Source organism: Streptococcus sp. k-402 (genome assembly GCF_013277515.1).
In the GTDB taxonomy this organism is placed as follows: domain Bacteria; phylum Bacillota; class Bacilli; order Lactobacillales; family Streptococcaceae; genus Streptococcus.
Map to the genome: position 1 here is coordinate 1 of NZ_VMNB01000009.1, position 56832 is coordinate 56832.

61 protein-coding genes, 2 pseudogenes and 2 other annotated features (1 of these 65 only partly in view) are annotated in these 56832 nt (G+C 41.0%); of the genes and pseudogenes, 58 read left to right on the forward strand and 5 right to left on the reverse strand.

Annotated features, from left to right (window positions below; all coding sequences use genetic code 11):
• The 6 genes from HT724_RS06680 to HT724_RS06705 all read left to right on the forward strand — a co-directional run.
• A partial coding sequence (locus HT724_RS06680; protein WP_173293570.1) for an LPXTG cell wall anchor domain-containing protein occupies window positions 1-1658 on the forward strand: 1658 nt, incomplete at its 5' end.
• Window positions 1659-1833: 175 nt separating this feature from the next.
• Window positions 1834-2964 (forward strand): radical SAM family heme chaperone HemW, encoded by a 1131-nt coding sequence (gene hemW / locus HT724_RS06685; RefSeq protein ID WP_173275648.1) that lies wholly within the window; start codon window positions 1834-1836, stop codon window positions 2962-2964.
• A gap of 4 nt (window positions 2965-2968) precedes the next feature.
• Complete coding sequence (locus HT724_RS06690; RefSeq protein ID WP_173275651.1) at window positions 2969-3706, forward strand: acyl-[acyl-carrier-protein] thioesterase; 738 nt, start codon at window positions 2969-2971, stop codon at window positions 3704-3706.
• A 10-nt stretch (window positions 3707-3716) separates the two neighbouring features.
• Complete coding sequence (locus HT724_RS06695; RefSeq protein ID WP_173275655.1) at window positions 3717-4490, forward strand: TIGR01457 family HAD-type hydrolase; 774 nt, start codon at window positions 3717-3719, stop codon at window positions 4488-4490.
• Window positions 4480-5097: a TIGR01906 family membrane protein gene (locus HT724_RS06700; protein ID WP_173275658.1), complete on the forward strand. Its 618-nt coding sequence runs from the start codon at window positions 4480-4482 to the stop codon at window positions 5095-5097. Before HT724_RS06695 ends, HT724_RS06700 begins: the two co-directional genes overlap by 11 nt.
• A 186-nt stretch (window positions 5098-5283) precedes the next feature.
• Window positions 5284-6138, forward strand: a complete 855-nt coding sequence (locus HT724_RS06705) for an NAD(P)H-hydrate dehydratase (RefSeq protein WP_173275661.1) — start codon at window positions 5284-5286, stop codon at window positions 6136-6138.
• A gap of 146 nt (window positions 6139-6284) precedes the next feature.
• On the opposite strand, the gene pbp3 is transcribed toward HT724_RS06705, so the two are convergent.
• Window positions 6285-7526, reverse strand: a complete 1242-nt coding sequence (gene pbp3, locus HT724_RS06710) for a D-alanyl-D-alanine carboxypeptidase PBP3 (RefSeq protein WP_173275664.1) — start codon at window positions 7524-7526, stop codon at window positions 6285-6287.
• A gap of 102 nt (window positions 7527-7628) precedes the next feature.
• On the opposite strand from pbp3, the gene cozE reads away from it, so the two are divergent.
• Window positions 7629-8738, forward strand: a complete 1110-nt coding sequence (gene cozE, locus HT724_RS06715; protein WP_050079225.1) for a cell elongation protein CozE — start codon at window positions 7629-7631, stop codon at window positions 8736-8738.
• A gap of 206 nt (window positions 8739-8944) precedes the next feature.
• Window positions 8945-10141, forward strand: coding sequence for an elongation factor Tu (gene tuf / locus HT724_RS06720; protein WP_001040724.1), 1197 nt, complete (start codon window positions 8945-8947; stop codon window positions 10139-10141).
• Between the two features lie 321 nt (window positions 10142-10462).
• Here tuf and HT724_RS06725 read toward each other — a convergent pair whose 3' ends face one another.
• Both HT724_RS06725 and HT724_RS06730 read right to left on the reverse strand, forming a co-directional pair.
• Window positions 10463-11545, reverse strand: a complete 1083-nt coding sequence (locus HT724_RS06725; RefSeq protein WP_173275667.1) for a DEAD/DEAH box helicase — start codon at window positions 11543-11545, stop codon at window positions 10463-10465.
• Entirely contained in the window at window positions 11542-12519 is a 978-nt protein-coding gene (locus tag HT724_RS06730) for a Gfo/Idh/MocA family oxidoreductase (RefSeq protein ID WP_173275670.1), read from the reverse strand. The genes HT724_RS06725 and HT724_RS06730 overlap by 4 nt, the downstream gene beginning before the upstream one ends.
• A gap of 141 nt (window positions 12520-12660) precedes the next feature.
• Here HT724_RS06730 and HT724_RS06735 point away from each other — a divergent pair, with 141 nt between their 5' ends.
• The 5 genes from HT724_RS06735 to HT724_RS06755 all read left to right on the forward strand — a co-directional run bounded on the left by HT724_RS06735 (window position 12661) and on the right by HT724_RS06755 (window position 15230).
• Complete coding sequence (locus HT724_RS06735; RefSeq protein WP_173275673.1) at window positions 12661-13365, forward strand: YoaK family protein; 705 nt, start codon at window positions 12661-12663, stop codon at window positions 13363-13365.
• A 58-nt stretch (window positions 13366-13423) separates the two neighbouring features.
• Window positions 13424-13511: a sequence feature (ribosomal protein L21 leader region), on the forward strand.
• Between the two features lie 36 nt (window positions 13512-13547).
• Entirely contained in the window at window positions 13548-13862 is a 315-nt protein-coding gene (gene rplU, locus HT724_RS06740) for a 50S ribosomal protein L21 (RefSeq protein ID WP_000109141.1), read from the forward strand.
• Between the two features lie 15 nt (window positions 13863-13877).
• Window positions 13878-14222 (forward strand): ribosomal-processing cysteine protease Prp, encoded by a 345-nt coding sequence (locus HT724_RS06745; RefSeq protein ID WP_000613699.1) that lies wholly within the window; start codon window positions 13878-13880, stop codon window positions 14220-14222.
• Window positions 14223-14238: 16 nt separating this feature from the next.
• Window positions 14239-14532 (forward strand): 50S ribosomal protein L27, encoded by a 294-nt coding sequence (gene rpmA / locus HT724_RS06750; RefSeq protein WP_000916509.1) that lies wholly within the window; start codon window positions 14239-14241, stop codon window positions 14530-14532.
• Window positions 14533-14819: 287 nt separating this feature from the next.
• Window positions 14820-15230 (forward strand): DUF5301 domain-containing protein, encoded by a 411-nt coding sequence (locus tag HT724_RS06755; RefSeq protein ID WP_173275676.1) that lies wholly within the window; start codon window positions 14820-14822, stop codon window positions 15228-15230.
• 175 nt (window positions 15231-15405) lie between these two features.
• Here the strand turns inward: HT724_RS06755 and HT724_RS10275 are convergent.
• A pseudogene (locus HT724_RS10275) lies at window positions 15406-15480 on the reverse strand (AraC family transcriptional regulator); the annotation flags it as partial.
• Between HT724_RS10275 and HT724_RS06760 the strand changes: the two are divergent.
• The 28 genes and pseudogenes from HT724_RS06760 to HT724_RS06895 all read left to right on the forward strand — a co-directional run bounded on the left by HT724_RS06760 (window position 15473) and on the right by HT724_RS06895 (window position 41598).
• A complete protein-coding gene (locus HT724_RS06760) occupies window positions 15473-16381 on the forward strand; it encodes a LysR family transcriptional regulator (protein WP_173275679.1) in 909 nt (302 codons plus the stop codon). The pseudogene HT724_RS10275 and the gene HT724_RS06760 sit on opposite strands and share 8 nt — an antisense overlap.
• The gene (gene lspA / locus HT724_RS06765; RefSeq protein ID WP_173275682.1) at window positions 16378-16839 is read left to right on the forward strand and encodes a signal peptidase II; all 462 of its coding nucleotides are present in this window, start codon (window positions 16378-16380) and stop codon (window positions 16837-16839) included. Before HT724_RS06760 ends, lspA begins: the two co-directional genes overlap by 4 nt.
• Complete coding sequence (locus HT724_RS06770) at window positions 16829-17716, forward strand: RluA family pseudouridine synthase (RefSeq protein WP_173275685.1); 888 nt, start codon at window positions 16829-16831, stop codon at window positions 17714-17716. The genes lspA and HT724_RS06770 overlap by 11 nt, the downstream gene beginning before the upstream one ends.
• 2 nt (window positions 17717-17718) lie before the next feature.
• A pseudogene (locus HT724_RS06775) lies at window positions 17719-18893 on the forward strand (MBL fold metallo-hydrolase); the annotation flags it as partial.
• 5 nt (window positions 18894-18898) lie between these two features.
• Window positions 18899-20782, forward strand: coding sequence for a phosphorylcholine esterase CbpE (cbpE, locus tag HT724_RS06780; RefSeq protein WP_173275688.1), 1884 nt, complete (start codon window positions 18899-18901; stop codon window positions 20780-20782).
• A gap of 100 nt (window positions 20783-20882) precedes the next feature.
• Complete coding sequence (gene proB, locus HT724_RS06785) at window positions 20883-21992, forward strand: glutamate 5-kinase (protein ID WP_240156731.1); 1110 nt, start codon at window positions 20883-20885, stop codon at window positions 21990-21992.
• Between the two features lie 9 nt (window positions 21993-22001).
• Window positions 22002-23264, forward strand: a complete 1263-nt coding sequence (locus tag HT724_RS06790; protein ID WP_173275694.1) for a glutamate-5-semialdehyde dehydrogenase — start codon at window positions 22002-22004, stop codon at window positions 23262-23264.
• Window positions 23265-23267: 3 nt separating this feature from the next.
• A complete protein-coding gene (gene proC / locus HT724_RS06795) occupies window positions 23268-24065 on the forward strand; it encodes a pyrroline-5-carboxylate reductase (RefSeq protein WP_173275698.1) in 798 nt (265 codons plus the stop codon).
• A 219-nt stretch (window positions 24066-24284) separates the two neighbouring features.
• Window positions 24285-24923: a dTMP kinase gene (gene tmk, locus HT724_RS06800; RefSeq protein WP_173275700.1), complete on the forward strand. Its 639-nt coding sequence runs from the start codon at window positions 24285-24287 to the stop codon at window positions 24921-24923.
• On the forward strand, window positions 24920-25810 hold the full coding sequence (locus HT724_RS06805) for a DNA polymerase III subunit delta' (RefSeq protein WP_173275703.1): 891 nt from the start codon (window positions 24920-24922) through the stop codon (window positions 25808-25810). Before tmk ends, HT724_RS06805 begins: the two co-directional genes overlap by 4 nt.
• Before the next feature lie 39 nt (window positions 25811-25849).
• Window positions 25850-26167, forward strand: a complete 318-nt coding sequence (yabA, locus tag HT724_RS06810; protein WP_000358228.1) for a DNA replication initiation control protein YabA — start codon at window positions 25850-25852, stop codon at window positions 26165-26167.
• 2 nt (window positions 26168-26169) lie between these two features.
• Window positions 26170-27048: a 16S rRNA (cytidine(1402)-2'-O)-methyltransferase gene (gene rsmI / locus HT724_RS06815; protein WP_173275706.1), complete on the forward strand. Its 879-nt coding sequence runs from the start codon at window positions 26170-26172 to the stop codon at window positions 27046-27048.
• Window positions 27049-27283: 235 nt separating this feature from the next.
• Complete coding sequence (gene trmFO, locus HT724_RS06820) at window positions 27284-28618, forward strand: methylenetetrahydrofolate--tRNA-(uracil(54)-C(5))-methyltransferase (FADH(2)-oxidizing) TrmFO (protein WP_173275709.1); 1335 nt, start codon at window positions 27284-27286, stop codon at window positions 28616-28618.
• Between the two features lie 83 nt (window positions 28619-28701).
• The gene (gene pyrH / locus HT724_RS06825) at window positions 28702-29439 is read left to right on the forward strand and encodes a UMP kinase (protein WP_050252904.1); all 738 of its coding nucleotides are present in this window, start codon (window positions 28702-28704) and stop codon (window positions 29437-29439) included.
• An 8-nt stretch (window positions 29440-29447) separates the two neighbouring features.
• On the forward strand, window positions 29448-30005 hold the full coding sequence (gene frr / locus HT724_RS06830; protein ID WP_001262225.1) for a ribosome recycling factor: 558 nt from the start codon (window positions 29448-29450) through the stop codon (window positions 30003-30005).
• Window positions 30006-30064: 59 nt separating this feature from the next.
• The gene (gene cvfB / locus HT724_RS06835) at window positions 30065-30919 is read left to right on the forward strand and encodes an RNA-binding virulence regulatory protein CvfB (RefSeq protein ID WP_173274450.1); all 855 of its coding nucleotides are present in this window, start codon (window positions 30065-30067) and stop codon (window positions 30917-30919) included.
• An 8-nt stretch (window positions 30920-30927) separates the two neighbouring features.
• On the forward strand, window positions 30928-31143 hold the full coding sequence (locus HT724_RS06840; RefSeq protein WP_001232084.1) for a YozE family protein: 216 nt from the start codon (window positions 30928-30930) through the stop codon (window positions 31141-31143).
• A gap of 85 nt (window positions 31144-31228) precedes the next feature.
• Window positions 31229-32233 carry a PhoH family protein gene (locus tag HT724_RS06845; protein WP_173275712.1) on the forward strand — a complete coding sequence of 335 codons (1005 nt, stop codon included), beginning with the start codon at window positions 31229-31231 and terminating at the stop codon, window positions 32231-32233.
• Between the two features lie 212 nt (window positions 32234-32445).
• A complete protein-coding gene (locus HT724_RS06850; protein WP_173275715.1) occupies window positions 32446-33015 on the forward strand; it encodes a GNAT family N-acetyltransferase in 570 nt (189 codons plus the stop codon).
• 66 nt (window positions 33016-33081) lie between these two features.
• A complete protein-coding gene (locus tag HT724_RS06855; protein WP_173275718.1) occupies window positions 33082-33732 on the forward strand; it encodes a helix-hairpin-helix domain-containing protein in 651 nt (216 codons plus the stop codon).
• Complete coding sequence (locus tag HT724_RS06860) at window positions 33716-35956, forward strand: DNA internalization-related competence protein ComEC/Rec2 (RefSeq protein WP_173275721.1); 2241 nt, start codon at window positions 33716-33718, stop codon at window positions 35954-35956. The genes HT724_RS06855 and HT724_RS06860 overlap by 17 nt, the downstream gene beginning before the upstream one ends.
• Window positions 35957-36028: 72 nt before the next feature.
• Window positions 36029-36160, forward strand: a sequence feature (ribosomal protein L20 leader region).
• A gap of 15 nt (window positions 36161-36175) precedes the next feature.
• Window positions 36176-36706: a translation initiation factor IF-3 gene (gene infC / locus HT724_RS06865; RefSeq protein ID WP_000848180.1), complete on the forward strand. Its 531-nt coding sequence runs from the start codon at window positions 36176-36178 to the stop codon at window positions 36704-36706.
• A gap of 32 nt (window positions 36707-36738) precedes the next feature.
• Entirely contained in the window at window positions 36739-36939 is a 201-nt protein-coding gene (gene rpmI / locus HT724_RS06870; RefSeq protein ID WP_001125943.1) for a 50S ribosomal protein L35, read from the forward strand.
• A gap of 51 nt (window positions 36940-36990) precedes the next feature.
• Window positions 36991-37350, forward strand: coding sequence for a 50S ribosomal protein L20 (gene rplT / locus HT724_RS06875; protein ID WP_000124836.1), 360 nt, complete (start codon window positions 36991-36993; stop codon window positions 37348-37350).
• Window positions 37351-37408: 58 nt separating this feature from the next.
• Window positions 37409-37789: a VOC family protein gene (locus tag HT724_RS06880; RefSeq protein ID WP_000157153.1), complete on the forward strand. Its 381-nt coding sequence runs from the start codon at window positions 37409-37411 to the stop codon at window positions 37787-37789.
• 248 nt (window positions 37790-38037) lie between these two features.
• Window positions 38038-38838, forward strand: a complete 801-nt coding sequence (locus tag HT724_RS06885) for a dihydroorotate dehydrogenase electron transfer subunit (protein ID WP_173275723.1) — start codon at window positions 38038-38040, stop codon at window positions 38836-38838.
• Window positions 38801-39787: a dihydroorotate dehydrogenase gene (locus tag HT724_RS06890; RefSeq protein ID WP_173275726.1), complete on the forward strand. Its 987-nt coding sequence runs from the start codon at window positions 38801-38803 to the stop codon at window positions 39785-39787. Before HT724_RS06885 ends, HT724_RS06890 begins: the two co-directional genes overlap by 38 nt.
• A gap of 41 nt (window positions 39788-39828) precedes the next feature.
• Entirely contained in the window at window positions 39829-41598 is a 1770-nt protein-coding gene (locus HT724_RS06895) for a glucosaminidase domain-containing protein (RefSeq protein ID WP_173275729.1), read from the forward strand.
• A 48-nt stretch (window positions 41599-41646) separates the two neighbouring features.
• Here the strand turns inward: HT724_RS06895 and pavA are convergent, their stop codons facing one another.
• The gene (gene pavA, locus HT724_RS06900; RefSeq protein WP_173275732.1) at window positions 41647-43302 is read right to left on the reverse strand and encodes an Rqc2 family fibronectin-binding protein PavA; all 1656 of its coding nucleotides are present in this window, start codon (window positions 43300-43302) and stop codon (window positions 41647-41649) included.
• Window positions 43303-43406: 104 nt separating this feature from the next.
• Here pavA and ybeY point away from each other — a divergent pair, with 104 nt between their 5' ends.
• The 17 genes from ybeY to prsA form a co-directional block, all read left to right on the forward strand.
• Window positions 43407-43904 (forward strand): rRNA maturation RNase YbeY, encoded by a 498-nt coding sequence (gene ybeY / locus HT724_RS06905; protein ID WP_000275156.1) that lies wholly within the window; start codon window positions 43407-43409, stop codon window positions 43902-43904.
• The gene (locus HT724_RS06910) at window positions 43885-44280 is read left to right on the forward strand and encodes a diacylglycerol kinase (RefSeq protein WP_000378165.1); all 396 of its coding nucleotides are present in this window, start codon (window positions 43885-43887) and stop codon (window positions 44278-44280) included. Before ybeY ends, HT724_RS06910 begins: the two co-directional genes overlap by 20 nt.
• A 16-nt stretch (window positions 44281-44296) precedes the next feature.
• Window positions 44297-45196, forward strand: coding sequence for a GTPase Era (gene era / locus HT724_RS06915; RefSeq protein ID WP_173275735.1), 900 nt, complete (start codon window positions 44297-44299; stop codon window positions 45194-45196).
• A gap of 48 nt (window positions 45197-45244) precedes the next feature.
• Complete coding sequence (mutM, locus tag HT724_RS06920; RefSeq protein WP_173275738.1) at window positions 45245-46069, forward strand: DNA-formamidopyrimidine glycosylase; 825 nt, start codon at window positions 45245-45247, stop codon at window positions 46067-46069.
• Window positions 46069-46674: a dephospho-CoA kinase gene (coaE, locus tag HT724_RS06925; RefSeq protein WP_173275739.1), complete on the forward strand. Its 606-nt coding sequence runs from the start codon at window positions 46069-46071 to the stop codon at window positions 46672-46674. Before mutM ends, coaE begins: the two co-directional genes overlap by 1 nt.
• Window positions 46661-47860, forward strand: coding sequence for a multidrug efflux MFS transporter (locus HT724_RS06930; protein ID WP_173275742.1), 1200 nt, complete (start codon window positions 46661-46663; stop codon window positions 47858-47860). The genes coaE and HT724_RS06930 overlap by 14 nt, the downstream gene beginning before the upstream one ends.
• Complete coding sequence (gene rpmG, locus HT724_RS06935) at window positions 47860-48009, forward strand: 50S ribosomal protein L33 (RefSeq protein ID WP_001809104.1); 150 nt, start codon at window positions 47860-47862, stop codon at window positions 48007-48009. Before HT724_RS06930 ends, rpmG begins: the two co-directional genes overlap by 1 nt.
• 39 nt (window positions 48010-48048) lie before the next feature.
• The gene (gene secG / locus HT724_RS06940) at window positions 48049-48282 is read left to right on the forward strand and encodes a preprotein translocase subunit SecG (protein ID WP_000282517.1); all 234 of its coding nucleotides are present in this window, start codon (window positions 48049-48051) and stop codon (window positions 48280-48282) included.
• Window positions 48283-48382: 100 nt separating this feature from the next.
• A complete protein-coding gene (rnr, locus tag HT724_RS06945; protein ID WP_173275745.1) occupies window positions 48383-50737 on the forward strand; it encodes a ribonuclease R in 2355 nt (784 codons plus the stop codon).
• Window positions 50700-51167, forward strand: coding sequence for an SsrA-binding protein SmpB (gene smpB, locus HT724_RS06950; protein ID WP_001051750.1), 468 nt, complete (start codon window positions 50700-50702; stop codon window positions 51165-51167). Before rnr ends, smpB begins: the two co-directional genes overlap by 38 nt.
• Before the next feature lie 14 nt (window positions 51168-51181).
• A complete protein-coding gene (tehB, locus tag HT724_RS06955; RefSeq protein WP_173275748.1) occupies window positions 51182-52042 on the forward strand; it encodes an SAM-dependent methyltransferase TehB in 861 nt (286 codons plus the stop codon).
• A 223-nt stretch (window positions 52043-52265) separates the two neighbouring features.
• A complete protein-coding gene (locus tag HT724_RS06960) occupies window positions 52266-52457 on the forward strand; it encodes a type II toxin-antitoxin system HicA family toxin (protein WP_115904484.1) in 192 nt (63 codons plus the stop codon).
• Window positions 52458-52484: 27 nt separating this feature from the next.
• Entirely contained in the window at window positions 52485-52862 is a 378-nt protein-coding gene (locus tag HT724_RS06965) for a type II toxin-antitoxin system HicB family antitoxin (RefSeq protein WP_173275765.1), read from the forward strand.
• Window positions 52863-52940: 78 nt separating this feature from the next.
• Window positions 52941-53894 carry a competence protein CoiA family protein gene (locus tag HT724_RS06970; RefSeq protein ID WP_173275768.1) on the forward strand — a complete coding sequence of 318 codons (954 nt, stop codon included), beginning with the start codon at window positions 52941-52943 and terminating at the stop codon, window positions 53892-53894.
• Window positions 53895-53912: 18 nt separating this feature from the next.
• The gene (pepF, locus tag HT724_RS06975; RefSeq protein WP_173275771.1) at window positions 53913-55715 is read left to right on the forward strand and encodes an oligoendopeptidase F; all 1803 of its coding nucleotides are present in this window, start codon (window positions 53913-53915) and stop codon (window positions 55713-55715) included.
• A 1-nt stretch (window position 55716) separates the two neighbouring features.
• On the forward strand, window positions 55717-56457 hold the full coding sequence (locus HT724_RS06980; RefSeq protein WP_173275774.1) for an O-methyltransferase: 741 nt from the start codon (window positions 55717-55719) through the stop codon (window positions 56455-56457).
• 39 nt (window positions 56458-56496) lie between these two features.
• A protein-coding gene (gene prsA, locus HT724_RS06985) for a peptidylprolyl isomerase PrsA (protein ID WP_050252885.1) crosses the window boundary here: on the forward strand, window positions 56497-56832 show its 5' portion. Its footprint extends 606 nt past the window's final position; only the first 336 of its 942 coding nucleotides appear in the window; the start codon lies at window positions 56497-56499; the stop codon falls past the right edge of the window.

Below are 56832 nucleotides of genomic sequence, written 5' to 3' on the forward strand. Positions count from 1 at the left end.
ATGGAGATGCAGTAGTAACACCTAAGAAACCAGATGGAACAACATATCCATCAGGAACTAAGGTTGTGATTCCAGGAGAAAATGGAACATCTATTATTGTAACGATTGGAGATAACGGCTCAGGAACAGTTCCAAATGATAAACTTCCAAAAGAAGCTGTCACAGGAAAAGGAATTGTAACAGAGCCGAATAAGAAACCGTCACAACCAGTAGCTGTAACGACACCTGCTCGTAAGACTCCAACAGTAGAGCTGACACAAGATCCAGCTACAGGAAATGTCACCGTCACACCGAAAAAACCAGATGGCTCAACATATCCACCAGGAACTACGGTAGAAATTCCAGGGAAAGATGGCAAGCCAATCGTTGTACCAATCGGAAATAATGGAACAGGAACAGTTCCAAATAATGATTTACCTGATGAAGATACTCCAGGAACAGGTAGGATTAAGGAACCAGGTAAGCCAACAGTTGAAGTGAAGGTAGAGACGCCTGGGAAAATTGATCCTACTGCGCCAGAAACGGCAGAATTAGGTACAATTGAAATCACAATAAAACCAAATGGAGATGCAGTCGTCACACCGAAGAAAACAGATAAAACAACGTATCCGGAAGGTACTATAGTGAAAATTCCAGGAGAAAATGGAACATCTATAGTAGTGACAATTGGAAAAGATGGCTCAGGAACAGTTCCAAATGACCAACTTCCAAAAGAAGCTAAACCAGGAAAAGGAACCGTAACAGAACCAGGTAAGAAACCATCTAATCCGGTGGATGTAACAACCCCAGCTCGTAAGACACCAACAGTAGAGTTGAATCAAGATCCAAATACAGGGGATGTGACGGTAACACCTAAGAAACCAGATGGAACACTATATCCAGAAAATACTAAGGTAGAAATACCAGGTAAGAATGGTAAACCTATCGTCGTAATAATTGGAAAAGACGGAAAAGGAACTATACCTAATAAAGATTTACCAGATGGAATAGAACCAGGAAAAGGAACGATTACTGAACCAGGAAAAGATCCTGTAGAAGTAATTGTAACAACCCCAGCCCGTAAGATACCAACACTAGATGTTTATCAAGATCCAAATACAGGTGACGTTACAGTAACGCCTAAGAAACCAGATGGTTCAACATATCCACCAGGAACGAAGGTAGAAATTCCAGGTAAGAATGGCACACCAATTGTCGTAATAATTGGACAAGACGGAAAAGCTACAATACCAAACAGTGAATTACCAGACGGTAAAGTTCCAGGTACAGGTAAGATTACTGAACCAGGTCAACCAGCTGTAGAAGTTCCAGTAGAAACTCCAGCTAAGGTAACACCAGCAACACCAACAGATACAAATCCAGTTGCACCAGTGACACCTGATACGCCAGTCAAACCTGACACTAATGGAGGTTCTGGTCAAGATACACCTGCGCCTACGCCTGCACCAACAACTCCAATTCCAGATGCAGTTACTCCAAATGCAAATCATGAAGATACTACAGATGCTAGTGATAGTGATAATGGAGCTAAGTCAAATGATTCTCAAAATGTATTACCAAATACAGGAACAGAATCAAGTGCGACTCTTGCATCTCTCGGACTTCTTGGTATGCTAGGCGGTCTCGGACTTGCTCTTAGAAAGAAAAAAGAAGACTAAAAATTTAGTCAAATAAACATTCATTCTTTTGTATTGTAAAGACAAACTAGATTGGTTCTGGGAATCGTGTTCGTCATAAAATACAAAGAATGTTTAGATAAAGAAAGCGAACAATGCTAGGATTTTGTTAAACGGAATTCTAAGTATTGTTCGCTTTTGTGGTATAATAAGTACTATGCAGAAAAAACCAACGTCAGCCTATGTGCACATCCCGTTTTGTACCCAGATTTGTTATTATTGTGATTTTTCAAAAGTTTTTATCAAGAATCAGCCGGTAGATAGTTATTTGGAACATCTGTTAGAAGAGTTTCAATCTTATGATATTCAAAAGTTGCGAACCCTCTACATCGGTGGTGGAACACCAACAGCCCTGTCAGCTTCGCAGTTGGAGGTGTTATTGAAGGGCTTGACTAAAAACTTGGACTTATCTGCCTTGGAAGAGTTGACCATTGAGGCCAATCCAGGCGACTTGGACGCGGATAAGATAGCTGTTTTGAAAAACTCGGCTGTCAATCGTGTTTCACTAGGTGTGCAAACTTTTGATAACAAAATGCTGAAAAAGATTGGACGCAGTCATTTGGAGAAGGATATTTATGAAAATATCGACCGTTTGAAACTGGCTGGTTTTGACAATATCTCCATTGATTTGATTTATGCACTGCCTGGTCAGACCATGGAGCAGGTCAAGGACAATGTGGCTAAGGCCATTGGGCTGGATATTCCCCATATGAGTTTGTATAGCTTGATTTTAGAAAACCACACAGTCTTTATGAATCGTATGCGACGTGGGAAATTGCCTCTTCCTAAGGAGGAACTGGAAGCGGAGATGTTTGAGTACATCATCACTGAGCTTGAGCGAGCAGGCTTTGAGCATTATGAGATTTCTAATTTCTCCAAACCTGGTTTTGAAAGTCGCCACAATCTCATGTACTGGGACAATGCTGAATACTATGGCATCGGTGCTGGAGCATCTGGTTATGTCAATGGTATTCGCTATAAAAACCATGGTCCCATTCGTCATTATCTGAGTGCAGTTGAGGAAGGCAATGCGCGTATCACAGAAGAACACCTGAGTCAAAAAGAGCAAATGGAAGAAGAAATGTTTCTGGGGCTCCGCAAAAAATCCGGGGTTTCCATGGCGCGATTTGAGGAAAAATTTGGCCGATCTTTTGATGAACTATATGGAGAAGTTGTCAGAGACTTGGTTCAACAAGGTCTCATGCAAATAGAGGGTGACTGCGTGCGTATGACAAAGAGAGGTCTCTTTTTAGGAGACACCGTAGCAGAACGATTTATTTTGGAGTAGGATCATGGGCTTAACTTATCAAATGAAAATGAAAATTCCTTTTGATATGGCTGATATGAACGGTCATATCAAGCTTCCAGATGTGATTTTGCTATCCCTGCAAGTTTCAGGGATGCAGTCGATTGAGTTAGGAGTTAGTGATAAGGTCATTTTGGAAGACTATAATCTGGTCTGGATTATCACAGACTATGATATTGAGGTGGTTCGTTTGCCTCGTTTTGCGGAAGAAATTACCATCGAAACGGAGGCCCTGAGTTACAATCGACTCTTTTGCTACCGTCGCTTTACCATTTATGATGAAGCAGGTCAGGAACTCATCCACATGTTGGCGACCTTTGTTCTCATGGATCGAGACAGTCGAAAAGTCCATGCTGTCGAACCTGAGATTGTGGCTCCTTACCAGTCTGAATTTAATAAAAAGCTCATCCGTGGACCAAAGTATGAGTCCTTGGAAGAGCCAGTCAGCAAGGATTACCATGTTCGTTTTTACGACTTGGATATGAATGGCCATGTCAATAACAGTAAATACTTGGACTGGATTTTTGAGATCATGGGAGCGGACTTTTTGACCCACTATATTCCCAAGAAAATCAACCTCAAGTATGTCAAGGAAGTTCGACCAGGTGGGGTGATTACATCGGCTGTTGAACGGACTGAACTGGAAAGCAAGCATGAGATTACAAGCGACGGTGTTACCAATGCACAGGCTATTATTACTTGGCAAGAAATAGAAAAGGCTTAGGGAGAAATAGATGAAATATAAAGGCTATTTAATTGATTTAGACGGAACCATTTATAAGGGGAAAGATAGAATTCCAGCAGGAGAGGCTTTTGTTCATGAATTGCAAAAGCGGGACATCTCCTATCTCTTTGTGACTAACAATACAACCCGCACTCCTGAGAGTGTTCAGGAGATGCTGGCTCAGAATTTTAATATCGATACTCCTCTATCGACTGTCTACACAGCGACTTTGGCAACTATCGACTATATGAACGACTTGGGACTGGAAAAGACTGTCTATGTCATCGGAGAAGCAGGTCTCAAGGAAGCCATCAAGGCGGCTGGTTATGTGGAAGACAAGGATAATCCAGCCTATGTGGTAGTAGGTCTGGACTGGCAAGTTGACTATGAAAAATTTGCCACAGCAACTCTTGCGATCCAAAAGGGAGCTCATTTTATCGGAACCAATCCTGACCTCAACATCCCGACAGAACGCGGTCTTTTGCCTGGTGCTGGTTCACTAATTACGCTACTTGAAGTAGCAACACGAGTGAAGCCTGTTTATATCGGGAAACCAAATGCTATCATTATGGACAAGGCGGTTGAGCACTTAGGCTTGGAACGTGAAGAGTTGATCATGGTTGGGGACAATTATTTGACTGATATCCGGGCTGGGATTGACAATGGCATTCCAACGCTTTTGGTGACGACAGGTTTTACCAAGGCAGAAGAAGTAGCAAACCTGCCAATCGCACCGACTCATGTGGTTTCTAGCCTTGCGGAGTGGAATTTTGATGAAAACTAAACTGACCTTTTGGGGCTCTATGCTCTTTCTCTTCTCTCTTTCAATCCTTCTGACCATTTATTTGGCTTGGATTTTTTATCCTTTGGAGATTGAGTGGCTGAACTTGACGGATCGAGTTTATCTAAAACCAGAAACCATTCAGTACAACTTTCATATCTTGATGAATTACCTGACCAATCCTTTTAGTCAGGTCTTACAGATGCCAGATTTTCGTTCGTCAGTAGCTGGTCTGCATCACTTTGCAGTGGTCAAGAACCTCTTCCACTTGGTTCAGCTAGTAGCTCTAGTGACACTGCCAAGTTTCTATTTCTTTGTCAATAGGATTGTAAAAAAGGGCTTTTTGTCTCTCTTTTGTAAAAGTCTCCTAGCTCTAGTAGTCTTGCCTTTGCTGATTGGGCTTGGGGGAGTTTTGATTGGTTTTGACCAATTCTTTACCCTTTTCCATCAAATTCTCTTTGTGGGAGATGATACCTGGCTTTTTGACCCAGCCAAGGATCCAGTGATTCTGATTTTACCAGAGACCTTTTTCCTTCATGCCTTCCTCCTCTTTTTTGCCCTCTATGAAAGCTTCTTTGGCTATCTTTATCTAAAAAGTCGTAGGAAGTGAAACGAAAGATGTTTTTAATTTGTATATATAAAAATGTATATCATTTAAAACCATCGTTAAGAATGAATTAACCAAATCGAATTGTGTCAATCGTTCGCGAACAGTCTATTAAATTTTAGATATAAGATTACAAAAGGAGGTCTGCGCCTCCTTTTTGTTGTATAATAAATGCGAGAGGAAGAAACTATGAAAGTGATTGAGCAAGCATTATTAGAAAAAGTCATTATTGAACGTTCTCGTACCAGTCATAAAGGAGACTATGGCCGTCTGCTCTTGCTTGGTGGGACGTATCCTTATGGTGGTGCCATCATCATGGCGGCTTTGGCAGCTGTTAAAAGCGGAGCTGGTTTGGTGACCGTTGGAACGGACAGGGAAAATATTCCAGCTCTGCACAGTCATTTACCTGAGGCTATGGCCTTTTCTCTTCAAGACCAGCAATTGTTAAAAGAGCAATTGGAGAAGGCAGAAGTTGTCTTGCTGGGGCCTGGTTTACGAGACGATGCTTTTGGAGACAATCTAGTAAAACCGGTCTTTGCTAGCTCAAAAAAGAATCAGATTTTGATTGTAGACGGAGGTGCTTTGACTATTCTTGCCAGAACAAGTTTGTCATTTCCGTCTAACCAGCTTATCCTAACTCCCCACCAAAAAGAATGGGAAAAGCTGTCTGGTATTACGATTAAAAAGCAAAACGAAGATACAACATCTAGTGCCCTGACTTCTTTCCCTCAAGGAACAATTTTGGTAGAGAAAGGTCCAACTACTCGTATTTGGCAAGTTGGCCAGTCTGATTATTACCAGTTACAGGTTGGCGGTCCCTATCAGGCGACTGGTGGTATGGGAGATACGCTTGCTGGAATGATTTCAGGATTTGCAGGCCAGTTTAAACAAGCTAGTCTCTACGAGCGTGTGGCAGTAGCGACCCATCTTCATTCAGCTATTGCCCAAGAACTAGCTCAAGAACAGTATGTGGTCTTGCCAACGGAGATTAGTAATTGTCTTCCTAAAGTAATGAAAAAAATATCTCAACAAATACTGGGATAAAATTCAATTTTAGGAGAAAACGAAGTAAATATTACCACAATAAAACGCATAATATCAAGTTTTTTAGTACCTGATACCATGCGTTTTTGACTTTAACATTTTCTTTCTCTGTCTCTATTTTGAAGCAAGTTATTGCCCAGTATGTTTTATAAGTTCTCGTTAACAAATCGGATAAACTGATTCCACCAAACTTTTAAGAAGAAGGCTTTTTCAATTTTCTTTTCTGCAACCATTTCGAAACTAGGGCGCTCTGTGGTGATGTAACCTTGACCGATCAAGTCCTTGTCTTCGTAAGTCAGATGGCCAACCACTGTTCCAGCTTCAAGTGGTGCTGGGATTGCTTTAGAATCGGGAGTGAATTGAACAGATTGGGAAGATTGATTCCCAACACGTTCAATTAGAGAGATATCATCTTTGGCAACAGCAGTGACTGTATCTTCTTTTCCGTCTTGTACAGGGACTTTGCTATCTTGATAGGCATCGCCTTTTTGAACGATTTTGCGAAGTGTGAATGTAGAAGAAATATAATCCATTAGGGAAGATGTAGCTGTAAACCGAGCGTAAGGATTATTGTCTTGATGGTCTGCATTCAAAACAACTGTGATAACCCTCATGCCTTTTTCGACAGTAGTACCAACAAAAGACTCTCCAGCTTTGTCTGTTGTTCCGGTTTTCAGTCCATCAAAACCACCACGGTAAGCAGGCATACCTTCTAACATGTAGTTGGTAGAAGTGATTGTCATCCCAGCAAAAGTAGAAGAAGGTTTTTTGGTGATTTCCAAAACTTGTGGGTATTTTTTGATGAGGTTGCGAGCAACGATGGCAACATCATAAGCACTAAGCTTATTTTCATCATCTTTTTTAGAACCTGGGTAAATGTTATCCCCTAGAGTCTCGTTGTTCAGACCAGTTGTATTGACAACCGTGGCATCTTTGATTCCCCATTCCAGGAGTTTGGCTCGCATCATATCAACAAAGTTTTTTTCTGAGCCAGCAATTTTCTCAGCTAGGGCAATAGCGGCGCTGTTGGCACTAGATACCAGAGTTGCTTCAAGTAACTCTTCGACAGTATAATTACGGGCCTCCATAGGAACATTACTGGCTTCAGAATTTGTCGTCAATTGATAAGGATAATCAGAGATATCTACTGGGGTGGATAGTGTGATACTTCCATTTTCGAGTGCTTCATAGACCAGGTAAACGGTAAGCAGTTTTGTTATAGAAGCAATTTCGACAGGTTGAGTTGCATCTTTCTCATAGAGAATTTTACCAGTATTTGCCTCAACAGCAATGGCATGTTTAGCAGCAATATTAAAATCTTGAGCAGCAACAGTAGAAGCACCTCCTAAAAGGGAGACAGTTAATAAAGTTAAAAATATTTTTTTCATAGTAGTTTTATTCTATCATAAAGAAAAAAAATATTCTTGCTTTAATAATTCATCCGTTAAGCTTTTTGAAAATATGGTAAAATAGAGTGAGGGAGGTAACTCATGTTTCGTAGAAATAAATTATTTTTTTGGACCACAGAAATTTTACTCTTAACCATCATCTTTTACCTATGGAGACAGATGGGGTCTTTGATTAACCCTTTTGTTAGCGTGCTTAATACAATTATGATTCCATTTTTATTAGGGGGCTTTCTTTATTATTTGACAAACCCTATTGTTACTTTCTTAAATAAAGTCTGTAAACTCAATCGTTTACTTGGTATTTTAATTACCTTGTGTGCTTTGGTCTGGGGAATGGTCATAGGTGTTGTCTATCTCTTACCTATTTTGATTAATCAGTTATCTAGTTTGATTATATCTAGTCAAACTATTTATAGTCGAGTACAAGACTTAATCATAGACTTATCTAATTACCCTGCGCTCCAGAATTTGGATGTAGAAGCTACAATTCAGCAATTAAACTTATCCTATGTTGATATTCTTCAAAATATCCTAAATAGCGTATCAAATAGTGTGGGGAGCGTCTTGTCAGCTCTTATCAGTACTGTTTTGATTTTGATTATGACTCCAGTTTTTTTGGTTTATTTCTTATTAGATGGACATAAATTCTTGCCCATGCTTGAAAGAACGATTCTAAAGAGGGATCGCTTGCATATTGCAGGCTTATTAAAGAATTTGAATGCGACGATTGCTCGCTATATTAGTGGAGTTTCGATTGACGCAATCATTATAGGTTGTTTGGCTTATATTGGCTATAGTATTATTGGTTTAAAATATGCTTTAGTTTTTGCTATTTTTTCTGGTGTAGCCAATTTAATTCCTTATGTGGGGCCAAGTATTGGCTTGATTCCTATGATCATTGCAAATATATTCACTGATCCCCATAGAATGCTGATTGCAGTGATTTATATGCTTGTTGTTCAGCAGGTAGATGGCAATATCTTATATCCTCGAATCGTAGGAAGTGTTATGAAGGTTCATCCAATCACGATTTTGGTTTTACTTTTGTTGTCAAGCAATATCTATGGTGTAGTTGGAATGATTGTCGCAGTGCCAACCTATTCTATCTTAAAAGAAATTTCTAAGTTCTTATCCCGTTTGTATGAAAATCATAAAATAATGAAAGAACGAGAAAGAGAATTAGCTAAGTAAAAGTCAGGAGAACCCTGATTTTTCTTTTTCTTTAGGTAAGTTATAGGAGTAGAAGTGCCGTTTAGAATAGTAGATTAAGAATAATTCACAAAAACGTTGTAAAACACTTGCAATTTAGCTGAAATTTGATAAAATAGTAAGGAAAGTTAGACTGTATTGCCTACTGTCTATCTATAAAATATATTTTATTGGAGGCTTTTACTCAAATGGCAAAAGAAAAATACGATCGTAGTAAACCACACGTTAATATTGGTACTATCGGACACGTTGACCACGGAAAAACTACCCTAACTGCAGCTATCACAACTGTTTTGGCACGTCGCTTGCCTTCATCAGTTAACCAACCTAAAGACTATGCGTCTATCGATGCTGCTCCAGAAGAACGCGAACGCGGTATCACAATCAACACTGCGCACGTTGAGTACGAAACTGAAAAACGTCACTACGCTCACATCGACGCTCCAGGACACGCGGACTACGTTAAAAACATGATCACTGGTGCCGCTCAAATGGACGGAGCTATCCTTGTAGTAGCTTCAACTGACGGACCAATGCCACAAACTCGTGAGCACATCCTTCTTTCACGTCAGGTTGGTGTTAAACACCTTATCGTCTTCATGAACAAAGTTGACTTGGTTGACGACGAAGAATTGCTTGAATTGGTTGAAATGGAAATCCGTGACCTATTGTCAGAATACGACTTCCCAGGTGACGATCTTCCAGTTATCCAAGGTTCAGCTCTTAAAGCTCTTGAAGGTGACTCTAAATACGAAGACATCGTTATGGAATTGATGAACACAGTTGATGAGTACATCCCAGAACCAGAACGTGACACTGACAAACCATTGCTTCTTCCAGTCGAGGACGTATTCTCAATCACTGGACGTGGTACAGTTGCTTCAGGACGTATCGACCGTGGTATCGTTAAAGTCAACGACGAAATCGAAATCGTTGGTATCAAAGAAGAAACTCAAAAAGCAGTTGTTACTGGTGTTGAAATGTTCCGTAAACAACTTGACGAAGGTCTTGCCGGAGATAACGTAGGTGTCCTTCTTCGTGGTGTTCAACGTGATGAAATCGAACGTGGACAAGTTATCGCTAAACCAGGTTCAATCAACCCACACACTAAATTCAAAGGTGAAGTCTACATCCTTACTAAAGAAGAGGGTGGACGTCACACTCCATTCTTCAACAACTACCGTCCACAATTCTACTTCCGTACTACTGACGTTACAGGTTCAATCGAACTTCCAGCAGGTACTGAAATGGTAATGCCTGGTGATAACGTGACAATCGACGTTGAGTTGATCCACCCAATCGCCGTAGAACAAGGTACTACATTCTCTATCCGTGAGGGTGGACGTACTGTTGGTTCAGGTATGGTTACAGAAATCGAAGCTTAATTCGATTTAGTTCCCAGAAGAACAATTATTTAAGTCAGACACTGAAAGAATCTTGCATTGCAAGGTTCTTTTTTTCAAATATTGAACTAATACTCAATGAAAATCAAAGAGTAAACTAGGAAGCTATCTGCAGGCTGCTCAAAACACTNNCGAAGTCAGCTCAAAACATATTTTTGAGGTTGTAGATAAGACTGACGAAGTCAGTAACCATACATACGGCAAGGCGAAGCTGACGTGGTTTGAAGAGATTTTCGAAGAGTATAAAATTGAATTGCTTATAAAAAAGCTCCATACACCGAATGTGTATAGAGCAATGGGGCTTTATTTAATATAGAGTTCTCGATTTTTTAAGACAATTTCACGTACGCTCGCAAATTTCTTGAGTTTTTTAAGGTCTTCTGGATGAGTGACGAGAGTGATAACATAACCTTCCTTGCCCATACGGCCAGTACGGCCAGCACGGTGTGTGTAGGTTTCGTTATCTCTAGGAATATCAAAGTTTACGACACATTCTAGGCTATCGATATCAATTCCTCGAGCCAAAAGGTCAGTTGCAAGAAGCAGGGTTATTTGCTTGTCTTTAAACTTTTCTAAGATGATTTTTCTAAATTTGACATTGACATCACTAGCGAGGGAAACAGCCAAGATATCCCGATACTGTAGTTTTTCTTCTGAACTTCCAAGGTCTGATAGGCTGTTAAAGAAGACCAGACCGCGGAAATCCTCCACATGAGCTAGTTTTCGCAGCATATCCACTCGGTGACGTTGGTCTACCTGCATGTAGAAGTGTTGGATATTGTCCAGTTTTTGGTTAGAGAGATCAATGGTACGTGTGTTTGGCGCAATCTTTTCTTGGTCAAACTTGGTCGTGGCACTCATGTAGATGAGTTGATGGTCACGAGGTGCGTAGTGGGTGATTTTCTCGACAAAGTGAATCTGAGAATCATCAAGCAATTGGTCAAATTCATCCAGTATGATGGTTTCTACATTCATCATCTTGATTTTTTTCAATTTAATGAGTTCAAAGATACGGCCAGGGGTTCCAATCAGAATTTCTGGTCCTTTCTTTAGGCGTTCAATCTGGCGTTTCTGACTCGAACCTGATAAGAAGAGTTGGGGAGTCAAGTCGATAGTCTCAGCCCACGTTTTACATACGTCAAAAATCTGTCCAGCAAGCTCCGTATTTGGTGCTAGAATCAAGAGTTGCTGCGCTTTTTTCTTTTGTAGTCTGAGAAGACTTGGTAGGAGGTAAGCTAGGGTCTTACCAGTTCCTGTTGGGCTTACTCCTAGGAGGTTTTCCCCAGCAAGAAGGGGTTCAAATAGTTGAGTTTGAATGGGGGTAAATTCTTGGAAACCGAGTTGGTCACTCAATTCTTGCCATTCAGTCGGTAGTTTGGTTTTCATTTTTCTGCCTCAAATCTAATGCCAGCAGTCTGGCGCATGGTATATAGTAGCTCATGAACAGAGCCTGCATCATCCAGCCAAGTTTGGTAGAGATTCAGGTCTGGTTGCTGAATCATCTGTGCAAATGCAGCGACTTCCTCAGTCATCGTATGAGGAGCCTGTTGGATAGGGAGCTGGACTTGATTGCCTTGATGGTCGGTAAAAATGGCTGAGCGAAGATGCTCGATGGTATTGAGCGTCAGGGTTCCATCTGTCGTATAAATCTCGCAAGGGAGATTGGAAGTGATGTTTTTCCCAGCCTTGATATGAACTTGAAAGTCAGGATAGAAGAGAATTCCGTCTCCATTTAGGTCCATGCTATTGTCAAGCTGTTGAGCCTGATAGGTAGCGTCCTGAGCTTCTCCAAAAAGGCGAACGGCAGCGTAGAGAGGATAAATCCCCAAATCCATAAGAGCTCCACCAGCAAAACGGTCTGAAAAGACATTTGGTGTCTCCCCAGCCAACAAGTTAGGCATTTTTGAAGAATACTTGGCATAGTTGAAATCTGCTCCCAAAATTTGTTTGTCTGCTAAAAAGTTTTTGATAGTAGTAAAAGCTTTCTCGTGATAATTACGAGCTGCTTCAAAGATAAAACAGTGATTTTTTTCAGCTGTTTGAACTAAATCCAGCCATTCTTGTGGCTGAGTGACAGCTGGCTTTTCAAGAATGACGTGTTTACCAGCAGACAAGGCAGCCTTTGCCTGAGCAAAATGCAAGGAGTTTGGACTGGCAATATAGACAACATCAAAGGAGCTCTTGAAGAAGTCCTCTAATTGATCAAAGAGTTGGATATCTTGATAGCGAGAAGCAAAGGTTGCCGCAGTTTCTAGTTTTCTAGAATAGACTGCGACCAGCTTGTATTCTCCACTGGAATGGGCTGCTTCTATGAAGTGGTGACTGATAGCCCCTGTTCCGATGACACCTAATTTAAGCATAGTTACTCCTTTTACGATTTCAAATCCTTCTTTCATTATAACATAGATAGACGAGACTATCCAACAGAGGGGAAAAAATTTCAAATAAGCTACTAGGTCTTTTCCAAAGAAAGTGGTACAATAATGAGATAAGTAAATGAAATGGGAGGGAAAATGAGGTTATTACCTATAAGAAAAATATCACGTCAGTCTAAGAGGCTAGCGCTTTTTTTGACTTTTTGTGCAGGATATGTAGATGCCTATACTTTTATTGTGAGAGGGAATACTCTTGTAGCTGGACAAACTGGGAATGTCGTCTTTCTATCAGTAGAATTAATCCAAAATAATGTTTCAGATGTTAGGGACAAGATTCTCACCTTGTTAGCTTTTATGATGGGGGTCTTTTTATTAACTGTTTATAAGGAAAAATTGAGAATTGTGAAAAAACCGATTCTGTCACTGATTCCTTTGGCAATCTTATCAATAGTTATTGGTTTTGTGCCTCAGACTGTGGATAATATCTATCTAGTACCACCCTTGTCCTTCTGTATGGGACTGGTGACAACTGCTTTTGGAGAAGTGTCGGGTATTGCTTATAATAATGCCTTTATGACAGGAAATATTAAGCGGACCATGCTGGCTTTTGGAGATTATTTCCGAACCAAGCACACTCCTTTTTTGCGTGAAGGGTTCATATTTGTTAGCCTGCTTAGTAGTTTTGTCCTTGGCGTTGTCTTTTCAGCCTATTTGACGATTTTCTATCATGAAAAGACCATTCTTGGTGTTCCTATTATGATGAGTATTTTTTACCTCAGCATGCTTTTTGCCAAGTGGCGGAAAAAAGTACAAGAAAAAGCTTCATTTTAGGTGTTATTACTTGTAAGAAAACAGGAGATATGCTATACTTGAAGAGTTGACTATGCACGTTCCTGTGCAACCGCACGAACATCGTTGCTTGATTATTCAAGTTTAAGTGGTTCGTCCCACGATGCTAGGCGAGTCTTCACAAAAAATTCGGGGAAACCCATAAAAATCATAGGAGGTGCATAATGAGCACATACGCAATTATCAAAACTGGCGGAAAACAAGTTAAAGTTGAAGTTGGTCAAGCAGTTTACGTTGAAAAATTGAACGTTGAAGCTGGTCAAGAAGTTACTTTTAACGAAGTTGTTCTTGTTGGTGGTGAAAACACTGTTGTCGGAACTCCACTTGTTGCTGGAGCTACTGTAGTTGGAACTGTTGAAAAACAAGGAAAACAAAAGAAAGTTGTTACTTACAAGTACAAACCTAAAAAAGGTAGCCACCGTAAACAAGGTCACCGTCAACCATATACAAAAGTTGTCATCAACGCAATCAACGCTTAATTTTAAGGAGAACACATGATACAAGCAGTCTTTGAGAGAGCCGAAGATGGCGAGCTGAGGAGTGCGGAAATTACTGGACACGCCGAGAGTGGCGAATACGGCTTAGATGTCGTGTGTGCATCGGTTTCTACGCTTGCCATTAACTTTATCAATTCTATTGAAAAATTTGCAGGCTATGAACCAATCCTAGAATTAAACGAAGATGAAGGTGGCTATCTGATGGTTGAAATTCCAAAAGATCTTCCTTCACACCAGAGAGAAATGACCCAGTTATTCTTTGAATCATTTTTCTTAGGTATGGCAAACTTATCGGAGAACTCTTCTGAGTTCGTCCAAACCAGAGTTATCACAGAAAACTAACACGGAGGAAAACATTATGTTAAAAATGACTCTTAACAACTTGCAACTTTTCGCCCACAAAAAAGGTGGAGGTTCTACATCAAACGGACGTGATTCACAAGCGAAACGTCTTGGAGCTAAAGCAGCTGACGGACAAACTGTAACAGGTGGATCAATCCTTTACCGTCAACGTGGTACACATATCTACCCAGGTGTAAACGTTGGACGTGGTGGAGACGATACTTTGTTCGCTAAAGTTGAAGGCGTAGTACGCTTTGAACGTAAAGGACGCGATAAAAAGCAGGTTTCTGTTTACCCAATCGCTAAATAAAAAGGTCCAGTGAACCTTTTTATCCCGAGCCTTAAAATATAAAGGCGAGGAAGCTAGAAATAGCATTAAATAAGGCTTTCCGAGTTTTCGGAGAGCCTGTTTTTTTATTTTGATACCCATATCTAAAATCCTATGTACGAGGCGAACTTAGTTGTAAAATTATAAATGTGAAACTTTTACAGTAATGAATTTTATAAGGGAATAAGATATTGTAAAAATTGCTAAGATTTGATATTATAATTGTATATAAAAGAAGAAGTAAGCAGGATGAAAGGAAGTGAACCTGTATGAAAAAAATTATCACAGTTATAGTCTGTTCAATCTCTTTTCTTGTTCTATCTGCTTGTGACAATAACAAAAAAATCATTCTTCCTGAATCTGAAAGGATTTCTGTAATTTCCTTGCAGAAAAGTATCTCTGGAGAAATTAAAACAATAAGTAAGAGAGAAGAAATTTCAGAATTGATTAAGGAGATACACAAACAATCAAAATCTACAACTTTAGAGAGTGTAAATGATCAACCGACAAATGTTAAAGATTACATCATTATCAAATTCACTCATCAGAATGAAGAAAATGATAGTATAGCCTATCTATATACTATGAAGGAAAAACAGTATATTGAGCAACCTTATGCTGGTATTTGGGAAGTAAATCCAGATATAGCTTATAGGATTGAAGAGGCTTTTTCTAGTTGATTTATATAGCAAAAGAAAATGTTAGAGGATTCTCTTGCATCATATTATAGACGGTAAATCAAAAAGATTTGCTGTTTTTATTTGTTTGAAATAAAATTAAGACTAAAAAAAGATATCATTCTAATTCTTGGATTGGGATGTTAGAGTCTTCATTGAGTCTTGAAAATTTCCATACTTTTTTCCTTTTTGGAAAACTTCTAAAATATGGTATAATGAAAAGATAAAGAAGTTGGGGGTAGAAGATGAACATTCAACAATTACGCTATGTTGTGGCCATTGCCAATAGTGGTACTTTCCGTGAAGCTGCTGAAAAGATGTATGTTAGTCAGCCGAGTCTGTCTATTTCTGTTCGTGATTTGGAAAAAGAGTTGGGTTTTAAGATTTTCCGTCGGACCAGCTCAGGGACTTTCTTGACCCGTCGTGGGATGGAATTTTATGAAAAAGCGCAAGAATTGGTTAAAGGATTTGATATTTTTCAAAATCAGTATGCCAATCCTGAAGAAGAAAAAGATGAATTTTCCATTGCTAGCCAGCACTATGACTTCTTGCCACCAACTATTACGGCCTTTTCAGAGCGCTATCCTGACTATAAGAACTTCCGTATTTTTGAATCAACTACTGTTCAAATATTAGATGAAGTGGCGCAAGGGCATAGTGAGATTGGGATTATCTACCTCAACAATCAAAATAAAAAGGGGATTATGCAACGGGTTGAAAAGCTAGGTTTGGAGGTCATCGAATTGATTCCTTTCCATACCCATATTTATCTCCGTGAGGGTCATCCTTTAGCGCAGAAAGAGGAATTGGTCATGGAGGATTTAGCGGATCTACCGACAGTTCGTTTTACTCAGGAAAAGGATGAGTACCTTTATTATTCGGAGAACTTTGTTGATACCAGCGCTAGCTCACAGATGTTTAATGTGGCAGACCGTGCTACCTTGAATGGTATTTTGGAGCGGACGGACGCTTATGCAACAGGTTCTGGATTTTTAGATAGTGACAGTGTCAATGGCATCACAGTTATTCGTCTCAAGGATAATTTAGATAATCGTATGGTCTATGTTAAACGTGAAGAAGTGGAGCTTAGTCAAGCTGGGACTCTTTTCGTAGAAGTCATGCAAGAATATTTTAATCAGAAGAGGAAATCATGAAAAAAAGAGGAATAGTGGCAGTCATTGTACTGCTTTTGATTGGGCTGGATCAGTTGGTTAAATTCTATATCGTCCAGCAGATTCCACTGGGTGAAGTGCGCTCTTGGATCCCCAATTTCGTTAGCTTGACCTACCTGCAAAATCGAGGGGCAGCCTTTTCTATCTTACAAGATCAGCAGTTGTTATTCGCTGTCATTACCCTGGTCGTCGTGGTAGGTGCCATTTGGTATCTACATAAACACATGGAGGACTCATTCTGGATGGTCTTGGGTTTGACCTTGATTATCGCAGGTGGTCTTGGAAACTTTATTGACAGGGTAAGTCAGGGCTTTGTTGTGGATATGTTTCACTTGGACTTTATCAATTTTGCAATTTTCAATGTTGCAGATAGCTATCTGACAGTTGGAGTGATTATTTTATTGATTGCAATGCTAAAAGAGGAAATAAATGGAAATTAAAATTGAAACTGGTGGCCTGCGTTTGGATAAGGCTTTGTCGGATTTGACAGAATTATCACGTAGTCTTGCGAATGAACAAATTAAATCAGGTCAGGTCTTGGTCAATGGCCAAGTCAAGAAAGCTAAATACACGGTCCAAGAGGGCGATGTCGTCACTTACCATGTACCAGAACCAGAGGTTTTAGAGTATGTGGCTGAGAATCTTCCGCTAGAAATCATCTACCAAGATGAGGACGTTGCCGTCGTTAACAAACCTCAGGGGATGGTTGTGCATCCGAGTGCTGGTCATACCAGTGGAACCCTAGTAAATGCCCTTATGTACCATGTTAAGGACTTGTCGGGTATCAATGGGGTTCTGCGTCCAGGAATTGTTCACCGTATTGACAAGGATACGTCAGGCCTTCTTATGATTGCAAAAAATGATGAGGCACATCTAGCACTTGCCCAAGAACTCAAGGATAAAAAATCTCTCCGTAAATATTGGGCGATTGTTCATGGGAATCTGCCAAATGATCGCGGTGTGATTGAAGCGCCGATTGGAAGGAGTGAAAAAGACCGTAAGAAACAGTCTGTAACTGCTAAAGGGAAACCTGCAGTGACGCGTTTCCACGTCTTGGAACGCTTTGGTGATTACAGCTTAGTGGAGCTACAGCTGGAAACAGGCCGCACTCATCAAATCCGTGTTCATATGGCTTACATCGGACATCCAGTCGCTGGTGATGAAGTCTATGGTCCTCGCAAGACACTTAAGGGGCATGGACAATTTCTTCATGCTAAGACTTTAGGTTTTACTCATCCGAGAACAGGTGAGACCATGGAATTTACAGCAGATATCCCAGAGATTTTTAAGGAAACATTAGAGAGATTGAGGAAGTAAGAATGAAGTGTAAAAAGAAGTCCAGTATAATTATGGTAACTGCAATCTTAATCATAATATATATATATATATATATAATGGGTTAACGCTAGAAAAATATTTTGGCTTTTCCAGTAATAAAATACATTTTGTTAATGTACTGACTGCAGGAAGTGATGCTATTATTTTGGAAAGTAATGGTCATTTTGCCATGATTGATGTAGGAGAAGATTATGATTTTCCTGATGGTAGTAATCCTAAATATCCTTTGAGACCAGGAATCGGTACTTCTTATAAGCATGTAATGACAGATAGAGTATTCCGTCATTTGAAGGAATTGGGTGCCCGAAAACTTGATTTTATTTTGGTGACCCATACCCACAGTGACCATATTGGAAATATGGATGAAATATTAGATAAATACCCTGTTGATCGTATTTATATGAAAAGATATGATGATAGTCGTATAACTGATAAAAATCGTTTGTGGGATAATCTCTACGGATATGATAATGCGATTAAAGCTGCAAATCGTAATGGGGTGAAATTAATTCAAGATATATCGGCAGATGAATCTCATTTTCAGTTTGGAGACATGGATATTCAGCTCTATAATTATGAAAATGAATATGATGAGAATGGAAATCTTAAACCTGTTTGGGACGATAATTCCAATTCCTTGATTAGTGTAGTCAAAGTCAATGGCAAGAAAATTTACCTTGGGGGCGACTTAGATAATGTTCATGGAGCAGAAGACAAGTATGGTCCTCTTATTGGAAAAGTTGATTTGATGAAGTTTAATCATCATAAGGATACCGAAAAATCAAATACAAAAAACTTTATATTAAATCTATCTCCAGAAATCATAGTGCAGACAAGTGATGCTGTTCCAGGTTTTTATGATAGTCCTATTGTAGACAACCCTGAATATATAGCATGGTTAGATAGTTTAGGGATAAAGCGAATAAATGCAGCTAGTACAGAATATGATGCAACTGTTTTTGATATTAGACAAAATGGCATAGTTGATATAAGTAAACAATATAAAAAAATACCATCGTTTGTTTCGGGATGGCATCAGAAATCTAATGGCGATTGGTGGTACCAAGCACCAGATTCTACAGGAAATTATTCTATCGGTTGGAACGAAATTGATGGAAAAAGATATTATTTTAATCAAAAAGGAATTCTAATAGAGCAATAATGAAAAAGAAATTGATTAGTTTAGTACTTGTAGGCGCTTTTTTAGGTTTGTCATGGTATGGAAATGTTCAAGCTCAAGAAAGTTCAGGAAATAAAATCCACTTTATCAATGTTCAAGAAGGTGGCAGTGATGCGATTATTCTTGAAAGCAATGGACATTTTGCCATGGTGGATACAGGAGAAGATTATGATTTCCCAGATGGAAGTGATTCTCGCTATCCATGGAGAGAAGGAATTGAAACGTCTTATAAGCATGTTCTAACAGACCGTGTCTTTCGTCGTTTGAAGGAATTGGGTGTCCAAAAACTTGATTTTATTTTGGTAACCCATACCCACAGTGATCATATTGGAAATGTTGATGAATTACTGTCTACCTATCCAGTTGACCGAGTCTATCTTAAAAAATATAGTGATAATCGTATTACTAATTCTGAACGTTTATGGGATAATCTGTACGGTTATGATAAGGTTTTAAAGACTGCTGCAGAAAAAGGTGTTTCAGTTATTCAAAACATCACACAAGGAGATGCTCATTTTCAGTTTGGGGACATGGATATTCAACTCTATAACTATGAAAATGAAACTGATTCATCAGGTGAATTAAAGAAAATTTGGGATGACAATTCCAATTCCTTGATTAGCGTGGTGAAAGTCAATGGCAAGAAAATTTACCTTGGGGGCGATTTAGATAATGTTCATGGAGCAGAAGACAAGTATGGACCTCTCATTGGAAAAGTTGATTTGATGAAGTTTAATCATCACCATGATACAAACAAATCAAATACCAAGGATTTCATTAAACATTTGAGTCCGAGTTTGATTGTTCAAACTTCGGATAGTCTACCTTGGAAAAATGGTGTTGATAGTGAGTATGTTAATTGGCTCAAAGAACGAGGAATTGAGAGAATTAATGCAGCCAGCAAAGACTATGATGCAACAGTTTTTGATATTCGACAAGATGGGTTTGTCAATATTTCAACCTCCTACAAGCATATTCCAAGTTTTCAAGCTGGTTGGCATAAGAGTGCATATGGAAACTGGTGGTATCAAGCGCCTGATTCTACAGGAGAGTATACTGTCGGTTGGAATGAAATTGAAGGTGAATGGTATTACTTTAACCAAACGGGTATCTTGTTACAGAATCAATGGAAAAAATGGAACAATCATTGGTTCTATTTGACAGACTCTGGTGCTTCTGCTAAAAATTGGAAGAAAATTGCTGGAATCTGGTATTATTTCAACAAAGAAAATCAGATGGAAATTGGTTGGGTAAATACTGGAGGTCAGTCCTATTATTTATCAAAGGATGGCTCTATGAAGACAGGCTGGCTTCAATATAAGGGTCAATGGTATTACTTTGCTCAATCAGGGGAAATGAAAACGGGTTGGGTAAAAGATAAAGAAACCTGGTACTATATGGGTTCTACTGGTATCATGAAGACAGGCGAGATAGAAGTTGCTGGTTATCATTACTATCTGGAAGATTCAGGAGCTATGAAGCAAGGTTGGATTAAAAAGGCAAATGCTTGGTATTTCTACAAGGAAGATGGTTCACGAGCTGTTGGTTGGATTAAAGACAAGGATAAATGGTACTTCTTGAAAGAAAATGGTCAATTGCTTGTGAACAGTAAGACACCAGAAGGCTATACTGTTGATTCAAGTGGTGCCTGGTTAGTGGATGTTCCGGTCGAGAAATCTGTTACAACTAAAGTCACAAGTCATTCAGAAATAAAAGAATCGAAAGAAGTAGTGAAAAAAGATCTTGAAAGTAAAGAAATTAGACAGAATGAAGGTGTTACAAGCGCTTCAACTAGTCAAGATTTGACTTCTTCAACTTCAAAAAGCTCTGAAATGAGTGCAAACAAATCGGAATCAGAACAGTAGTAAAAAAGAAGGTTTTAGGGCCTTCTTTTTCCTATCAACTCTTTTCTATTTCCTGTTATTCATGTTATAATGGATAAATATGAAGAATCGGAGTGAGACTATGAAATACAAACGGATTGTCTTTAAGGTGGGGACTTCTTCTCTGACGAATGAGGATGGAAGTTTATCACGTAGTAAGGTAAAGGCTATTACCCAGCAGTTGGCTATGCTGCACGAGGCTGGTCATGAATTGATTTTGGTGTCGTCGGGTGCTATTGCTGCAGGTTTTGGTGCCTTAGGATTTAAAAAGCGTCCGACTAAGATTGCTGATAAACAGGCTTCAGCAGCGGTAGGGCAAGGGCTCTTGTTGGAAGAATATACGACCAATCTTCTCTTGCGCCAAATCGTTTCTGCACAAATCTTGCTGACCCAGGATGACTTTGTGGATAAACGCCGTTATAAAAATGCTCATCAGGCTTTGTCAGTTCTACTTAGCCGTGGCGCGATTCCTATCATCAATGAGAATGACAGTGTCGTTATTGATGAGCTCAAGGTTGGGGATAATGATACTCTAAGTGCTCAGGTAGCAGCCATGGTCCAAGCAGACCTTTTGGTCCTATTGACAGACGTAGACGGTCTATATACAGGAAATCCTAATTCAGATCCAAGAGCCAAACGCTTGGAGCGAATCGAGACCATCAATCGTGAGATTATTGATATGGCCGGTGGAGCAGGTTCGTCTAATGGTACAGGTGGCATGTTAACCAAAATCAAAGCTGCAACTATCGCGACGGAATCAGGAGTTCCTGTTTATATCTGCTCATCCTTGAAGTCAGATGCCATGATTGAGGCAGCTGAGGAGACCAAGGATGGTTCCTACTTTGTTGCGCAAGAGAAGGGGCTTCGTACCCAGAAACAATGGCTGGCTTTTTATGCTCAGAGTCAAGGTTCTATTTGGGTTGATAAAGGGGCTGCGGAAGCTCTCTCTCAACATGGCAAGAGTCTCCTTTTATCTGGTGTTGTTGAAGCAGAAGGCGCCTTTTCTTACGGTGATATCGTGACAGTATTTGACAAGGAAAGTGGAAAATCACTTGGAAAAGGGCGCGTGCAATTTGGGGCATCTGCTTTGGAGGATATGTTGCGTTCTCAAAAAGTCAAGGGGGTCTTGATTCACCGTGACGACTGGATTTCCATTACTCCTGAAATCCAACTACTCTTTACAGAATTTTAGAGGTTAACTATGGTAAGTACACAAGAACAATTTGAACAGGTACAGGCTGTTAAAAAATCGATCAACACAGCTAGTGAAGAGGTGAAAAACCAAGCCTTGCTAGCCATGGCTGATCACTTAATAGCAGCTACTGAGGAAATTTTAGCGGCCAATGCCCTCGATATGGAAACGGCCAAGGGTAAAATCTCAGATGTGATGCTGGATCGTCTTTATTTGGATGCAGGACGTATAGAAGCAATGGCAACTGGGATTCGTGAAGTGGTTGCCTTACCAGATCCAATCGGTGAAGTTATAGAAACCAGTCAGCTTGAAAACGGTTTGGTTATCACCAAGAAACGGGTGGCTATGGGTGTTATTGGTATTATCTATGAAAGCCGTCCAAATGTGACGTCTGATGCGGTTGCTTTGGCTCTCAAGAGTGGGAATGCGGTCGTTCTTCGTAGTGGGAAGGATGCTTATCAAACAGCTCATGCCATTGTCACAGCCTTGAAGAAGGGCTTGGAGACGACTACCATTCATCCAGATGTGATTCAACTGGTGGAAGATACCAGCCGAGAAAGCAGCTATGCCATGATGAAGGCCAAGGGATATCTAGACCTTCTTATTCCTCGTGGGGGAGCTGGTTTGATCAATGCAGTGGTTGAGAATGCTATCGTACCTGTTATCGAGACAGGAACTGGGATTGTCCATGTCTATGTGGATAAGGATGTGGATGAAGATAAGGCTCTATCGATCATAAACAATGCTAAAACTAGTCGTCCTTCTGTCTGCAATGCTATGGAGGTTCTACTTGTTCATGAAGACAAGGCAGCAAGTTTCCTTCCTCGTTTGGAGCAAGTACTGGTTGCAGATCGAAAAGAAGCTGGACTGGAACCAATTCAATTCCGTTTGGATGAGAAAGCTAGTCAGTTTGTATCTGGCCAAGCAGCTGAGGCTCAAGACTTTGACACTGAGTTTTTAGACTATGTCCTAGCTATTAAGGTTGTGAGCAGTCTAGAAGAAGCGGTTGCCCATATTGAAGCCCACAGTACCCATCATTCGGACGCCATTATGACGGAAAACGCTGAAGCAGCAGCTTACTTTACAGATCAAGTGGATTCTGCAGCGGTTTATGTCAATGCCTCAACTCGTTTTACCGATGGTGGCCAATTTGGTCTGGGGTGTGAAATGGGGATTTCTACTCAGAAATTGCACGCGCGTGGTCCCATGGGCTTGAAAGAGTTGACTAGCTACAAGTATGTGGTTATGGGTGATGGCCAGATAAGGGAGTAAGAGATGAAGATTGGATTTATCGGCTTGGGGAATATGGGTGCTAGTTTGGCCAAAGCTGTCTTGCAGGTCAAGACAGGTGATCAGATTCTCCTTGCCAATCGTAGTCAAGCCAAGGTGGATGCTTTCATCGCCAACTTTGGTGGTCAGGCTTCCAGCAACGAAGAAATATTCGCAGAAGCAGATGTGATTTTTCTAGGAGTTAAGCCTGCTCAGTTTTCTGAACTGCTTTCTCAATATCAGACCATCTTTGAAAAACGAGCAAGTCTTCTTTTGATTTCCATGGCAGCTGGATTGACTTTAGAAAAACTCGCTAGTCTTCTGCCAAGTCAACACCGAATTATTCGTATGATGCCCAATACCCCTGCTTCTATCGGTCAAGGAGTGATTAGTTATACCTTGTCTCCTAATTGCAGGGCTGAGGACAGTGAGCTATTTTGTCAGCTTTTAACCAAGGCTGGCCTCTTGGTTGAACTTGGGGAAGGCTTAATCGACGCGGCGACAGGTCTTGCAGGCTGTGGGCCGGCCTTTGTCTATCTCTTTATTGAGGCCTTGGCAGATGCAGGTGTTCAGACGGGATTGCCACGAGAAACAGCATTGAAAATGGCGGCTCAAACTGTGGTAGGAGCTGGGCAATTGGTCCTAGAAAGCCAAGAACATCCTGGGGTCTTGAAAGACCAAGTTTGTAGCCCAGGCGGTTCGACTATCGCTGGTGTAGCGAGCCTAGAAGCGCATGCTTTTCGAGGAACGGTCATGGAGGCAGTCACTAAAGCCTACAAACGAACTAAAAAACTTGGTAAATAAGAGGTGGCTTTGTCTGCCTCTTTTATGGTGGTTGATACTCTTCGAAAATCTCTTCAAACTGCGTCAGCTTCCATCTGCAANNTGTTTTGAGCAACCTGCGGTTAGCTTCCTAGTTTGCTCTTTGATTTTCATTGAGTATGAAATGAGAAGACAAAAAGATTGTCACAAACCCCCATTTTTTTGATAGAATAGAAGTAGTAAAAAAGAAATGAGTTAGACATGTCAAAAGGATTTTTAGTCTCTCTTGAGGGACCAGAGGGAGCAGGAAAGACCAGTGTTTTAGAGGCTCTACTACCAATTTTAGAGGAAAAAGGAGTAGAGGTGCTGACGACCCGTGAACCTGGCGGAGTCTTGATTGGAGAGAAGATTCGGGAAGTGATTTTGGATCCAAGTCATACTCAGATGGATCCTAAAACAGAACTCCTTCTCTATATTGCCAGTCGCAGACAGCATTTGGTGGAAAAAGTTCTTCCAGCCCTTGAAGCCGGCAAGTTGGTCATTATGGACCGCTTCATCGATAGTTCTATTGCCTATCAGGGATTTGGTCGTGGTTTGGACATTGAAGCCATTGACTGGCTCAATCACTTTGCAACAGATGGACTTAAACCCGATTTGACACTCTATTTTGACATTGAGGTGGAAGAGGGACTGGCTCGCATTGCTGCTAATAGCAATCGTGAGGTCAATCGTTTGGACTTGGAAGGGTTGGACTTGCATAAAAAAGTTCGTCAAGGTTACCTTTCTCTTCTGGACAAAGAAGGAAATCGCATTGTCAAGATTGATGCCAGTCTTCCTTTGGAGCAGGTTGTGGAAATGACCAAGGATGTCTTGTTTGATAGAATGGGCTTGGCTAAATGAAACAAGAAGAATTAAAGGCTTGGCAACCAGACCAGTTTGACCGCTTTGTCCGTATCCTAGAACAAGACCAGCTCAATCACGCCTATCTTTTTTCAGGATTCTTTGGAAGTTTGGAAATGGCGCAATTTTTAGCTAAGAGCCTCTTTTGTACAGATAAAGTAGGCGTTTTACCATGTGAGAAATGCCGAAATTGCAAGCTGATTGAACAGGGAGAATTTCCCGATGTCACCTTGATTAAGCCAGTCAATCAGGTCATCAAGACAGAACGCATTCGGGAATTGGTGGGACAGTTTTCTCAAGCAGGGATTGAAAGCCAGCAACAGGTCTTTATCATCGAGCAAGCGGATAAAATGCATCCCAACGCAGCCAATTCTCTGCTCAAGGTTATCGAAGAACCCCAGAGTGAAGTTTATATTTTCTTCTTGACTAGCGATGAGGAAAAGATGTTACCGACAATCCGAAGTCGGACTCAGATCTTCCACTTTAAAAAGCAAGAAGAAAAACTTATCTTACTCTTAGAACAAATGGGACTTGTTAAGAAAAAAGCGACTCTTTTAGCTAAGTTTAGTCAATCGCGAGCTGAAGCAGAAAAGTTGGCACATCAGGCAAGTTTTTGGACCTTGGTCGATGAAAGTGAACGCCTGCTGACCTGGCTATTAGCTAAGAAAAAAGAAAGTTATCTGCAAGTTGCTAAATTAGCCAACTTGGCAGATGACAAGGAAAAACAAGATCAGGTTTTACGGATTCTCGAAGTACTCTGTGGGCAGGACCTTCTGCAAGCAAGAGTAAGGGTGATTCTACAAGATTTGCTAGAAGCTAGAAAAATGTGGCAAGCTAATGTCAGCTTTCAAAATGCCATGGAATATCTGGTCTTGAAAGAAATATAAACTAAAAAATGAATGATAAAGAAAGGAAAGGGCTGGTTTATGGACAAAAAAGAATTATTTGACGCGCTGGATGATTTTTCCCAACAGTTATTGGTAACCTTGGCCGATGTGGAAGCCATCAAGAAAAATCTTAAGAGCCTGGTAGAGGAAAATACAGCTCTTCGCTTGGAAAATAGTAAGTTGCGCGAACGCTTGGGTGAGGTGGAAGCAGACGCTCCTGTCAAGGCTAAACATGTTCGCGAAAGTGTCCGTCGCATTTACCGTGATGGATTTCACGTATGTAATGATTTTTATGGACAACGTCGAGAGCAGGACGAGGAATGTATGTTCTGTGACGAGTTGTTATATAGGGAGTAAGCATGCAGATTCAAAAAAGTTTTAAGGGGCAGTCTCCCTACGGCAAGCTGTACCTAGTGGCAACGCCGATTGGCAATCTAGATGATATGACCTTTCGAGCCATCCAAACCTTGAAAGAAGTGGATTGGATTGCAGCTGAGGACACGCGCAATACAGGGCTTCTGCTCAAGCATTTTGATATTTCCACCAAGCAGATCAGTTTTCATGAGCACAATGCCAAGGAAAAGATTCCTGATTTGATTGGTTTCCTGAAAGCAGGACAAAGTATTGCTCAGGTATCGGATGCAGGTTTGCCTAGTATCTCAGACCCTGGTCATGATTTGGTTAAGGCAGCCATTGAGGAAGATATTGCGGTTGTGACTGTTCCAGGTGCCTCTGCAGGAATTTCTGCCTTGATTGCCAGTGGTTTGGCGCCACAGCCACATATCTTTTATGGTTTTTTACCGAGAAAATCAGGCCAACAAAAGCAATTTTTCGACTCGAAAAAAGACTATCCTGAAACACAAATTTTCTATGAATCACCTCATCGTGTAGCAGACACGTTGGAAAATATGTTAGAAGTCTACGGTGACCGCTCGGTGGTCTTGGTTAGAGAATTGACAAAGATTTACGAAGAATACCAACGAGGTACAATTTCTGAATTACTGGAAAGCATCTCTGAAACGTCTCTCAAGGGTGAATGTCTTCTGATTGTTGAAGGTGCCAGTCAGGATGTGGAGGAAAAAGATGAGGAGGACTTATTTTCAGAAATCCAAGCCCGTATCCAGCAAGGCATGAAGAAAAATCAAGCTATCAAGGAAGTCGCTAAGTTTTACAAGTGGAATAAGAGCCAGCTCTACGCTGCCTACCATGAATGGGAAGAAAAACAAGAAAATGACTAAACAGGGAAGTTTGCCTTCTTCCCTTTTTTTGTTATACTAGTAGAAGAAAAAAATAGAAAGATTTGTGGGAGTGAAAAAGTCCGGGGGACTTTTTCAGCCTGAGCCAGGAAATTCGAAAGCGAAGTAAGTCCTGTGGACTTTTTCAGCCTGAGCCAAGAAATTCGAAAACTCTTAAGTTTGATTGGCTTTTTCAATGTGAAACTTGTCTTCACACTCCCAAAGGGGTATTAGTGTCGTGTCTCAATCTTATATCAATGTTATCGGTGCTGGTTTGGCAGGTTCTGAAGCAGCCTACCAAATTGCAGAACGTGGTATTCCAGTTAAACTTTATGAAATGCGTGGTGTCAAGTCAACACCTCAACACAAAACAGATAATTTTGCAGAGTTAGTTTGTTCCAATTCCCTACGTGGGGATGCTTTGACCAATGCTGTCGGGCTCCTCAAGGAAGAAATGCGTCGCTTGGGTTCAGTTATCTTGGAATCTGCTGAAGCAACCCGTGTTCCCGCAGGTGGTGCGCTTGCGGTGGACCGTGATGGTTTCTCCCAAATGGTGACCGAAAAAGTTGCCAACCATCCCTTGATTGAAGTGGTTCGTGATGAAATTACAGAATTGCCGACAGATGTTATTACAGTTGTGGCGACTGGTCCCTTGACCAGTGATGCTTTGGCTGAAAAGATTCATGCCCTTAATGACGGCGATGGCTTCTATTTCTACGATGCAGCAGCGCCTATTATCGATGTCAACACCATCGATATGAGCAAGTTCTATCTCAAGTCTCGTTATGATAAGGGAGAAGCAGCCTATCTCAACGCTCCCATGACCAAGCAGGAGTTTATGGATTTTCATGAAGCCTTGGTTAATGCGGAAGAAGCTCCGCTTAATTCTTTTGAAAAAGAAAAGTACTTTGAAGGTTGTATGCCTATCGAAGTCATGGCTAAACGAGGTATTAAAACCATGCTTTATGGTCCTATGAAACCAGTCGGTTTGGAGTATCCAGATGACTATACAGGACCTCGTGATGGAGAATTTAAAACACCTTATGCGGTTGTGCAACTTCGTCAGGATAATGCAGCAGGTAGCCTATACAATATTGTTGGTTTTCAGACCCACCTCAAATGGGGGGAACAAAAGCGTGTCTTTCAAATGATTCCAGGTCTTGAAAATGCGGAGTTTGTTCGTTATGGTGTTATGCACCGCAATTCTTATATGGATTCACCAAATCTTCTTGAACAGACCTATCGTTCTAAGAAACAACCAAATCTCTTCTTTGCTGGTCAGATGACGGGTGTGGAAGGCTATGTTGAGTCCGCAGCGTCAGGCTTAGTTGCGGGAATTAACGCGGCTCGTCTTTTCAAGGGAGAAAGCCAAGCTATTTTCCCAGAGACGACGGCTATCGGAAGCTTAGCTCATTACATCACCCATGCTGACAGCAAACATTTCCAACCAATGAATGTCAATTTTGGAATCATCAAGGAGTTGGAAGGCGAGCGTATTCGTGATAAGAAGGCTCGTTATGAAAAAATTGCTGAGCGTGCCCTCAGTGATTTGGAGGAATTTTTAACTGTCTAATTTTTTTCAAAGAATTGCTCACGATACTATAAAAATCTTAGAAATTGTGATAAAATAGGTAGGATAAAAAAAGGAGAGTGAAAATGGCGAATCCCAAGTATAAACGTATTTTAATCAAGTTATCAGGTGAAGCCCTTGCCGGTGAACGTGGCGTAGGGATTGATATCCAAACAGTTCAAACAATCGCAAAAGAGATTCAAGAAGTTCATAGCTTAGGTATCGAAATTGCCCTTGTTATTGGTGGAGGAAATCTCTGGCGTGGTGAACCTGCTGCTGAAGCAGGAATGGACCGCGTTCAGGCAGATTACACAGGAATGCTTGGGACTGTTATGAATGCTCTTGTGATGGCAGATTCATTGCAACAAGTTGGGGTCGATACGCGTGTGCAAACAGCTATTGCTATGCAACAAGTGGCAGAGCCTTACGTACGTGGACGTGCCCTTCGTCACCTTGAAAAAGGCCGTATCGTTATCTTTGGTGCTGGAATTGGTTCACCTTACTTCTCAACCGATACAACAGCGGCCCTTCGTTCAGCTGAAATCGAAGCGGATGCCATTCTTATGGCTAAAAATGGTGTCGACGGTGTTTACAATGCCGATCCTAAGAAGGACAAGACAGCTGTTAAGTTTGAAGAATTGACCCACCGTGACGTTATCAACAAAGGTCTTCGTATCATGGACTCAACTGCTTCAACCCTCTCAATGGACAACGACATTGACTTGGTTGTCTTCAACATGAACCAACCAGGCAATATCAAACGTGTCGTATTTGGTGAAAATATCGGAACAACAGTTTCAAATAATATCGAAGAAAAGGAATAAGAAAGATTATGGCTAACGCAATTATTGAAAAAGCTAAAGAGAGAATGACCCAGTCTCACCAATCACTTGCTCGTGAATTTGGTGGTATCCGTGCCGGTCGTGCCAATGCAAGTTTGCTTGACCGTGTACATGTAGAATACTATGGAGTAGAAACTCCTCTTAACCAAATTGCTTCAATTACGATTCCAGAAGCGCGTGTTTTGTTGGTTACACCATTTGATAAGTCTTCATTGAAAGACATCGAACGTGCCTTGAACGCTTCTGATCTTGGTATCACACCAGCTAACGATGGTTCTGTGATTCGTTTAGTTATCCCAGCTCTTACTGAGGAAACTCGTCGTGACCTTGCTAAAGAAGTGAAGAAGGTCGGCGAAAATGCTAAAGTGGCTGTCCGCAATATCCGTCGCGATGCCATGGACGAAGCTAAGAAACAAGAAAAAGCAAAAGAAATCACTGAAGACGAATTGAAGACTCTTGAAAAAGATATTCAAAAAGTAACAGACGATGCTGTTAAACACATCGATGACATGACCGCCAATAAAGAAAAAGAACTTTTGGAAGTCTAAAAATAAACAGAAAAACTCAGTTGGCATTGCTGGCTGAGTTTTATTCGAAAGAAGGAAATATGAATACAAATCTTGCAAGTTTTATCGTTGGACTCATCATCGATGAAAATGACCGTTTTTACTTTGTGCAAAAGGATGGTCAAACCTATGCTCTTGCTAAGGAAGAAGGTCAGCATACAGTAGGAGATACGGTTAAAGGTTTTGCTTATACAGATATGAAGCAAAAACTCCGTTTGACAACTCTAGAAGTGACTGCCACTCAGGATCAATTTGGTTGGGGCCGTGTCACAGAGGTTCGTAAGGATTTGGGTGTCTTTGTGGATACAGGCCTTCCTGATAAAGAAATCGTTGTGTCACTCGATATCCTCCCTGAGCTCAAGGAACTCTGGCCTAAGAAGGGCGACCAACTCTACATCCGTCTTGAAGTGGACAAGAAAGACCGTATCTGGGGCCTCTTGGCTTATCAAGAAGACTTCCAACGTCTAGCTCGTTCTGCTTACAACAATATGCAGAACCAAAACTGGCCAGCCATTGTTTACCGTCTCAAGTTGTCAGGAACTTTTGTTTACCTGCCAGAGAATAACATGCTTGGTTTTATCCATCCTAGCGAGCGCTACGCAGAGCCACGTTTGGGGCAAGTATTAGATGCGCGTGTCATCGGTTTTCGTGAAGTGGATCGCACTCTGAACCTCTCCCTCAAACCACGTTCTTTTGAAATGTTGGAAAATGATGCCCAGATGATTTTGACCTATTTGGAAAGCAATGGCGGTTTTATGACCTTGAATGATAAGTCATCCCCAGACGACATCAAGGCAACCTTTGGCATTTCTAAAGGTCAGTTCAAGAAAGCACTCGGTGGTTTGATGAAGGCTGGTAAAATCAAGCAAGACCAGTTTGGGACAGAGTTGATTTAGGGAGATTTATGAGAAAATCATTTTACACTTGGCTCATGACCGAGCGCAATCCTAAAAGTAACAGTCCCAAGGCTATCTTGGCAGACCTCGCTTTTGAAGAATCAGCCTTTCCAAAACACACAGATGATTTTGATGAGGTCAGTCGATTTTTGGAGGAACATGCCAGTTTCTCTTTTAACCTAGGAGACTTTGACGCTATCTGGCAAGAATACTTAGAACACTAGACTTTATTCATTAGGTTTGGGCTAGTAATTTCTCCACCCCTTTGCTATAATAAAAAGAAATAAAAGGATTAGAGAGGTTCTTTATTTGAAGGAACATTCAATAGACATTCAACTGAGTCATCCAGATGACCTATTTCATCTTTTTGGTTCCAATGAACGCCATCTTCGTTTGATGGAAGAAGAGCTTGATGTGGTGATTCATGCTCGTACGGAGATTGTCCAGGTTTTGGGAGAAGAGACTGCCTGCGAGGAAGCCCGTCAGGTTATTCAAGCTCTCATGGTCTTGGTAAATCGTGGGATGACCGTTGGTATGCCAGATGTGGTGACTGCAATTAGCATGGTCAAAAACGATGAAATCGACAAGTTTGTCGCCCTTTACGAAGAAGAAATCATCAAGGATAATACTGGGAAGCCTATCCGTGTCAAAACCTTGGGTCAAAAACTTTATGTGGACAGTGTTAAACAGCATGATGTGACCTTTGGAATTGGGCCAGCAGGGACAGGGAAGACCTTTCTTGCAGTTACTTTGGCTGTGACTGCCCTTAAACGTGGGCAAGTCAAGAGGATTATCCTGACTCGTCCAGCGGTGGAAGCAGGAGAGAGTCTAGGTTTTCTTCCTGGTGATCTTAAGGAGAAGGTAGATCCTTATCTTCGACCTGTTTATGATGCCTTGTATCAGATTCTGGGGAAAGACCAAACGACTCGTCTCATGGAGCGAGAAATTATCGAGATTGCGCCGCTTGCTTACATGCGTGGACGAACCTTGGATGATGCCTTTGTCATTCTCGATGAGGCCCAAAATACGACCATCATGCAGATGAAGATGTTTTTGACGCGTTTAGGTTTTAATTCTAAGATGATTGTCAATGGAGATATCAGCCAGATTGACCTTCCGCGTAACGTCAAGTCTGGTCTGATTGATGCTCAAGAAAAACTCAAGAACATCCATCAGATTGACTTTGTTCATTTTTCAGCCAAGGATGTGGTTCGCCATCCAGTTGTCGCTCAGATTATCCGAGCTTATGAACCAGCTCCAGTTAAAAATGAAGAGAGTGAAGAATTAGATCTTCAACCTCTATCTGAAGGATAGTTCTTTTGTACTTAAAGTTATCTCAATACTAAATCTATAGTAGATTGAAGCTAGAATAGTACGTCGTGACTGCTAAAACATTTCTAGAAATTAATTTGACTTTCCTGATTGATTTGTTTATATCTTATTTCAATCTACTATAAGTTTGCTTTTTAAATGTTTTATTCAATATCCTTGTATTAGATTAGAAAGGTTTCAAGTGGAAGAAACGTATGGAATCAATCTTTTTAAAACTAGCTCAGTATCCCATAGTCGAGACTGAGCGTTTATTGCTTAGACCTGTAACCTTGGATGATGCGGAAGAAATGTTTGCCTATGCCTCGGACAGAGAAAATACGCGCTACACTTTTCCAACCAATCAAAGCTTGGAAGAAACCAAGAATAACATTGCTCAGTTCTACTTGGCCAATCCCTTGGGACGGTGGGGAATAGAGCTAAAAAGCAATGGCAAATTTATTGGAACCATTGACTTGCACAAGATTGATCCTGTTCTTAAGAAGGCAGCTATTGGCTACATTATCAATAAAAAGTATTGGAATCAAGGATTGACGACAGAAGCCAATCGTGCCGTAATTGAGCTGGCTTTTGAGAAGATAGGAATGAATAAGTTAGTTGCTTTACACGATAAGGCTAATCCCGCGTCAGGAAAGGTCATGGAGAAATCAGGCATGCGTTTTTCCCATGCAGAACCATATGCTTGTATGGACCAGCATGAAGAAGGCCGAATCGTGACAAGAGTTCATTATGTCTTGACCAAGGAAGACTATTTTGCAAATAAATAAGCAGTTGAGAAGAAATTTTCAACTGTTTTTTCTTCCTCTTACGAATAATCTAAGAGAGGAGAAAATATGGAAGCAATTATCGAGAAAATTAAAGAGTATAAAATCATTGTTATCTGTACCGGTCTGGGCTTGCTTGTAGGAGGATTTTTCCTGCTAAAACCAGCTCCACAAACACCTGTCAAGGAAACGAATTTGCAGGCAGAAGTTGCAGCAGTTTCCAAGGATTCGGTATCCGAAAAGGATGTGAAGAAGGAAGAAAAGGAAGAATCCCTTGAACAAGAACTAATCACAGTAGATGTAAAAGGAGCTGTTAAAGCACCAGGAATTTATGATTTGCCTGTAGGTAGTAGAGTCAATGACGCTGTTCAAAAGGCTGGTGGCTTGACAGAGCAAGCAGATAGCAAGTCGCTCAATCTAGCTCAGAAAGTTAGTGACGAGGCTCTGGTTTACGTCCCAACTAAGGGAGAAGAAGTGGCTAGTCAACAGACTGGTTCTGGGGCAGCTTCTTCAACGAGCAAGGAAAAGAAGGTCAATCTCAACAAGGCTAGTCTGGAAGAACTTAAGCAGGTCAAGGGTCTGGGAGGAAAACGTGCTCAGGATATTATCGACCATCGTGAATCAAATGGAAAATTCAAGTCGGTTGACGAACTCAAGAAGGTCTCTGGCATTGGTGCCAAGACCATAGAAAAGCTAAAAGACTATGTTACAGTGGATTAAGAATTTCCCCATTCCCCTAATCTATCTGAGTTTTCTATTGTTTTGGCTTTACTATGCTATTTTCTCAGCATCCTATCTTGCTTTGTTGGGCTTTGTTTTTCTGCTAGTTTGTCTCTTTATTCAATTTCCTTGGAAATCAGCAGGCAGAGTTCTAGTGCTTTGTGGAATCTTTGGATTTTGGTTTCTGTTTCAAAATTGGCAACAGAGTCAAGCGAGTCAAAATTTGGCGTATTCTGTTGAAAGGGTACGGATTTTGACTGACACTATTAAGGTCAATGGTGACAGTCTATCCTTTCGTGGCAAGTCTGATGGACTCATTTTTCAAGTTTATTATAAACTCCAGTCCGAGGAGGAGAAAGAAGCCTTTCAAACCTTGACAGACCTTTATGATATAGAACTAGAAGGAAAACTTTCGGAGCCAGAAGGGCAGAGAAATTTTGGAGGCTTTGACTACCAAGCCTATCTGAAGACTCAGGGAATTTACCAGACACTCAATATCAAAAAAATCCAGTCACTTCAAAAGGTTAGCAGTTGGGATATAGGTGAAAACTTGTCTAGTTTACGTCGAAAGGCTGTGGTTTGGATTAAGACGCACTTTCCAGACCCTATGCGCAATTATATGACAGGGCTCTTACTAGGACATCTGGATACGGACTTCGAGGAGATGAATGAGCTTTATTCCAGTCTAGGAATTATTCATCTTTTTGCCTTGTCGGGCATGCAGGTAGGATTTTTCATGGATGGCTTTAAGAAACTACTCTTACGATTGGGCTTGACCCAAGAAAAGTTGAAATGGCTGACCTATCCCTTTTCCTTTATCTATGCAGGTCTGACAGGATTTTCAGCATCAGTTATTCGCAGTCTCTTACAAAAGTTACTGGCTCAACATGGTGTTAAGGGCTTGGATAATTTTGCCTTGACGGTTCTTGTCCTCTTTATTATCATGCCCAACTTTTTCTTGACAGCAGGAGGTGTCTTGTCCTGCGCCTATGCTTTTATCTTGACCATGACCAGCAAAGAAGGGGAGGGACTCAAGGCTGTTGCCAGAGAAAGTCTGGTTATTTCTTTGGGAATATTACCCATTCTATCCTTCTATTTTGCGGAATTTCAACCTTGGTCCATCCTATTGACCTTTGTCTTTTCCTTTCTATTTGACATGGTCTTCTTACCGCTCTTGTCTATCTTATTTGTCCTTTCCTTTCTCTATCCAGTCATTCAGCTGAATTTTATTTTTGAATGGTTGGAGGGGATGATTCGCTTGGTATCACAGGTGGCAAGTAGACCGCTTGTCTTTGGACAACCCAATGCATGGCTTTTAATCTCATTGTTAATTTCCTTGGCTTTAGTCTATGATTTGAGGAAAAACATTAAAAGGCTAGCAGTATTGAGCTTATTGATTACAGGTCTCTTTTTCTTGACCAAGCATCCACTGGAAAATGAAATTACCATGCTGGATGTGGGGCAAGGCGAAAGTCTTTTCCTACGGGATGTAACTGGTAAAACCATTCTCATAGATGTGGGAGGCAAGGCAGAATCTGATAAGAAAATTGAGGTTTGGCAAGAAAAGGCGACGACCAGCAATGCCCAGCGAACCTTGATACCCTATCTCAAAAGTCGAGGAGTAGCCAAGATTGACCAGCTAATTTTGACCAATACAGATAAGGAGCATGTTGGAGATTTGTTGGAGGTGACCAAGTCTTTTCATGTAGGGGAGATTTTAGTATCCAAAGGCAGTTTGAAACAGAAGGAATTTGTTGCAGAACTACAAGAAACACAAATCAAGGTGCGTAGTGTGGCAGAAGGGGAAAATGTGCTAATTTTCGGAAGTCAGATAGAAGTCCTATCTCCAAGGAAAATTGGAGATGGAGATCATGAAGATTCCCTGGTTTTGTATGGAAAACTCTTGGATAAAAACTTTCTTTTCACAGGAAATTTGGAGGAGAAAGGAGAGAAGGACTTGTTGAAGCATTATCCTGACCTAGAGGTGGATGTTTTGAAAGTTGGCCAACATGGCAATAAAAAATCATCAAGTTCAGCCTTTTTAGAACAGCTCAAACCAGAGATGACTCTCATTTCAGTTGGAAAGAGCAATCGAACGAAACTCCCCCATCAGGAAACCTTGACACGACTGAAAACTATCAATAGCAAAGTATATCGAACTGACCAACAAGGAGCTACTAGGTTTAAAGGTTGGAATAGATGGAAGATCCAAACAGTTGGTTAACGAGCAGAAACTTTTCAAAAAAATAACTTTTTATCTTGACAAGGGCTAGAAAACTTGGTATCATATAAAAGTTGAGAAAAGCAGAAGTGAGAGCTTCTCGCCTTGTGACATTAAGTTGCCTGGCCCTACGGATGAAAAGTTTCTAAGAAACGCTATCATAACGTGCGGGCTTGTATATTTACGAGTCCGCTATTGTTTTTCTCGAATAAAACAAAAGAGGTGAAAACCATAGCAAAGCAAGACTTATTCATCAATGATGAGATTCGTGTACGTGAAGTTCGCTTGATTGGTCTTGAAGGAGAACAGCTAGGCATCAAGCCACTCAGTGAAGCGCAAGCTTTGGCTGATAACGCTAATGTTGACCTAGTATTGATTCAACCCCAAGCCAAACCGCCTGTTGCAAAAATTATGGACTACGGTAAGTTCAAATTTGAGTACCAGAAGAAGCAAAAAGAACAACGTAAAAAACAAAGTGTTGTTACTGTGAAAGAAGTTCGTCTAAGTCCAACGATTGACAAGGGTGACTTTGATACAAAACTTCGCAATGCACGCAAATTCCTTGAAAAAGGAAATAAAGTTAAGGTATCTATTCGCTTTAAGGGTCGTATGATTACCCATAAAGAGATTGGTGCAAAAGTTTTAGCCGAGTTTGCTGAAGCAACTCAAGATATTGCCATCATCGAACAACGTGCTAAAATGGATGGACGTCAAATGTTCATGCAATTGGCGCCAGCGACTGACAAAAAATAATTGTCAGAAAGTTAAATAAAGGAGAAAAAATCATGCCAAAACAAAAAACACACCGCGCATCAGCTAAACGTTTCAAACGTACAGGTTCTGGTGGACTTAAACGTTTCCGTGCTTACACTTCTCACCGTTTCCACGGAAAAACTAAGAAACAACGTCGTCATCTTCGTAAAGCATCTATGGTGCATTCAGGAGACTACAAACGTATCAAAGCAATGCTTACTCGCTTGAAATAATAGCTTGACTGTAAGTAAACAATTCTAGGAAATATTTGGAGGAAATAAAACATGGCACGTGTTAAAGGTGGCGTTGTATCACGCAAACGTCGTAAACGTATTCTTAAATTAGCAAAAGGTTACTATGGAGCTAAACACATCTTGTTCCGTACTGCAAAAGAACAAGTAATGAACTCTTACTACTATGCATACCGTGACCGTCGTCAGAAAAAACGTGACTTCCGCAAATTGTGGATCACTCGTATCAACGCGGCAGCTCGTATGAACGGACTTTCATACTCACAATTGATGCATGGTTTGAAATTGGCTGAGATTGAAGTTAACCGTAAAATGCTTGCTGACTTGGCTGTTAACGATGCAGTAGCTTTCACAGCTCTTGCAGATGCAGCGAAAGCAAAACTTGGTAAATAATAACAGATAAGACTGGAACAGGATTGTCCCAGTCTTTTTGAAAATAAAGGAGAAAAATATGGCTTCAAAAATGCTACACACTTGCTTGCGAGTAGAAAATCTTGAAAAATCAATCGCATTTTATCAAGATGCTTTTGGTTTTAAAGAATTGCGTCGCAGAGATTTTCCAGACCATGCCTTCACGATTGTCTATCTAGGTCTTGAGGGTGATGACTATGAGTTGGAGTTGACTTATAACTACGATCATGGTCCTTATGTGGTTGGAGATGGATTTGCCCATATCGCCCTCAGTACACCTGATCTTGAGGCGCTTCATCAAGAGCATAGTGCAAAAGGCTATGAAGTGACTGAGCCAAATGGTCTACCAGGAACTGCACCAAACTATTACTTTGTCAAAGACCCTGATGGCTACAAGGTCGAAGTTATTCGTGAAAAATAATCTCGTGAAGTCAAGTAGAATGTTCGTTTTCTACTTGACTTTTTTTGGTTGAAAGAGTATACTAATAAAAATTTAACCTTTAAGGGGAGTCCAGAGAGACTCACAAGGTGTCAGATAAAAGAATAGTACAATTTTCTAGAGGAGACTTTTTGAGTGTGCTCTCTTCTGTCGTACGATTTTAACTGAGGCCTTGCACTAGCAAGGTCTTTTCTTTATCTGGTCCCCTTAAAATTTAAGGAGGAAAAGTCATGAATCCCACATGTAAGAAACGTTTGGGTGCCATTCGTTTGGAAACAATGAAGGTGGTTGCACAGGAGGAAATTGCGCCAGCAATCTTTGAATTAGTCCTAGAAGGAGAAATGGTTGAAGCTATGCGAGCAGGCCAATTTCTTCATCTGCGTGTGCCTGATGACGCCCATCTTTTGCGTCGCCCTATTTCAATTTCGTCTATCGATAAGATTAAGAAGCAGTGTCATCTCATTTATCGGATTGAAGGGGCTGGGACAGCTATTTTTTCAACCTTAAGTCAGGGAGATACTCTTGATGTGATGGGTCCTCAGGGAAATGGTTTTGACTTGTCTGATCTTGATGAGCAGAATCAGGTACTCCTCGTTGGTGGGGGGATTGGTGTACCTCCCTTGCTTGAGGTGGCCAAGGAATTGCATGGACGTGGAGTGAAAGTAGTGACAGTTCTCGGTTTTTCCACTAAGGATGCTGTTATTTTAGAGACGGAATTGGCCCAATATGGTCAGGTCTTTGTAACGACAGATGATGGTTCTTATGGTATCAAGGGAAATGTTTCTGTTGTCATCAAGGATTTAGACAATCAATTTGATGCTGTTTACTCATGTGGGGCGCCTGGAATGATGAAGTATATCAATCAAACCTTTTATGACCACCCAAGAGCCTATCTATCTCTGGAATCTCGTATGGCGTGTGGGATGGGGGCTTGCTATGCCTGCGTCCTAAAAGTGCCAGAAAGCGAGACGGTCAGCCAACGGGTCTGTGAAGATGGCCCTGTTTTCCGCACAGGAACAGTTGTATTATAAGGAGAAAATTATGACTACAAATCGTTTACAAGTTTCTCTACCTGGTTTGGATTTGAAAAATCCGATTATTCCAGCATCAGGCTGTTTTGGTTTTGGACAAGAGTATGCCAAGTACTATGATTTAGATCTTTTAGGTTCTATTATGATCAAGGCGACAACCCTTGAAGCCCGTTTTGGCAATCCAACTCCAAGGGTGGCAGAAACACCTGCTGGCATGCTCAATGCAATCGGTTTGCAAAATCCTGGTTTGGAAGTTGTCTTGGCTGAAAAGCTACCTTGGCTGGAAAGAGAATATCCAAATCTTCCTATTATTGCCAATGTGGCTGGTTTTTCAAAACAAGAGTATGCAGCTGTTTCTCATGGGATTTCCAAGGCAGCTAATGTAAAGGCTATCGAGCTCAATATTTCTTGCCCCAATGTTGACCACTGTAATCACGGACTTTTGATTGGTCAAGATCCAGATTTGGCTTATGATGTGGTGAAAGCAGCTGTGGAAGTCTCTGATGTGCCAGTTTATGTCAAATTAACCCCTAGTGTGACCGATATCGTCACTGTCGCAAAGGCAGCAGAGGATGCAGGAGCAAGCGGCTTGACCATGATCAATACCCTAGTTGGAATGCGCTTTGACCTCAAAACCAGAAAACCAATCTTGGCCAATGGAACAGGTGGAATGTCTGGTCCAGCAGTCTTTCCAGTAGCCCTCAAACTCATCCGCCAAGTAGCTCAAACAACAGACCTGCCTATCATTGGAATGGGAGGAGTGGATTCGGCTGAAGCAGCCCTAGAAATGTATCTGGCTGGAGCATCTGCTATTGGAGTTGGAACAGCCAACTTTACCAATCCTTATGCCTGCCCTGATATCATCGAAAATTTACCAAAAGTCATGGATAAATACGGCATTAGCAGTCTGGAAAATCTCCGCAAGGAAGTAAAAGAGTCTCTTAGGTAAACTGCAATCAATCTGTTCTTGATTTTTTATTAGTTTGTAATATGAATTTAAGAGAATTTTGGTACAATAAAATAAATAAGAACAGAGGAAGAAAGTTAATGAAGAAAGTAAGATTTATTTTTTTAGCCCTGCTATTTTTCTTAGCTAGACCAGAGAGTGCAATGGCCAGTGATGGTACTTGGCAAGGAAAACAATACCTGAAAGCAGACGGCAGTCAAGCAGCCAATGAGTGGGTTTTTGATGCTCATTATCAATCTTGGTTTTATATAAAAGCAGATGCTAACTATGCTGAAAATGAATGGCTGAAGCAAGGTGATGATTATTTTTACCTCAAATCTGGTGGCTATATGGCCAAGTCAGAATGGGTAGAAGACAAGGGAGCCTTCTATTATCTTGACCAAAATGGAAAGATGAAAAAAAATGCTTGGCTAGGAGCTTCCTATGTCGGTGCAACAGGTGCCAAAGTAATAGAAGACTGGGTATTTGATTCTCAATACGACTCTTGGTTTTATATCAAATCAGATGGACAGCACGCAGAGAAAGAATGGCTTCAAATTAAAGGGAAGGACTATTATTTTAAATCTGGTGGTTATCTACTGACAAGTCAGTGGATTGACCAGGCTTATGTGAATGCCAGTGGTGCCAAAGTACAGCAAGGTTGGCTTTTTGACAAACAATACCAATCTTGGTTTTACATCAAAGCAAATGGAAATCATGCTGAGAAAGAATGGATTTTCGAAAATGGTCACTATTATTATCTAAAATCTGGTGGCTATATGGCAGCCAATGAATGGATTTGGGATAAGGAGTCATGGTTTTACCTCAAATCTGATGGGAAAATGACTGAGAAAGAATGGTTCTACGATGCTAAAAGTCAAGCCTGGTACTACTTCAAATCAGGTGGCTACATGGCGAAAAATGAGACTGTAGATGGTTATCAGCTTGGAAGCGATGGTAAATGGCTTGGAGAAAAAGCTACAAACGAAAATGCTGCTTACTATCAAGTAGTACCTGTCACAGCAAATGTTTATGATGCAGATGGTGAAAAGCTCTCCTATATATCGCAAGGTAGTGTCGTCTGGCTAGATAAGAATAGAAAAAGTGATGACAAGCGCCTAGCTATTACTGTTTCTGGTTTGTCAGGCTATATGAAAACAGAAGATTTACAAGCACTAGATTCTAGCAAGGATTTTATCCCTTATTATGAGAGTGATGGGCATCGTTTTTATCACTATGTGGCTCAGAATGCGAGTATCCCAGTAGCTTCTCATCTTTCTGATATGGAAGTAGGCAAGAAATATTATTCGGCAGATGGCCTGCATTTTGATGGTTTTAATCTTGAAATCCCCTTCCTTTTCAAAGATTTGACAGAGGCTACAAACTACAGTGCTGAGGATTTGGATAAGGTATTTAGTCTGTTAAATATTAACAATAGCCTCTTGGAAAATAAGGGAGCTACCTTTAAGGAAGCCGAAGAACATTACCATATCAATGCCCTCTACCTCCTTGCCCATAGTGCTTTAGAAAGCGACTGGGGACGTAGCAAGATTGCCAAAGATAAGAATAATTTCTTTGGAATTACAGCCTATGATACGACACCTTACCTTTCTGCCAAGACATTTGATGATGTGGATAAGGGAATTTTAGGTGCAACCAAGTGGATTAAGGAAAATTATATCGATAGGGGCAGAACTTTCCTTGGAAACAAGGCGTCTGGTATGAATGTAGAATATGCCTCAGACCCTTATTGGGGTGAAAAAATTGCTAGTGTGATGATGAAAATCAATGAGAAACTAGGTGGCAAAGATTAGTCCTATTATTACTGAATAGTAAGTTAAAAATCCTGATTTCAAGTAAAATCAGGATTTTTTCATGGATGCAATTTTTTCTGGGTCTGGTGTAACGCGGAGGGTCTTTTGTCCTGTGTAAGTGACAAAGCCAGGTTTTCCACCAGTTGGTTTATTGAGTTTTTTGATTTCAATCATATCTACCTGCACCAGATTTGACAAGCGACCTTGAGAGAAGTAGGCAGCTAGCTCTGCTGCGTCTGTCTTGACTTCATCAGATGGGGTAAGATTTCCTGAGATGACAACATGGCTTCCAGGAATGTCCTTGGCATGGAACCAAAGTTCCTCTTTGCGGGCCATTTTAAAGGTTAGTTCCTCGTTTTGTAGGTTGTTTCGGCCGACATAGATGATGGTTTTGCCATCGCTTGCTAGATACTGTTCTGGTTTTTTACGTTTCTGGATTTTCTCCCGTTGTCTTCTGCGGATAAAGCCAGTTTGAATCAATTCTTCACGGATTTCAGCGATTTCTTCCAGTCCAGCTTGGTTGAGGACGGTTTCTACACTTTCCAGATAGAGAATGGTTGCCTTGGTTTCTTCAATCAGATCAGTCAAGTATTTGACAGCTTCTTTGAGTTTCTGGTACCGTTTAAAATAGCGTTGGGCATTCTGGTTGGGAGTCAGAGCCTTATCAAGCGCAATAGTGATAGGTAGGTTGGTATAGTAGTTGTCTAGGATAACCTGGTCTTGGTCGTTAGGCACTTGGTGGAGGAAGGTTGTCAGCAATTCCCCTTTTTGACGAAATTCTTCAGCGTTGTCTGTCGCTAGTAACTCTTTTTCCTGTTTTTTGAGTTTGTGGCGGTTTTTATGAAGTTCATTTTCAACACGACGAATGAGTTCACTAGCTTGCTGTTTGACGCGGTCGCGCTCAGCCTTGTCCTTATAGTAGGTGTCCAGCAAATCAGAAAGACTGGCAAAAGGCTCTCCCACCTGATTTGCAAAAGGAACTGGACTGAAGGAAGTCTCAGTCAAGCAGGGTTTGGTTTCTTGACTGAAAAAGTTACGGAAAGTAGACAGTTTATCACTAATCAGCAGGCCTTCCAATTCATTTGCCGTATCGCGTCCCAGACCTTGAAAGAGGCTTTGAAGGTTTTTAGCTGTCGTTTCCTGTGTTTGCAGGATTTCAAAGAGTTTCTCGTCCTTGATCGTGAAAGGATTGAGAGATTCCGTACTTGGCGGAGCTATGTAGGTCGATCCAGGAAGCAAGGTACGGTAGCTATTTTGTGAAAAGCCAACATGTTTAATGACTTCGAGGATTTTATGACTGCTTTTATCGACCAGTAGAATATTACTGTGTTTCCTCATGATTTCGATAATCAAGGTAGCCTGAATATGGTCTCCAATTTCGTTTTTATTGGAAACTGTCATTTCCACAATACGGTCATTTTCCACTTGCTCAATCGACTCAATCAGGGCGCCCTGCAAATACTTTCTCAAAACCATGATAAAGGTAGAAGGCTGGGCAGGATTTTCAAAAGTTGTTTGGGTCAGCTGGATGCGTCCAAAAACTGGATGGGCAGAAAGGAGCAGGCGATGGCTTTGGCGATTGCTGCGGATTTGCAAGACCAACTCTTGTTCAAAAGGCTGATTGATTTTCTGGATGCGACCATTCACTAACTCTCTTCGCAATTCCTCAACCATGTGGTGTAAAAAAAATCCGTCAAATGACATCGTTCTCTCCTTGTGATTGTATTCCATAGTATTATATCAAAAAGGTAGAATAAAATCATGGAAATGTGGTATAATAAAGCCAAGTAAAGAGAAACGAGAAGCACATGTATATTGAAATGGTAGATGAAACTGGTCAAGTTTCAAAAGAAATGTTGCAACAAACCCAAGAAATTTTGGAATTTGCAGCCCAAAAATTAGGCAAAGAAGACAAGGAGATGGCAGTTACCTTTGTGACCAATGAGCGTAGTCATGAACTCAATCTGGAGTATCGTGACACAGACCGTCCGACAGATGTCATTAGCCTTGAGTATAAGCCAGAGTTGGAAATTGCCTTTGACGAAGAGGATTTGCTTGAAAATCCTGAATTGGCAGAGATGATGTCTGAGTTTGATGCCTATATTGGGGAACTTTTCATCTCTATCGATAAGGCTCATGAGCAGGCCGAGGAATACGGTCACAGTTTTGAGCGTGAGATGGGCTTCTTGGCAGTACACGGCTTTTTACATATCAACGGCTATGATCACTACACTCCAGAAGAAGAAGCGGAGATGTTCGGTTTACAAGAAGAAATTTTGACAGCCTATGGACTCACAAGACAATAAACGAAAATGGAAAAATCGTGACCTGATATCCAGTTTAGAATTTGCTCTCACAGGAATTTTTACTGCTATCAAGGAAGAACGCAATATGCGAAAACATGCAGTGACGGCTCTTGTAGTCATTCTTGCAGGTTTTGTTTTTCAGGTATCACGAATCGAATGGCTCTTTCTCCTATTGAGCATTTTCTTGGTAGTAGCCTTTGAAATTATCAATTCTGCTATCGAAAATGTGGTGGATTTGGCCAGTCACTATCACTTTTCCATGCTGGCTAAAAATGCCAAGGATATGGCAGCTGGCGCGGTATTAGTGGTCTCTCTTTTCGCAGCCTTAACAGGCGCATTGATTTTTCTCCCACGAATCTGGGATTTAATATTTTAAACAGTAAGAGGAAATTATGACTTTTAAATCAGGCTTTGTAGCCATTTTAGGACGTCCCAATGTTGGGAAGTCAACCTTTTTAAATCATGTCATGGGGCAAAAGATTGCCATTATGAGTGACAAGGCGCAGACAACGCGCAACAAAATCATGGGAATTTACACGACTGATAAGGAGCAAATCGTCTTTATCGACACACCAGGGATTCACAAGCCTAAAACGGCTCTAGGAGATTTCATGGTTGAGTCTGCCTACAGTACCCTTCGCGAAGTGGACACCGTTATTTTCATGGTGCCTGCTGATGAAGCGCGTGGTAAGGGGGACGATATGATTATTGAGCGTCTCAAGGATGCCAAGGTTCCAGTGATTTTGGTGGTGAATAAGATCGATAAGGTTCACCCAGACCAGCTTTTATCTCAGATCGATGATTTCCGTAACCAAATGGACTTTAAGGAAATTGTGCCCATTTCAGCCCTTCAGGGAAATAACGTCTCTCGTCTAGTGGATATTTTGAGTGAAAATTTGGACGAAGGTTTCCAGTATTTCCCGTCTGATCAAATCACAGACCATCCAGAGCGCTTCTTGGTTTCAGAAATGGTTCGCGAGAAAGTCTTGCACCTAACTCGTGAAGAGATTCCGCACTCTGTCGCAGTAGTTGTTGATTCTATGAAACGAGATGAAGAGACAGACAAGGTTCACATCCGTGCAACCATCATGGTCGAGCGTGATAGTCAGAAAGGGATCATCATCGGTAAAGGTGGCGCTATGCTTAAGAAAATCGGTAGCATGGCCCGTCGTGATATTGAACTAATGCTAGGAGACAAGGTCTTTCTAGAAACCTGGGTCAAGGTCAAGAAAAACTGGCGCGATAAAAAGCTAGATTTAGCTGACTTTGGCTATAATGAAAAAGAATACTAAGTAGAGGTGGGCTCATGCCTGCTTCTTGTTTTTACAGAAGGAGGACGTATGCCTGAATTACCTGAGGTTGAAAACGTTCGTCGTGGTTTAGAAAAATTGATTCTGGGAAAGAAGATTTCGAGTATAGAAATTCGCTATCCCAAGATGATTAAGACAGATTTGGACGAGCTTCAAAAGGAAGTACCTGGTCAAGTTGTTGAGTCAATGGGACGTCGTGGTAAATATTTGCTTTTCTGCCTGACAGATAAGGTTTTGATTTCCCATTTGCGGATGGAGGGCAAGTATTTTTACTATCCAGACCAAGCACCTGAACGCAAGCATGCCCATGTTTTCTTTCAGTTTGAGGACGGTGGCACGCTTGTTTATGAGGATGTACGCAAGTTTGGTACTATGGAACTCTTGGCTCCTGACCTTTTGGAAGCCTACTTTATTTCTAAAAAACTAGGGCCTGAACCAAGCGAACAAGACTTTGATGTGCAGGTCTTTCAAGTAGCTCTAGATAAGTCTAAAAAGCCTATCAAATCCCATCTTTTAGACCAGACTTTGGTAGCTGGACTTGGCAATATCTATGTGGATGAGGTTCTCTGGCGAGCTCAGGTTCATCCAGCCAGACCTTCCCAGACTTTGACAGCCGCAGAAGCGACAGCTATTCATGACCAGACCATTGCTGTATTGGGACAGGCTGTTGAAAAAGGTGGGTCTACCATTCGGACCTATACCAATGCCTTTGGAGAAGATGGAACCATGCAGGATTTTCATCAGGTCTATGACAAGGCTGGTCAAGAATGTTCACGTTGTGGCACCATCATTGAGAAAATCCAACTAGGTGGACGAGGCACCCATTTTTGTCCTCAGTGCCAAAGGAGGAATTGATGGGAAAAATCATTGGAATCACTGGGGGAATTGCCTCGGGTAAGTCAACCGTGACAAATTTTCTAAGAAAGCAAGGCTTTCAAGTAGTGGATGCCGATGCAGTCGTCCACCAACTACAGAAACCTGGTGGTCGTCTATTTGAGGCTCTAGTCCAGCACTTTGGGCAAGAAATCATCCTTGAAAACGGAGAACTTAATCGCCCTCTCCTAGCTAGTCTTATCTTTTCGAATCCTGAGGAACGGGAATGGTCTAGGATAACTCAAGGAGAGATTATCCGTGAGGAACTAGCTACATTAAGAGACCAATTGGCTCAGACAGAAGAGATTTTCTTCATGGATATTCCCCTACTTTTTGAGCAGGACTACAGTGCTTGGTTTGATGAGACTTGGTTGGTCTATGTGGATAGAGATGTCCAAGTAGAACGTCTAATGAAAAGGGACCACTTGTCCAAAGATGAAGCTGAGTCTCGTCTGGCAGCCCAGTGGCCTTTAGAGAAAAAGAAAGATTTGGCCAGCCATATTCTTGATAATAATGGCAATCAGAACCTGCTTCTTAATCAAGTGCATATCCTTCTTGAGGGAGGTAGGCAAGATGACAGAGATTAACTGGAAGGATAATCTGCGCATTGCCTGGTTTGGTAATTTTCTGACTGGAGCCAGTATTTCTTTGGTTGTGCCTTTTATGCCCATCTTTGTGGAAAATCTGGGTGTAGGGAGTGATCAAGCTGCTTTTTATGCAGGTTTAGCTATTTCTGTCTCCGCTATTTCCGCAGCACTCTTTTCTCCTATCTGGGGTATCCTTGCTGATAAATACGGTCGAAAACCCATGATGATTCGGGCTGGTATGGCTATGACTATCACTATGGGGGGATTGGCTTTTGTGCCAAATATTTATTGGTTAATCTTTCTTCGTTTACTGAATGGTGTATTTGCGGGTTTTGTTCCCAATGCAACGGCCTTGATAGCCAGTCAGGTTCCCAAGGAGAAATCAGGCTCTGCATTAGGTACTTTGTCTACTGGCGTAGTTGCAGGTACTCTAACTGGTCCTTTTATTGGTGGCTTTATAGCAGAATTATTTGGCATTCGTACTGTCTTTTTACTGGTTGGTTGTTTTCTATTTTTAGCTGCTGTTTTGACTATTTGCTTTATTAAGGAAGATTTTCAACCAGTAGCCAAGGAAAAGGCCATCCCAACAAAGGAATTGTTTACCTCGGTCAAATATCCCTATCTCTTGGTCAACCTCTTTCTAACCAGTTTTGTCATCCAATTTTCAGCCCAATCAATCGGCCCTATCTTAGCTCTGTATGTGCGCGACTTAGGCCAGACAGAGAATCTTCTCTTTGTATCTGGTTTGATTGTATCCAGTATGGGCTTTTCCAGTATGATGAGTGCAGGAGTCATGGGAAAGCTAGGTGACAAGGTGGGCAATCATCGCCTCTTGGTTGTAGCCCAGTTTTATTCAGTTATCATCTATCTCCTCTGTGCTAATGCCTCTAGCCCCCTTCAACTAGGACTTTATCGTTTCCTCTTTGGATTGGGAACCGGCGCCTTGATTCCTGGAGTTAATGCCCTTCTCAGTAAGATGACACCCAAAGCCGGTATTTCGAGGGTCTTTGCCTTTAATCAGGTATTCTTTTATCTGGGAGGTGTCGTTGGTCCCATGGCAGGTTCTGCAGTAGCAGGTCAATTTGGCTACCATGCAGTTTTTTATGCGACAAGCCTTTGTGTTGCCTTTAGTTGTCTCTTTAACCTGCTTCAATTTCGAACATTATTAAAAGTAAAGGAAATCTAGTGCGAGTAAAAATTAATCTCAAATGCTCCTCTTGTGGCAGTATCAATTACCTAACCAGTAAAAATTCAAAAACCCATCCAGACAAGATTGAGGTTTTAAAGTATTGTCCCAAGGAAAGAAAAGTAACCCTACATCTTGAATCTAAGTAGATTTTATGGTAAAATAATAAGGATTTTAAGGAGTTTGATATGTATAACCTATTATTAACCATTTTATTAGTATTATCTGTTGTGATTGTGATTGCAATTTTCATGCAACCAACCAAAAACCAATCCAGCAATGTATTTGATGCCAGCTCAGGTGATTTGTTTGAACGCAGTAAAGCACGCGGTTTTGAAGCTGTAATGCAGCGTTTGACAGGGATTTTAGTCTTTTTCTGGCTAGCCATTGCCTTAGCATTGACGGTATTATCAAGTAGATAAGAAAATAATGGGCAGGACTAGGTCTTTGCCTCTTTTTATTTTTAAAAGATATTTGAGAAGGTTTTACAGTAAAAGAAAATAAAAAATCTAGAAAGAAAATATGAAAGATAGAATAAAAGAATATTTGCAAGATAAGGGAAAGGTGACTGTCAATGACTTGGCTCAGGCTTTGGGAAAAGACGAGTCCAAGGATTTTCGTGAGTTGATTAAAACCTTGTCCTTAATGGAAAGAAAGCACCAGATTCGTTTTGAAGAAGATGGTAGTCTGACATTAGAAATTAAGAAAAAACATGAGATTACTCTCAAGGGGACTTTTCATGCCCATAAAAATGGCTTTGGTTTTGTCAGCCTAGAAGGAGAGGAGGACGACCTTTTTGTAGGAAAAAACGATGTTAACTACGCTATTGATGGTGATACCGTTGAGGTCGTCATCAAAAAAGTCGCTGACCGAAACAAGGGAACAGCTGCCGAAGCCAAAATTATTGATATCTTAGAACACAGTCTGACAACTGTTGTCGGCCAAATCGTTCTAGATCAGGAAAAGCCTAAGTATGCTGGCTACATCCGTTCGAAAAATCAGAAAATCAGCCAACCCATCTATGTTAAGAAACCAGCCCTAAAATTAGAAGGGACAGAAGTTCTCAAGGTCTTTATTGACAAATACCCAAGCAAGAAACATGATTTCTTTGTCGCTAGTGTCCTCGATGTGGTAGGGCATTCAACAGATGTCGGAATTGATGTCCTTGAGGTTTTGGAGTCTATGGACATTGTCTCCGAGTTTCCAGAGGCTGTTCTTAAGGAAGCAGAAAGTGTGCCTGATGCTCCGTCTCAAAAGGATATGGAAGGTCGTCTGGATCTAAGAGATGAGATTATCTTTACCATTGATGGTGCTGATGCTAAGGACTTGGACGATGCGGTGCATATCAAGGCCTTGCAAAATGGAAATCTGGAGCTTGGTGTTCACATCGCAGATGTTTCCTACTATGTAACCGAGGGTTCTGCTCTTGACAAGGAAGCCCTTAATCGTGCGACTTCAGTATATGTAACAGACCGTGTGGTCCCAATGCTTCCAGAGCGTTTGTCAAATGGCATCTGTTCCCTCAATCCTCAAGTTGACCGCCTGACCCAATCTGCCATTATGGAAATTGATAAACAGGGTCGTGTTGTCAACTACACCATTACACAAACAGTAATCAAGACTAGCTTTCGTATGACCTACAGTGATGTTAATGATATCCTAGCTGGAGACAAGGAAAAGAGACAAGAATATCAGAAAATTGTTCCAAGTATTGAACTTATGGCTAAGCTCCATGAAACTCTAGAAAGCATGCGTGTGAAACGTGGTGCCCTTAATTTTGATACCAATGAGGCCAAAATTTTAGTAGATAAACAAGGTAAGCCTGTTGATATCGTTCTTCGTCAGCGTGGTGTTGCCGAGCGCATGATTGAGTCCTTTATGTTGATGGCTAATGAAACAGTTGCCGAGCATTTCAGCAAGCTGGATTTACCTTTCATCTATCGAATTCACGAGGAGCCTAAGGCTGAAAAGGTTCAGAAGTTTATTGATTATGCTTCGAGTTTTGGCTTGCACATTTATGGAACTGCCAGTGAGATTAGCCAGGAGGCCCTCCAAGACATCATGCGTACTGTTGAGGGAGAACCTTATGCAGATGTATTGTCCATGATGCTTCTTCGCTCTATGCAGCAGGCTCGCTATTCAGAGCACAATCACGGCCACTATGGCCTTGCTGCTGACTATTACACTCACTTTACCAGCCCGATTCGTCGTTATCCAGACCTTCTTGTTCATCGTATGATTCGGGATTACGGCCGTTCTAAGGAAATAGCAGAGCATTTTGAGCAAGTGATTCCAGAGATTGCGACCCAGTCTTCCAACCGTGAACGTCGTGCCATTGAGGCTGAACGTGAAGTCGAAGCCATGAAAAAGGCTGAGTACATGGAAGAATACGTGGGCGAAGAGTATGATGCTGTTGTATCAAGCATAGTCAAATTCGGTCTCTTTGTTGAATTGCCGAATACAGTTGAGGGCTTGATTCACATCACTAATCTACCTGAGTTTTATCATTTCAATGAACGTGATTTGACTCTTCGTGGGGAAAAATCGGGGACAACCTTCCGTGTAGGTCAACAGATTCGTATTCGGGTTGAAAGAGCGGATAAAATGACTGGAGAGATTGATTTTTCATTCGTACCTAGTGAATTTGATGTGATTGAGAAGGGCTTGAAACAGTCTAATCGCAGTGACAGAGGGCGTGGTTCAAGTCGTCGTTCAGATAAGAAGGAAGATAAGAGAAAATCAGGACGCTCAAATGATAAGCGCAAGCATTCGCAAAAAGACAAGAAGAAAAAAGGTAAGAAACCTTTTTACAAGGAAGTAGCTAAGAAAGGAGCCAAGCATGGCAAAGGGCGAGGGAAAGGTCGTCGCACAAAATAAAAAGGCGCGCCACGACTATACTATCGTAGATACGTTAGAGGCAGGGATGGTCCTGACTGGAACTGAAATCAAGAGTGTACGAGCAGCTCGAATCAATCTCAAGGATGGCTTTGCCCAAGTAAAAAATGGAGAAGTCTGGTTGAGCAATGTTCATATCGCGCCTTACGAAGAGGGCAATATCTGGAACCAAGAACCAGAACGTCGTCGTAAACTCCTGCTCCATAAAAAGCAAATCCAAAAGTTGGAACAAGAGACCAAAGGGACAGGAATGACGCTGGTTCCTCTTAAAGTCTATATCAAAGATGGTTATGCCAAGCTCCTTTTAGGTTTAGCTAAAGGGAAGCATGACTATGATAAGCGGGAGTCAATCAAACGTCGTGAGCAAAACCGCGACATTGCGCGTGTTATGAAAGCAGTCAACCAGCGATAAAAAGAGGAATGAAAATGGAAAAATTAGTTGCCTATAAACGTATGCCCTTGTGGACTAAAGAAACCATGCCAGAGGCTGTTCAGCAGAAGCACAATACAAAAGTTGGAACTTGGGGCAAGATTACTGTTTTAAAAGGAACTCTCAAGTTTATTGAATTGACAGAGGATGGTGAGGTTCTAGCTGAACACCTATTTGAAGCAGGAGCAGACAATCCAATGGCGCAACCTCAAGCCTGGCACCGAGTGGAAGCTGCCACAGATGATGTGGAATGGTACTTGGAGTTTTATTGTAAACCTGAGGATTATTTCCCTAAAAAATACAATACCAATCCGGTTCATTCAGAGGTCCTAGAGGCAATGCAGACAGTAAAACCAGGGAAAGCTTTGGATTTGGGCTGTGGTCAGGGCCGTAACTCTCTCTTTCTTGCCCAGCAAGGTTTTGATGTGACAGCTGTAGATCAAAATGAATTGGCCCTTGAAATCTTGCAAAGCATTGTGGAGCAGGAAGATTTAGATATGCCTGTTGGTCTTTACGATATCAATTCAGCTAGCATTGGTCAAGAATATGATTTTATCGTTTCAACAGTTGTTTTGATGTTTTTGCAAGCAGACCGCATTCCTGCAATTATCAAAAATATGCAGGAGCATACCACGGTCGGTGGTTATAATCTTATCGTTTGTGCTATGGATACGGAAGATTACCCTTGTTCAGTGAACTTTCCATTCACATTGAAAGAAGGGGAACTGGTAGACTATTACAAGGACTGGGAATTGGTCAAGTACAATGAAAATCCAGGCCATTTGCACCGTCGTGATGAAAATGGCAATCGTATTCAGCTACGCTTTGCGACCTGCTTAGCTAAAAAAATCAAATAAAAATGAATGAAGATTAGGAATTTTTCTGATCTTTTTTTCTTTTTTTACGAATAGATAAGATAGAAGAATTGACAAAAATACGCATTATAAGTATAATTTTAGATAGAAAGGTGACCATAAATGACAATCACAGGTAAGGAAATGGTAAAATTATACTCAATGAAAATCAAAGAGCAAACTAGGAAGCTGGCCGCAGGCTGTACTTGAGTACGGCAAGGATAAGCTGACGTGGTTTGAATTTGATTTTCGAAGAGTATTAGCTCTTGCAAATGGATGGATTGAAGTTCGTAAGAGAGGAAGTCATCATCATTTTAAGAAAGAAGGGGTTCCCTATCTTGTCACTATTCCAGTTCACGGTAATGAGGATTTAGGAAAAGGACTAGAGAGAAAAATATTAAAAGATTTGGGACTATAGTTGATTTGGAAATTGTGGAGGTGTATTATGCTAAAATCTTATCCTGCTATTTTTCATAGAGAAGGCACTGGATACTGGATTGAATTTCCGGAGTTTGGAGGCGGAACTGAAGGAGCAACGATTGAACTTGCAATGAAAAATGCTCGGGAAATGCTTGAGAGTGTTTTAGCTTCTTATATTGATGAAGGACTGGCTTTGCCTACTCCTAGTGACATTTCTATGTTAAAAGTTTCTGATGGATTTGTGTCTTTAATTCAGGTCAATCCCTTGCCTTTCGTAAAGAATAATAAGGCGATTCGAAAAAATGTTACGGTTCCAGAGTGGCTAGTCAGACTTGCAGATCGTGAGAAAGTGAACTATTCTGAAGTGTTGACACAAGCTCTTGAAAGTCGCTTGCAACTCTAAAATTATAGAGTGATCAAGATTAGGAAATTTCCTGATCTTTTTTCTTTTTTACGAATAATATAGAAAAGGAGGGAAATCATGTTTGTTGCTAGAAATGCTAGGGGGCGGCTGGTAAATGTGTTAGAGGATAAGCTTGAGAAGGAAGAATACACCTGCCCAGCTTGTGGAGGTCAGCTCCGTTTGCGTCAAGGACCAAGTGTCCGAACCCATTTTGCCCACAAATCCCTAAAAGACTGTGATTACTCCTTTGAAAATGAAAGCCCAGAACACTTGGCAAATAAGGAAGTCCTCTATCACTGGTTGAGAACAGAGGCAGAGGTGCAATTAGAATACCCCCTTCCAGAGCTTAAACAGATTGCAGATGTGTTTGTAAATGGCAATCTAGCTTTAGAGGTTCAGTGTAGCCCCTTGCCTCAAAAAGTCCTTAAAGAGCGAAGTGAGGGCTATCGTAGTCAGGCTTACCAAGTACTGTGGTTGCTGGGGGAAAAACTTTGGCTCAAGGAGCGTTTGACTCGTCTGCAACAAGGTTTTCTCTATTTCAGTCACAACATGGGCTTTTATGTTTGGGAATTAGACAGTGAAAAACAAGTTTTAAGACTCAAATACCTGATTCACCAAGATCTCCGAGGTAAACTCCATTATCAGATTAAGGAATTTCCCTGTGGTCAAGGTAGTCTACTGGAGATATTACGTTTTCCCTATAAGAAACAAAAAATATCTCATTTTACAGTTTCTCAGGACAAGGACATCTGTCGTTATATTCGGCAACAACTGTACTATCAAAATCCCATTTGGATGAAAGAACAAGCAGAAGCCTATCAAAAGGGAGAAAATCTCCTGACTTATGGGTTAAAAGAATGGTATCCACAAATTCGACCACTAGTAGGTGATTTTTGCCAAATTGAGAAGGATTTGACCAGCTATTATCAGTATTTTCAAACCTATTATCAACAAAATCCTCAAAATGATTGGCAAAAGCTCTATCCACCAGCCTTTTATCAGCAATATTTCTTGAAAAATATGGTAGAATAGAAAGGATGGAGGAATCTAATGGTATTACAAAGACATGAAATAAATGAAAAAGATACATGGGATCTATCAACGATTTACCCAACTGACCAGGATTGGGAAGAAGCCTTAAAAGATTTAACTGAAAAATTGGAGACAGTAGCCCAGTATGAAGGTCATCTCTTGGATAGTGCGGATAGCCTACTCGAAATTACTGAATTTTCTCTTGAAATGGAACGCCAAATGGAGAAGCTTTACGTCTATGCTCATATGAAGAATGACCAAGACACACGTGAAGCTAAGTATCAAGAGTATTACGCCAAAGCAATGACTCTCTACAGCCAGCTAGACCAAGCCTTTTCATTCTATGAACCTGAATTTATGGAAATCAGTGAAAAGCAGTATGCTGACTTTTTAGAAGCTCAGCCAAAATTGCAGGTTTATCGACACTATTTTGACAAACTTTTGCAAGGCAAGGATCACGTTCTATCACAACGCGAAGAAGAGCTATTGGCTGGAGCTGGAGAAATCTTTGGTTCGGCAAGTGAAACCTTCGCTATCTTGGACAATGCGGATATTGTGTTCCCTTATGTTCTTGACGATGATGGTAAGGAAGTTCAACTCTCTCATGGGACTTACACACGTTTGATGGAGTCTAAAAATCGTGAGGTGCGTCGTGGTGCCTATCAAGCCCTTTATGCGACTTATCAACAATTCCAACATACCTATGCCAAAACCTTGCAAACCAATGTTAAGGTGCAAAACTATCGTGCAAAAGTTCGCAACTACAAGAGTGCTCGTCATGCAGCCCTAGCGGCTAATTTTGTTCCAGAAAGTGTTTATGACAATTTGGTAGCAGCAGTTCGCAAGCATTTGCCACTCTTGCATCGTTACCTTGAACTTCGTTCAAAAATCTTGGGAATTTCAGATCTCAAGATGTACGATGTCTACACACCGCTTTCGTCAGTAGATTATAGTTTCACCTACCAAGAAGCCTTGAAAAAGGCAGAAGATGCCTTGGCAGTCTTGGGTGAAGATTACTTGAGCCGTGTTAAACGTGCTTTCAGTGAGCGTTGGATTGACGTTTATGAAAATCAAGGCAAGCGTTCAGGGGCTTACTCTGGTGGTTCTTACGATACCAATGCCTTCATGCTTCTTAACTGGCAGGACAATCTAGACAATCTTTTTACTCTTGTTCATGAAACTGGTCACAGTATGCACTCAAGCTATACTCGCGAAACTCAGCCTTATGTTTACGGGGATTACTCTATTTTCTTGGCTGAGATTGCATCAACTACCAATGAAAATATCTTGACGGAGAAATTATTGGAAGAAGTGGAAGATGACGCAACGCGCTTTGCTATTCTCAATAACTTCCTAGACGGTTTCCGTGGAACAGTTTTCCGCCAAACTCAATTTGCTGAGTTTGAACACGCGATTCACCAAGCGGATCAAAATGGTGAAGTCTTGACAAGCGATTTCTTAAATAAACTCTACGCAGACTTGAACCAAGAGTATTATGGTTTGAGTAAGGAAGACAATCCTGAAATCCAATACGAGTGGGCACGCATTCCACACTTCTACTATAACTACTATGTATACCAATATTCAACAGGATTTGCAGCAGCCTCAGCCTTGGCTGAAAAGATTGTTCATGGTAGTCAAGAAGACCGTGACCGCTATATCGACTACCTCAAGGCAGGTAAGTCTGACTATCCACTTAATGTCATGAGAAAAGCTGGAGTTGATATGGAGAAGGAAGACTATCTCAACGATGCCTTTGCAGTCTTTGAACGTCGTTTGAATGAGTTTGAAGCCCTTGTTGAAAAATTGGGATTGGCATAAGATGGTTGAATCGTATAGTAAGAATGCCAACCATAACATGCGTCGCCCTGTCGTCAAGGAAGAAATTGTGGACTTGATGCGTCAGCGCCAAAAGCAAGTCACAGGAGCTTTGAAAGAATTGGAAGACTTTGCCCGCAAGGAAAATATTCCCATTATTCCCCATGAAACGGTAGCTTATTTCCGTTTTCTCATGGAAACCATGCAACCTAAAAACATTCTGGAAATTGGGACGGCCATCGGTTTTTCAGCCCTCTTGATGGCAGAATATGCGCCAAATTCTAAGATTACAACCATTGACCGCAATCCAGAAATGATTGGTTTTGCCAAGGAAAATTTTGCTCAATTTGACAGTCGTAAGCAAATCACACTCCTAGAAGGAGATGCGGTAGATGTCTTATCTACACTGACAGAGTCCTATGATTTCGTCTTTATGGATTCAGCCAAGTCTAAATACATCGTCTTTCTGCCAGAAATCCTCAAACATTTGGACGTTGGAGGTGTGGTTGTCTTGGATGATATTTTCCAAGGTGGTGATGTTGCCAAGGATATTATGGAAGTCCGTCGTGGCCAGCGAACCATTTATCGAGGACTTCAAAGACTATTTGATGCAACCTTAGACAATCCAGGACTCACCGCAACATTAGTACCTCTGGGGGACGGCATTCTCATGCTTCGTAAGAATGTAGCAGATGTTCAATTGCCTGACAGCGAAAGATTTTCAGAAAAATTTAAGAAAATATAGTAAAATAGATAGAGTAACACTTATCTCAAAGGAGTAGACATGAAGAAAAAACTATTGGCAGGTGCCATTACATTATTATCAGTAGCAACTTTAGCAGCTTGTTCGAAAGGTTCAGAAGGGGCAGACCTTATCAGCATGAAAGGGGATGTCATCACAGAACATCAATTTTATGAGCAAGTGAAAAGCAACCCTTCAGCCCAACAAGTCTTGTTAAATATGACCATCCAAAAAGTTTTTGAAAAACAATATGGCTCAGAGCTTGATGATAAAGAGGTTGATGATACTATCGCCGAAGAAGAAAAACAATATGGTGAGAACTACCAACGTGTCTTGTCACAAGCAGGCATGACTCTTGAAACACGTAAAGCTCAAATT

Excerpts from the sequence above, each read along its gene's own strand:
- hemW (WP_173275648.1), top strand. The coding sequence starts at position 1,834 with ATGCAGAAAAAACCAACGTCAGCCTATGTGCACATCCCGTTTTGTACC.
- HT724_RS06690 (WP_173275651.1), top strand. The coding sequence starts at position 2,969 with ATGGGCTTAACTTATCAAATGAAAATGAAAATTCCTTTTGATATGGCT.
- HT724_RS06695 (WP_173275655.1), top strand. The coding sequence starts at position 3,717 with ATGAAATATAAAGGCTATTTAATTGATTTAGACGGAACCATTTATAAG.
- HT724_RS06700 (WP_173275658.1), top strand. The coding sequence starts at position 4,480 with ATGAAAACTAAACTGACCTTTTGGGGCTCTATGCTCTTTCTCTTCTCT.
- HT724_RS06705 (WP_173275661.1), top strand. The coding sequence starts at position 5,284 with ATGAAAGTGATTGAGCAAGCATTATTAGAAAAAGTCATTATTGAACGT.
- pbp3 (WP_173275664.1), bottom strand. The coding sequence starts at position 7,526 with ATGAAAAAAATATTTTTAACTTTATTAACTGTCTCCCTTTTAGGAGGT.
- cozE (WP_050079225.1), top strand. The coding sequence starts at position 7,629 with ATGTTTCGTAGAAATAAATTATTTTTTTGGACCACAGAAATTTTACTC.
- tuf (WP_001040724.1), top strand. The coding sequence starts at position 8,945 with ATGGCAAAAGAAAAATACGATCGTAGTAAACCACACGTTAATATTGGT.
- HT724_RS06725 (WP_173275667.1), bottom strand. The coding sequence starts at position 11,545 with ATGAAAACCAAACTACCGACTGAATGGCAAGAATTGAGTGACCAACTC.
- HT724_RS06730 (WP_173275670.1), bottom strand. The coding sequence starts at position 12,519 with ATGCTTAAATTAGGTGTCATCGGAACAGGGGCTATCAGTCACCACTTC.
- HT724_RS06735 (WP_173275673.1), top strand. The coding sequence starts at position 12,661 with ATGGGAGGGAAAATGAGGTTATTACCTATAAGAAAAATATCACGTCAG.
- rplU (WP_000109141.1), top strand. The coding sequence starts at position 13,548 with ATGAGCACATACGCAATTATCAAAACTGGCGGAAAACAAGTTAAAGTT.
- HT724_RS06745 (WP_000613699.1), top strand. The coding sequence starts at position 13,878 with ATGATACAAGCAGTCTTTGAGAGAGCCGAAGATGGCGAGCTGAGGAGT.
- rpmA (WP_000916509.1), top strand. The coding sequence starts at position 14,239 with ATGTTAAAAATGACTCTTAACAACTTGCAACTTTTCGCCCACAAAAAA.
- HT724_RS06755 (WP_173275676.1), top strand. The coding sequence starts at position 14,820 with ATGAAAAAAATTATCACAGTTATAGTCTGTTCAATCTCTTTTCTTGTT.
- HT724_RS06760 (WP_173275679.1), top strand. The coding sequence starts at position 15,473 with ATGAACATTCAACAATTACGCTATGTTGTGGCCATTGCCAATAGTGGT.
- lspA (WP_173275682.1), top strand. The coding sequence starts at position 16,378 with ATGAAAAAAAGAGGAATAGTGGCAGTCATTGTACTGCTTTTGATTGGG.
- HT724_RS06770 (WP_173275685.1), top strand. The coding sequence starts at position 16,829 with ATGGAAATTAAAATTGAAACTGGTGGCCTGCGTTTGGATAAGGCTTTG.
- cbpE (WP_173275688.1), top strand. The coding sequence starts at position 18,899 with ATGAAAAAGAAATTGATTAGTTTAGTACTTGTAGGCGCTTTTTTAGGT.
- proB (WP_240156731.1), top strand. The coding sequence starts at position 20,883 with ATGAAATACAAACGGATTGTCTTTAAGGTGGGGACTTCTTCTCTGACG.
- HT724_RS06790 (WP_173275694.1), top strand. The coding sequence starts at position 22,002 with ATGGTAAGTACACAAGAACAATTTGAACAGGTACAGGCTGTTAAAAAA.
- proC (WP_173275698.1), top strand. The coding sequence starts at position 23,268 with ATGAAGATTGGATTTATCGGCTTGGGGAATATGGGTGCTAGTTTGGCC.
- tmk (WP_173275700.1), top strand. The coding sequence starts at position 24,285 with ATGTCAAAAGGATTTTTAGTCTCTCTTGAGGGACCAGAGGGAGCAGGA.
- HT724_RS06805 (WP_173275703.1), top strand. The coding sequence starts at position 24,920 with ATGAAACAAGAAGAATTAAAGGCTTGGCAACCAGACCAGTTTGACCGC.
- yabA (WP_000358228.1), top strand. The coding sequence starts at position 25,850 with ATGGACAAAAAAGAATTATTTGACGCGCTGGATGATTTTTCCCAACAG.
- rsmI (WP_173275706.1), top strand. The coding sequence starts at position 26,170 with ATGCAGATTCAAAAAAGTTTTAAGGGGCAGTCTCCCTACGGCAAGCTG.
- pyrH (WP_050252904.1), top strand. The coding sequence starts at position 28,702 with ATGGCGAATCCCAAGTATAAACGTATTTTAATCAAGTTATCAGGTGAA.
- frr (WP_001262225.1), top strand. The coding sequence starts at position 29,448 with ATGGCTAACGCAATTATTGAAAAAGCTAAAGAGAGAATGACCCAGTCT.
- cvfB (WP_173274450.1), top strand. The coding sequence starts at position 30,065 with ATGAATACAAATCTTGCAAGTTTTATCGTTGGACTCATCATCGATGAA.
- HT724_RS06840 (WP_001232084.1), top strand. The coding sequence starts at position 30,928 with ATGAGAAAATCATTTTACACTTGGCTCATGACCGAGCGCAATCCTAAA.
- HT724_RS06850 (WP_173275715.1), top strand. The coding sequence starts at position 32,446 with ATGGAATCAATCTTTTTAAAACTAGCTCAGTATCCCATAGTCGAGACT.
- HT724_RS06855 (WP_173275718.1), top strand. The coding sequence starts at position 33,082 with ATGGAAGCAATTATCGAGAAAATTAAAGAGTATAAAATCATTGTTATC.
- HT724_RS06860 (WP_173275721.1), top strand. The coding sequence starts at position 33,716 with ATGTTACAGTGGATTAAGAATTTCCCCATTCCCCTAATCTATCTGAGT.
- rpmI (WP_001125943.1), top strand. The coding sequence starts at position 36,739 with ATGCCAAAACAAAAAACACACCGCGCATCAGCTAAACGTTTCAAACGT.
- rplT (WP_000124836.1), top strand. The coding sequence starts at position 36,991 with ATGGCACGTGTTAAAGGTGGCGTTGTATCACGCAAACGTCGTAAACGT.
- HT724_RS06880 (WP_000157153.1), top strand. The coding sequence starts at position 37,409 with ATGGCTTCAAAAATGCTACACACTTGCTTGCGAGTAGAAAATCTTGAA.
- HT724_RS06885 (WP_173275723.1), top strand. The coding sequence starts at position 38,038 with ATGAATCCCACATGTAAGAAACGTTTGGGTGCCATTCGTTTGGAAACA.
- HT724_RS06890 (WP_173275726.1), top strand. The coding sequence starts at position 38,801 with ATGGCCCTGTTTTCCGCACAGGAACAGTTGTATTATAAGGAGAAAATT.
- HT724_RS06895 (WP_173275729.1), top strand. The coding sequence starts at position 39,829 with ATGAATTTAAGAGAATTTTGGTACAATAAAATAAATAAGAACAGAGGA.
- pavA (WP_173275732.1), bottom strand. The coding sequence starts at position 43,302 with ATGTCATTTGACGGATTTTTTTTACACCACATGGTTGAGGAATTGCGA.
- ybeY (WP_000275156.1), top strand. The coding sequence starts at position 43,407 with ATGTATATTGAAATGGTAGATGAAACTGGTCAAGTTTCAAAAGAAATG.
- HT724_RS06910 (WP_000378165.1), top strand. The coding sequence starts at position 43,885 with ATGGACTCACAAGACAATAAACGAAAATGGAAAAATCGTGACCTGATA.
- era (WP_173275735.1), top strand. The coding sequence starts at position 44,297 with ATGACTTTTAAATCAGGCTTTGTAGCCATTTTAGGACGTCCCAATGTT.
- mutM (WP_173275738.1), top strand. The coding sequence starts at position 45,245 with ATGCCTGAATTACCTGAGGTTGAAAACGTTCGTCGTGGTTTAGAAAAA.
- coaE (WP_173275739.1), top strand. The coding sequence starts at position 46,069 with ATGGGAAAAATCATTGGAATCACTGGGGGAATTGCCTCGGGTAAGTCA.
- HT724_RS06930 (WP_173275742.1), top strand. The coding sequence starts at position 46,661 with ATGACAGAGATTAACTGGAAGGATAATCTGCGCATTGCCTGGTTTGGT.
- secG (WP_000282517.1), top strand. The coding sequence starts at position 48,049 with ATGTATAACCTATTATTAACCATTTTATTAGTATTATCTGTTGTGATT.
- rnr (WP_173275745.1), top strand. The coding sequence starts at position 48,383 with ATGAAAGATAGAATAAAAGAATATTTGCAAGATAAGGGAAAGGTGACT.
- smpB (WP_001051750.1), top strand. The coding sequence starts at position 50,700 with ATGGCAAAGGGCGAGGGAAAGGTCGTCGCACAAAATAAAAAGGCGCGC.
- tehB (WP_173275748.1), top strand. The coding sequence starts at position 51,182 with ATGGAAAAATTAGTTGCCTATAAACGTATGCCCTTGTGGACTAAAGAA.
- HT724_RS06965 (WP_173275765.1), top strand. The coding sequence starts at position 52,485 with ATGCTAAAATCTTATCCTGCTATTTTTCATAGAGAAGGCACTGGATAC.
- HT724_RS06970 (WP_173275768.1), top strand. The coding sequence starts at position 52,941 with ATGTTTGTTGCTAGAAATGCTAGGGGGCGGCTGGTAAATGTGTTAGAG.
- pepF (WP_173275771.1), top strand. The coding sequence starts at position 53,913 with ATGGTATTACAAAGACATGAAATAAATGAAAAAGATACATGGGATCTA.
- HT724_RS06980 (WP_173275774.1), top strand. The coding sequence starts at position 55,717 with ATGGTTGAATCGTATAGTAAGAATGCCAACCATAACATGCGTCGCCCT.